This window comes from Pseudomonas sp. GW101-3H06, from assembly GCF_059424605.1.
Genome location: NZ_JBWKZO010000001.1, coordinates 1,145,483 through 1,201,539, shown reverse-complemented (window position 1 = coordinate 1,201,539; position 56,057 = coordinate 1,145,483). Strand labels below are relative to the sequence as shown.

General features: G+C 60.1%; 55 protein-coding genes (1 of these 55 cut by a window edge). 22 read left to right on the top strand and 33 right to left on the bottom strand.

Annotation, left to right across the window (positions count from 1 at the left end; translation table 11 throughout):
• Both fdhF and AC07ZE_RS05455 read left to right on the top strand, forming a co-directional pair.
• Positions 1 to 2,481, top strand: the 3' portion of a protein-coding gene (gene fdhF, locus AC07ZE_RS05460) for a formate dehydrogenase subunit alpha (RefSeq protein WP_207262127.1). 396 nt of this gene lie to the left of the window's left edge; only the last 2,481 of its 2,877 coding nucleotides appear in the window; its start codon lies beyond the left edge, outside the window; its stop codon occupies positions 2,479 to 2,481.
• The gene (locus tag AC07ZE_RS05455) at positions 2,478 to 2,699 is read left to right on the top strand and encodes a formate dehydrogenase subunit delta (RefSeq protein WP_207262125.1); all 222 of its coding nucleotides are present in this window, start codon (positions 2,478 to 2,480) and stop codon (positions 2,697 to 2,699) included. Before fdhF ends, AC07ZE_RS05455 begins: the two co-directional genes overlap by 4 nt.
• 77 nt (positions 2,700 to 2,776) lie before the next feature.
• On the opposite strand, the gene AC07ZE_RS05450 is transcribed toward AC07ZE_RS05455, so the two are convergent.
• From AC07ZE_RS05450 to AC07ZE_RS05440, 3 genes are all read right to left on the bottom strand, one after another.
• A complete protein-coding gene (locus AC07ZE_RS05450; protein WP_207262123.1) occupies positions 2,777 to 3,118 on the bottom strand; it encodes a potassium channel family protein in 342 nt (113 codons plus the stop codon).
• 95 nt (positions 3,119 to 3,213) lie between these two features.
• A complete protein-coding gene (locus tag AC07ZE_RS05445; RefSeq protein WP_207262121.1) occupies positions 3,214 to 4,575 on the bottom strand; it encodes an ATP-binding protein in 1,362 nt (453 codons plus the stop codon).
• A complete protein-coding gene (locus AC07ZE_RS05440) occupies positions 4,572 to 5,282 on the bottom strand; it encodes a response regulator (protein WP_207262119.1) in 711 nt (236 codons plus the stop codon). Before AC07ZE_RS05440 ends, AC07ZE_RS05445 begins: the two co-directional genes overlap by 4 nt.
• 166 nt (positions 5,283 to 5,448) lie before the next feature.
• Between AC07ZE_RS05440 and AC07ZE_RS05435 the strand changes: the two genes are divergently transcribed.
• The 4 genes from AC07ZE_RS05435 to AC07ZE_RS05420 all read left to right on the top strand — a co-directional run bounded on the left by AC07ZE_RS05435 (position 5,449) and on the right by AC07ZE_RS05420 (position 9,093).
• The gene (locus tag AC07ZE_RS05435; protein WP_207262117.1) at positions 5,449 to 6,240 is read left to right on the top strand and encodes an MlaA family lipoprotein; all 792 of its coding nucleotides are present in this window, start codon (positions 5,449 to 5,451) and stop codon (positions 6,238 to 6,240) included.
• Positions 6,230 to 6,487: a hypothetical protein gene (locus AC07ZE_RS05430; protein ID WP_207262114.1), complete on the top strand. Its 258-nt coding sequence runs from the start codon at positions 6,230 to 6,232 to the stop codon at positions 6,485 to 6,487. Before AC07ZE_RS05435 ends, AC07ZE_RS05430 begins: the two co-directional genes overlap by 11 nt.
• Positions 6,488 to 6,620: 133 nt before the next feature.
• Positions 6,621 to 8,540 (top strand): alkaline phosphatase D family protein, encoded by a 1,920-nt coding sequence (locus AC07ZE_RS05425; RefSeq protein WP_207262113.1) that lies wholly within the window; start codon positions 6,621 to 6,623, stop codon positions 8,538 to 8,540.
• Between the two features lie 61 nt (positions 8,541 to 8,601).
• The gene (locus AC07ZE_RS05420) at positions 8,602 to 9,093 is read left to right on the top strand and encodes a P-loop NTPase family protein (protein ID WP_207262111.1); all 492 of its coding nucleotides are present in this window, start codon (positions 8,602 to 8,604) and stop codon (positions 9,091 to 9,093) included.
• 107 nt (positions 9,094 to 9,200) lie between these two features.
• Here the strand turns inward: AC07ZE_RS05420 and AC07ZE_RS05415 are convergent, their stop codons facing one another.
• Positions 9,201 to 10,376: an aspartate aminotransferase family protein gene (locus AC07ZE_RS05415; RefSeq protein WP_207262109.1), complete on the bottom strand. Its 1,176-nt coding sequence runs from the start codon at positions 10,374 to 10,376 to the stop codon at positions 9,201 to 9,203.
• A 102-nt stretch (positions 10,377 to 10,478) separates the two neighbouring features.
• Between AC07ZE_RS05415 and AC07ZE_RS05410 the strand changes: the two genes are divergently transcribed.
• Entirely contained in the window at positions 10,479 to 11,384 is a 906-nt protein-coding gene (locus tag AC07ZE_RS05410) for a LysR family transcriptional regulator (protein WP_207262107.1), read from the top strand.
• A 74-nt stretch (positions 11,385 to 11,458) separates the two neighbouring features.
• Positions 11,459 to 12,472, top strand: a complete 1,014-nt coding sequence (locus AC07ZE_RS05405; RefSeq protein ID WP_207262104.1) for a sensor domain-containing diguanylate cyclase — start codon at positions 11,459 to 11,461, stop codon at positions 12,470 to 12,472.
• An 8-nt stretch (positions 12,473 to 12,480) separates the two neighbouring features.
• Here the strand turns inward: AC07ZE_RS05405 and msrA are convergent, their stop codons facing one another.
• Positions 12,481 to 13,194, bottom strand: a complete 714-nt coding sequence (gene msrA, locus AC07ZE_RS05400; protein WP_207262096.1) for a peptide-methionine (S)-S-oxide reductase MsrA — start codon at positions 13,192 to 13,194, stop codon at positions 12,481 to 12,483.
• A gap of 46 nt (positions 13,195 to 13,240) precedes the next feature.
• Entirely contained in the window at positions 13,241 to 13,771 is a 531-nt protein-coding gene (gene msrB / locus AC07ZE_RS05395; protein ID WP_207262084.1) for a peptide-methionine (R)-S-oxide reductase MsrB, read from the bottom strand.
• Positions 13,772 to 13,945: 174 nt separating this feature from the next.
• Between msrB and AC07ZE_RS05390 the strand changes: the two genes are divergently transcribed.
• The 4 genes from AC07ZE_RS05390 (at position 13,946) to AC07ZE_RS05375 (ending at position 18,712) form a co-directional block, all read left to right on the top strand.
• A complete protein-coding gene (locus AC07ZE_RS05390) occupies positions 13,946 to 14,665 on the top strand; it encodes a response regulator transcription factor (protein ID WP_095193811.1) in 720 nt (239 codons plus the stop codon).
• Positions 14,662 to 16,182 carry a sensor histidine kinase gene (locus AC07ZE_RS05385; protein ID WP_207262081.1) on the top strand — a complete coding sequence of 507 codons (1,521 nt, stop codon included), beginning with the start codon at positions 14,662 to 14,664 and terminating at the stop codon, positions 16,180 to 16,182. Before AC07ZE_RS05390 ends, AC07ZE_RS05385 begins: the two co-directional genes overlap by 4 nt.
• A gap of 168 nt (positions 16,183 to 16,350) precedes the next feature.
• On the top strand, positions 16,351 to 17,055 hold the full coding sequence (locus tag AC07ZE_RS05380; protein WP_207262079.1) for a hypothetical protein: 705 nt from the start codon (positions 16,351 to 16,353) through the stop codon (positions 17,053 to 17,055).
• A gap of 226 nt (positions 17,056 to 17,281) precedes the next feature.
• A complete protein-coding gene (locus tag AC07ZE_RS05375) occupies positions 17,282 to 18,712 on the top strand; it encodes an aminotransferase-like domain-containing protein (protein WP_207262077.1) in 1,431 nt (476 codons plus the stop codon).
• A gap of 110 nt (positions 18,713 to 18,822) precedes the next feature.
• Here the strand turns inward: AC07ZE_RS05375 and AC07ZE_RS05370 are convergent, their stop codons facing one another.
• From AC07ZE_RS05370 to AC07ZE_RS05325, 10 genes are all read right to left on the bottom strand, one after another.
• Complete coding sequence (locus tag AC07ZE_RS05370) at positions 18,823 to 19,623, bottom strand: N-acyl homoserine lactonase family protein (RefSeq protein WP_207262075.1); 801 nt, start codon at positions 19,621 to 19,623, stop codon at positions 18,823 to 18,825.
• 13 nt (positions 19,624 to 19,636) lie between these two features.
• Positions 19,637 to 20,596: a diiron oxygenase gene (locus AC07ZE_RS05365; protein ID WP_207262073.1), complete on the bottom strand. Its 960-nt coding sequence runs from the start codon at positions 20,594 to 20,596 to the stop codon at positions 19,637 to 19,639.
• A 63-nt stretch (positions 20,597 to 20,659) separates the two neighbouring features.
• Entirely contained in the window at positions 20,660 to 21,418 is a 759-nt protein-coding gene (locus AC07ZE_RS05360) for a TauD/TfdA family dioxygenase (protein ID WP_207262071.1), read from the bottom strand.
• A gap of 21 nt (positions 21,419 to 21,439) precedes the next feature.
• Entirely contained in the window at positions 21,440 to 22,312 is an 873-nt protein-coding gene (locus AC07ZE_RS05355) for a branched-chain amino acid aminotransferase (protein ID WP_207262062.1), read from the bottom strand.
• Positions 22,313 to 22,342: 30 nt separating this feature from the next.
• The gene (locus AC07ZE_RS05350; protein ID WP_207262060.1) at positions 22,343 to 23,695 is read right to left on the bottom strand and encodes a KamA family radical SAM protein; all 1,353 of its coding nucleotides are present in this window, start codon (positions 23,693 to 23,695) and stop codon (positions 22,343 to 22,345) included.
• A gap of 30 nt (positions 23,696 to 23,725) precedes the next feature.
• Positions 23,726 to 24,370 carry a glutathione transferase gene (gene yfcF, locus AC07ZE_RS05345; protein ID WP_207262058.1) on the bottom strand — a complete coding sequence of 215 codons (645 nt, stop codon included), beginning with the start codon at positions 24,368 to 24,370 and terminating at the stop codon, positions 23,726 to 23,728.
• 206 nt (positions 24,371 to 24,576) lie between these two features.
• Positions 24,577 to 25,041 (bottom strand): cupin domain-containing protein, encoded by a 465-nt coding sequence (locus tag AC07ZE_RS05340; RefSeq protein WP_207262056.1) that lies wholly within the window; start codon positions 25,039 to 25,041, stop codon positions 24,577 to 24,579.
• Between the two features lie 82 nt (positions 25,042 to 25,123).
• Complete coding sequence (locus AC07ZE_RS05335) at positions 25,124 to 25,618, bottom strand: RidA family protein (RefSeq protein WP_137804856.1); 495 nt, start codon at positions 25,616 to 25,618, stop codon at positions 25,124 to 25,126.
• A 46-nt stretch (positions 25,619 to 25,664) separates the two neighbouring features.
• Positions 25,665 to 26,945: an ATP-grasp domain-containing protein gene (locus tag AC07ZE_RS05330; protein ID WP_207262054.1), complete on the bottom strand. Its 1,281-nt coding sequence runs from the start codon at positions 26,943 to 26,945 to the stop codon at positions 25,665 to 25,667.
• 40 nt (positions 26,946 to 26,985) lie between these two features.
• Positions 26,986 to 28,086 carry an MFS transporter gene (locus tag AC07ZE_RS05325; protein WP_207262045.1) on the bottom strand — a complete coding sequence of 367 codons (1,101 nt, stop codon included), beginning with the start codon at positions 28,084 to 28,086 and terminating at the stop codon, positions 26,986 to 26,988.
• A 148-nt stretch (positions 28,087 to 28,234) separates the two neighbouring features.
• On the opposite strand from AC07ZE_RS05325, the gene AC07ZE_RS05320 reads away from it, so the two are divergent.
• Complete coding sequence (locus AC07ZE_RS05320) at positions 28,235 to 29,647, top strand: aminotransferase-like domain-containing protein (protein ID WP_207262043.1); 1,413 nt, start codon at positions 28,235 to 28,237, stop codon at positions 29,645 to 29,647.
• Between the two features lie 135 nt (positions 29,648 to 29,782).
• Here the strand turns inward: AC07ZE_RS05320 and cyoE are convergent, their stop codons facing one another.
• From cyoE to hmpA, 7 genes are all read right to left on the bottom strand, one after another.
• Positions 29,783 to 30,670 (bottom strand): heme o synthase, encoded by an 888-nt coding sequence (gene cyoE / locus AC07ZE_RS05315; RefSeq protein ID WP_207262041.1) that lies wholly within the window; start codon positions 30,668 to 30,670, stop codon positions 29,783 to 29,785.
• An 11-nt stretch (positions 30,671 to 30,681) separates the two neighbouring features.
• Positions 30,682 to 31,017: a cytochrome o ubiquinol oxidase subunit IV gene (cyoD, locus tag AC07ZE_RS05310; RefSeq protein WP_207262031.1), complete on the bottom strand. Its 336-nt coding sequence runs from the start codon at positions 31,015 to 31,017 to the stop codon at positions 30,682 to 30,684.
• On the bottom strand, positions 31,017 to 31,643 hold the full coding sequence (locus AC07ZE_RS05305; protein ID WP_207262030.1) for a cytochrome o ubiquinol oxidase subunit III: 627 nt from the start codon (positions 31,641 to 31,643) through the stop codon (positions 31,017 to 31,019). The genes cyoD and AC07ZE_RS05305 overlap by 1 nt, the downstream gene beginning before the upstream one ends.
• A 3-nt stretch (positions 31,644 to 31,646) precedes the next feature.
• Positions 31,647 to 33,677, bottom strand: a complete 2,031-nt coding sequence (cyoB, locus tag AC07ZE_RS05300; RefSeq protein WP_207262022.1) for a cytochrome o ubiquinol oxidase subunit I — start codon at positions 33,675 to 33,677, stop codon at positions 31,647 to 31,649.
• A gap of 3 nt (positions 33,678 to 33,680) precedes the next feature.
• Positions 33,681 to 34,616: a ubiquinol oxidase subunit II gene (gene cyoA / locus AC07ZE_RS05295; RefSeq protein WP_095193830.1), complete on the bottom strand. Its 936-nt coding sequence runs from the start codon at positions 34,614 to 34,616 to the stop codon at positions 33,681 to 33,683.
• An 826-nt stretch (positions 34,617 to 35,442) separates the two neighbouring features.
• On the bottom strand, positions 35,443 to 35,952 hold the full coding sequence (locus AC07ZE_RS05290; protein ID WP_095193831.1) for a disulfide bond formation protein B: 510 nt from the start codon (positions 35,950 to 35,952) through the stop codon (positions 35,443 to 35,445).
• Between the two features lie 287 nt (positions 35,953 to 36,239).
• Positions 36,240 to 37,421 (bottom strand): NO-inducible flavohemoprotein, encoded by a 1,182-nt coding sequence (hmpA, locus tag AC07ZE_RS05285; protein ID WP_207262020.1) that lies wholly within the window; start codon positions 37,419 to 37,421, stop codon positions 36,240 to 36,242.
• A 156-nt stretch (positions 37,422 to 37,577) separates the two neighbouring features.
• Between hmpA and norR the strand changes: the two genes are divergently transcribed.
• The 5 genes from norR to AC07ZE_RS05260 all read left to right on the top strand — a co-directional run bounded on the left by norR (position 37,578) and on the right by AC07ZE_RS05260 (position 41,959).
• Positions 37,578 to 39,128 carry a nitric oxide reductase transcriptional regulator NorR gene (norR, locus tag AC07ZE_RS05280; protein ID WP_207262018.1) on the top strand — a complete coding sequence of 517 codons (1,551 nt, stop codon included), beginning with the start codon at positions 37,578 to 37,580 and terminating at the stop codon, positions 39,126 to 39,128.
• 133 nt (positions 39,129 to 39,261) lie between these two features.
• Positions 39,262 to 40,164 carry a chemotaxis protein CheV gene (locus AC07ZE_RS05275; protein WP_207262016.1) on the top strand — a complete coding sequence of 301 codons (903 nt, stop codon included), beginning with the start codon at positions 39,262 to 39,264 and terminating at the stop codon, positions 40,162 to 40,164.
• 39 nt (positions 40,165 to 40,203) lie between these two features.
• On the top strand, positions 40,204 to 40,662 hold the full coding sequence (locus AC07ZE_RS05270) for a GNAT family N-acetyltransferase (protein ID WP_207262014.1): 459 nt from the start codon (positions 40,204 to 40,206) through the stop codon (positions 40,660 to 40,662).
• Positions 40,663 to 40,799: 137 nt separating this feature from the next.
• On the top strand, positions 40,800 to 41,126 hold the full coding sequence (locus tag AC07ZE_RS05265) for a hypothetical protein (protein ID WP_207262006.1): 327 nt from the start codon (positions 40,800 to 40,802) through the stop codon (positions 41,124 to 41,126).
• Between the two features lie 83 nt (positions 41,127 to 41,209).
• Positions 41,210 to 41,959 (top strand): YkgJ family cysteine cluster protein, encoded by a 750-nt coding sequence (locus AC07ZE_RS05260; protein WP_207262004.1) that lies wholly within the window; start codon positions 41,210 to 41,212, stop codon positions 41,957 to 41,959.
• A 156-nt stretch (positions 41,960 to 42,115) separates the two neighbouring features.
• Here AC07ZE_RS05260 and AC07ZE_RS05255 read toward each other — a convergent pair whose 3' ends face one another.
• The gene (locus AC07ZE_RS05255) at positions 42,116 to 42,373 is read right to left on the bottom strand and encodes a hypothetical protein (RefSeq protein ID WP_207261981.1); all 258 of its coding nucleotides are present in this window, start codon (positions 42,371 to 42,373) and stop codon (positions 42,116 to 42,118) included.
• A 165-nt stretch (positions 42,374 to 42,538) separates the two neighbouring features.
• On the opposite strand from AC07ZE_RS05255, the gene AC07ZE_RS05250 reads away from it, so the two are divergent.
• Positions 42,539 to 43,513, top strand: a complete 975-nt coding sequence (locus AC07ZE_RS05250; RefSeq protein ID WP_095193839.1) for a 2-hydroxyacid dehydrogenase — start codon at positions 42,539 to 42,541, stop codon at positions 43,511 to 43,513.
• A gap of 204 nt (positions 43,514 to 43,717) precedes the next feature.
• Positions 43,718 to 44,227: a DUF2165 family protein gene (locus AC07ZE_RS05245; RefSeq protein ID WP_207261979.1), complete on the top strand. Its 510-nt coding sequence runs from the start codon at positions 43,718 to 43,720 to the stop codon at positions 44,225 to 44,227.
• Positions 44,228 to 44,239: 12 nt separating this feature from the next.
• Here AC07ZE_RS05245 and AC07ZE_RS05240 read toward each other — a convergent pair whose 3' ends face one another.
• Positions 44,240 to 45,142: a DMT family transporter gene (locus AC07ZE_RS05240; RefSeq protein WP_207261977.1), complete on the bottom strand. Its 903-nt coding sequence runs from the start codon at positions 45,140 to 45,142 to the stop codon at positions 44,240 to 44,242.
• A gap of 138 nt (positions 45,143 to 45,280) precedes the next feature.
• Between AC07ZE_RS05240 and AC07ZE_RS05235 the strand changes: the two genes are divergently transcribed.
• Complete coding sequence (locus tag AC07ZE_RS05235) at positions 45,281 to 46,156, top strand: AraC family transcriptional regulator (RefSeq protein ID WP_207261975.1); 876 nt, start codon at positions 45,281 to 45,283, stop codon at positions 46,154 to 46,156.
• A 118-nt stretch (positions 46,157 to 46,274) separates the two neighbouring features.
• Here the strand turns inward: AC07ZE_RS05235 and AC07ZE_RS05230 are convergent, their stop codons facing one another.
• The 8 genes from AC07ZE_RS05230 to AC07ZE_RS05195 form a co-directional block, all read right to left on the bottom strand.
• Positions 46,275 to 48,716 (bottom strand): TonB-dependent siderophore receptor, encoded by a 2,442-nt coding sequence (locus tag AC07ZE_RS05230; RefSeq protein ID WP_207261973.1) that lies wholly within the window; start codon positions 48,714 to 48,716, stop codon positions 46,275 to 46,277.
• 216 nt (positions 48,717 to 48,932) lie between these two features.
• The gene (locus AC07ZE_RS05225; RefSeq protein WP_207261971.1) at positions 48,933 to 49,922 is read right to left on the bottom strand and encodes a FecR family protein; all 990 of its coding nucleotides are present in this window, start codon (positions 49,920 to 49,922) and stop codon (positions 48,933 to 48,935) included.
• Complete coding sequence (locus AC07ZE_RS05220) at positions 49,919 to 50,506, bottom strand: RNA polymerase sigma factor (protein ID WP_207261969.1); 588 nt, start codon at positions 50,504 to 50,506, stop codon at positions 49,919 to 49,921. The genes AC07ZE_RS05225 and AC07ZE_RS05220 overlap by 4 nt, the downstream gene beginning before the upstream one ends.
• Positions 50,507 to 50,510: 4 nt before the next feature.
• Positions 50,511 to 50,837, bottom strand: a complete 327-nt coding sequence (locus AC07ZE_RS05215; RefSeq protein WP_207261967.1) for a DUF3325 domain-containing protein — start codon at positions 50,835 to 50,837, stop codon at positions 50,511 to 50,513.
• Positions 50,838 to 52,418 (bottom strand): PepSY-associated TM helix domain-containing protein, encoded by a 1,581-nt coding sequence (locus AC07ZE_RS05210; RefSeq protein WP_207261965.1) that lies wholly within the window; start codon positions 52,416 to 52,418, stop codon positions 50,838 to 50,840.
• Positions 52,415 to 52,717 (bottom strand): DUF3649 domain-containing protein, encoded by a 303-nt coding sequence (locus AC07ZE_RS05205; RefSeq protein ID WP_207261963.1) that lies wholly within the window; start codon positions 52,715 to 52,717, stop codon positions 52,415 to 52,417. The genes AC07ZE_RS05210 and AC07ZE_RS05205 overlap by 4 nt, the downstream gene beginning before the upstream one ends.
• 170 nt (positions 52,718 to 52,887) lie before the next feature.
• Positions 52,888 to 53,298 (bottom strand): HPF/RaiA family ribosome-associated protein, encoded by a 411-nt coding sequence (locus tag AC07ZE_RS05200; protein WP_137806263.1) that lies wholly within the window; start codon positions 53,296 to 53,298, stop codon positions 52,888 to 52,890.
• A 214-nt stretch (positions 53,299 to 53,512) separates the two neighbouring features.
• Positions 53,513 to 54,460 carry a LysR substrate-binding domain-containing protein gene (locus AC07ZE_RS05195; protein WP_207261955.1) on the bottom strand — a complete coding sequence of 316 codons (948 nt, stop codon included), beginning with the start codon at positions 54,458 to 54,460 and terminating at the stop codon, positions 53,513 to 53,515.
• 135 nt (positions 54,461 to 54,595) lie between these two features.
• Between AC07ZE_RS05195 and AC07ZE_RS05190 the strand changes: the two genes are divergently transcribed.
• Positions 54,596 to 55,972, top strand: coding sequence for an L-serine ammonia-lyase (locus AC07ZE_RS05190; RefSeq protein ID WP_207261953.1), 1,377 nt, complete (start codon positions 54,596 to 54,598; stop codon positions 55,970 to 55,972).
• Positions 55,973 to 56,057: the final 85 nt, after the last annotated feature.

The window sequence follows — 56,057 nt, the reverse complement described above, 5'->3', positions numbered from 1 at the left end:
ACCGTGGCCGGCCAGGTTGGCCTGCGCGAGGTGCGTTACGGCTATGAAGGCGAGAATCATCTGGAGGACGTGAAAGACACCTCCAACCCTTATTTCGACTACGACCCGAGCAAGTGCATCGTCTGCAACCGCTGCGTGCGTGCCTGTGAAGAAACCCAGGGTACTTTCGCCCTGACCATCACCGGGCGCGGTTTTGAATCCCGCGTGGCCGCAGCCGGCGGCGATAACTTCCTCGACTCGGAATGCGTGTCCTGCGGCGCCTGTGTGCAGGCCTGCCCTACCGCGACGCTGATGGAAAAAAGCGTGGTCGAACTGGGCCAGCCGGAACGCAGCGTAATCACCACTTGCGCCTATTGCGGCGTGGGCTGCTCGTTCCGCGCCGAGATGAAGGGCGACCAACTGGTGCGCATGGTGCCGGACAAGAACGGCCAGGCCAACCACGGCCACTCCTGCGTCAAAGGGCGTTTTGCCTGGGGCTACGCCACCCACCCGGATCGCATCACCAAGCCGATGATCCGCAAGCACATCAGCGACCCGTGGCAGGAAGTCAGCTGGGACGAAGCGGTGACCTACGCCGCCAGCGAATTCCGTCGCCTGCAGCAGAAATATGGCCGCGATTCCATTGGCGGCATCACCTCCAGCCGCTGCACCAACGAAGAAACCTACCTGGTGCAGAAACTGGTGCGCGCCGCCTTCGGCAATAACAACGTCGACACCTGTGCGCGGGTCTGCCATTCGCCAACCGGTTATGGCCTGAAACAAACCCTGGGCGAGTCCGCCGGCACCCAGAGTTTCGACTCGGTGATGCAGGCCGACGTGATCCTGGTGATGGGCGCCAACCCCAGCGATGCGCACCCGGTGTTCGCCTCGCAACTCAAGCGCCGCCTGCGTGAAGGTGCACGGCTGATCGTCATCGATCCACGCCGTATCGATCTGGTGGACTCGGTGCATGCCCGCGCCGAGTATCACCTGGCGCTGCGCCCCGGCACCAACGTCGCCATGCTCAACGCCTTGGCCCACACGATCATCACCGAAGGCCTGCAAGACCAAGCCTTCATCGACGCGCGTTGCGAGGGCAGCGATTTTGCGCGCTGGAGCGAATTTGTCAGCCGCGCGGAGAACTCGCCGGAAGCCCTTGGCCCTGTCTGCGGCGTCGAACCTGCCGATATCCGTGCCGCCGCTCGTTTGTATGCGACCGGCGGCAACGCCGCGATCTACTACGGCCTGGGCGTCACCGAACACAGCCAGGGCAGTACCGCCGTCATGGGCATCGCCAACCTCGCCATGGCCACCGGCAACATCGGTCGCGAAGGCGTGGGCGTGAACCCGTTGCGCGGGCAGAACAACGTTCAGGGCTCCTGCGACATGGGCTCCTTCCCCCACGAGTTGCCCGGCTACCGGCACATCTCCAACGAAACGGTACGCACGCAGTTCGAACAGGCGTGGAACGTCACCCTGCAACCCGATCCGGGCCTGCGTATTCCCAACATGTTCGAGTCGGCGCTGGCGGGCAGCTTCAAGGGTCTGTATTGCCAAGGCGAAGACATCGCCCAGAGCGACCCGAATACCCAGCACGTCACCGCGGCGCTGTCGGCCATGGAATGCGTGGTGGTGCAGGACATTTTCCTCAACGAAACCGCCAAGTTCGCCCACGTGTTCCTGCCGGGCAGTTCGTTCCTGGAAAAAGACGGCACCTTCACCAACGCCGAGCGCCGCATCTCGCGGGTACGCAAGGTCATGGAGCCGTTGGGCGGCAAGGCCGACTGGGAAGGCACCGTGGCCCTGGCCAATGCCTTGGGCTATCCGATGAACTACAAGCATCCATCGGAGATCATGGATGAAATCGCCCGCCTGACGCCGACCTTCACCAACGTCAGCTACGCGGAACTGGAACGCCACGGCAGCCTGCAATGGCCGTGCAACGCTGCGGCACCGGACGGCACGCCGACCATGCACATCGATCAGTTCGTGCGCGGCAAAGGGCGCTTCATGCTCACCGGCTACGTGCCCACCGAGGAGAAGGTCAACAGTCGCTATCCGCTGCTGCTGACCACCGGGCGCATCCTCAGCCAGTACAACGTCGGCGCCCAGACCCGGCGCACTGACAACGTCGCCTGGCACGACGAAGACCGCCTGGAAATCCACCCGACCGATGCCGAAAGCCGTGGCATCAATGAAGGTGACTGGGTCGGCATCGGCAGCCGTGCCGGGCAGACCGTACTGCGTGCGAAGGTCACCGAACGGGTCGCCCCGGGCGTGGTGTACACCACCTTCCACTTTCCGGAATCGGGGGCCAACGTGATCACCACGGACAACTCCGACTGGGCCACCAACTGTCCGGAATACAAGGTCACCGCCGTGGAAGTCAGCCGCGTCTACCACCCTTCCGAGTGGCAAAAACGCTTCCAGGAATTCACCGACGAACAGCACCGCTTGCTCAAGGAACGCCGTCAAGGTGCCAAAGCGGAGGTGCGCCGATGAGTACTGAGAACCTGATCAAGATGGCCAACCAGATCGCCCAGTACTTCGCCAGCGAGCCGGACCCGCAACAGGCCGTGCTCGGTGTGCGCAACCATTTGCAAATGTACTGGACGCCGGGCATGCGCAAGGAATTGTTGGCCTGGCAGAAGGCGCACCACGGGGCGGATTTGCATCCCCTGGCGCAAGAGGCGGTCAGTGGGGCGGGGTGGGAGGCTTAGATAAGGAGAACAGTGCGAAAACCTGTGGGAGCGAGCCTGCTCGCTCCCACAGGGGTGTTGTGTAATGTTTGCCCGCCTTACTGATTTCCCCCCGTCACCCGCACCGCCGTCTCGATCGCCCGCACGCTGATAGCCGCAAAGATCGCCGTCAGCAGCACGCCATTGAACCCAAGCAATATCGCCAATACCCGCGACAGCGGCAGTTTCGGTACCAGTTCGCCATAACCGATGGTCAAACCGGTCACGAAGCCAAAATAGATGCCGTCAAACGCATCCCAGCCCTCCAGATAACTGATGATCAAGCCAACCGTAACGATGATGATCAGCATCGCGGAAAAGATCGGCCAGGCCAGTCGAAGGTAGAAGCCGACTGATTTGTAGAACTCTCGACGGATGTGCGACGTGGGGGCGTGCTTCATGTCATGGCTTCCTGTACGACCGGCGAATGGGCGCTCCATCAGCTTGGCACAAGTTCTGGAATATGAAGGCGGACTACCGCTTGCCGTTGACTCACTCACTGTAGTCCGAATCCCGTACCCGGATGCACCGGCAATACCACCAGCGCTTCCAACCCGCCCTTCGACCGGTTGCGCAGCGTCAACTCCCCGCCATGCTCCAGCACAATCGCCCGTGCCGCCGACAACCCCAGGCCAACGCCCCCCGTGCTTTTGTTGCGCGAGCCTTCCAGGCGGAAGAACGGTGTGAACACTTGCTCAAGGCTGGACTCAGCAATCCCTGGCCCACGGTCCAGTATCTTGATCCGCACCTGCTCGGCATCGGCACTCAGTTCAACCGCCGGCTCAGTACCATACTTGATCGCGTTCTCCAGCAAGTTGGTCATCACCCGCTTGAGCCCCAGCGGCCGGCCGAAATACACCAGCCGCTGCGGCCCGCTGAAGGCCATCTCGACACCCTGATCCCGAAAGTCATCCAGCAAGGTTTGCAGCAGTTCCGCCAGGTCGAACTGGGTCGCCGGTTCCAGCCGGGCGTCGTCGCGGAAGAACTCCAACGCGGCATTGATCATCGCCTGCATTTCATCCACGTCACGAAACAGCCGCTGCTGTTGCTCGCTGTCTTCGATGAATTCACCGCGCAAGCGCATCCTGGTCAGGGGCGCGCGCAGGTCGTGGGAGATGGCGGCGAGCATTTGCGTGCGGTCGCGGATGAAGTGTTGCAGTTGAGCCTGCATGGCGTTGAAGGCAAGGATCGCCTGGCGGATTTCCTGGGGGCCGAGCGGTTCGATAGGCGGCGCTCGGAAGTCCATACCGAAGCGGCGAGCGCCTTCGGCGAAGCGCTGCAAGGGCGTGGCGAGGCGGCGGGTGGCGATCAGGGCGACCAGGCCGGTGGAGATCAGCACCAGCAGGATGACGATCAGGTAGCGCGGCGTCTCGTCGAGCCCCCAACTGCGCGAGGGCGCGGAGAACATCACCCATGAGCCGTCGGCCAGCTCGATCAAGAGCGCGTAATGAGCGTCGGACTGGTGCTCGGTCCAGTCCGCCGGTTCATAGGCTTCGATGCGCCGGTTCGGGGTTTTGAGCATGGGTTGCAGGATGGTCGAGCCGATGTCCGATTTCGCATCGTCCACCGTTGGCAGGTTGAGATCGTGCCGGTCAGGGTGCCAGGTGACGATGAAGCCGTTTTCGCCGGCGGCTTGCGCCAGTGAGTTGCGCAAAGTCGTCGGGGCGGCCTCAATGACGCGGGTGATGGCGGCGGCTTTTTCCAACAGGCCGATTTCAGTCAGTGGCGGGCGTGCCCAGACGCCGGCCAGCTGGATAAACAGGCCGTTGAGCGCCAGTGAAATGAGCATGGCCAGGATGATCGTCAGCGCGATCCAGCGCCCCACCGTGTCGCGGCGAACCCGCGCCAGCCAATTCATCGCCGGGTCACGCTGGGAGTGAACAGGTAGCCGCCATTGCGCACGGTACGGATCATCGCTGGGCGCTTGGTGTCGGATTCGAGTTTGCGTCGCAGGCGGCTGACCTGCACGTCAATGCTGCGATCGAAGGCGTCATGGCAATGCCCGCGCGCCAGGTCCAGCAACTGTTCGCGGGTGAGGATGCGTTGCGGGTGTTCGACGAAGACCAGCAGCAGGTCGAATTCTCCGGCCGACAGTGGAATCATCACGTTGTCCGGCGAACGCAACTCACGACGGGTGACGTCCAGGTGCCAGTCGGCGAAGTCGATCAGCGGCCTTGGCCGTTCCTGCGCCAGCGGCCGGCGTTCGTCCACCCGGCGCAGCACGGCGCGCACCCTGGCCAGCAGTTCGCGGGCGTCGAAGGGTTTGGTCAGGTAATCGTCGGCACCCAGTTCGAGACCGACCACCCGGTCACTGAGTTCGCCCATGGCCGTGAGCATGATCACCGGGATGGCATGGCGTATCCGCAGTTGCTGACAGAGGATCAGGCCGCTGTCGCCGGGCAGCATGACGTCGAGAATGATCAGGTCCGGCGCCTGGCGCTCGATGGCCGCCCACAGCGACGCGCCGTCGGTGGCGACCTCGACGCTGTAGCCGTGCTGCACGAAGAATTTTTTCAGGAGATCGAGGACTTCGAGGTCGTCATCGACGATTAAAAGGCTGTTCACCGAAGGTCACTTACGGGGCGAATGGAACCGTTATCTAAAACCATTCGTGACGGTCCGTCATATATTTCAATCCTGCAATAAAACGACAACGCTGCAATAAACCAGACATCTTTGCGCAAGGCTCGGGCCTCAGCATCACGGCGAATTCCTCCCGAGACTTGCGTCCATGTTGCCTTTGAAGTGTGCTCCCTGGCTGACCCGTCGTACCTCGATCGCCTTGCTGACCGTCGGGCTGGCAGGTTGCAGCACCCAGCCGCCGCCTGCCACCACCGTGACCTGCGCCGAAATCAGCTATTCGGTGAACGACCCGGCGGAACCGTTCAATCGCGGCGTCTTCGCGTTTAACCGGGTGGTCGATGACTATGCCCTGGCACCGGTTGCTCGTGGTTATCGCTATACGCCGGACGTCTTCCAAACGGGTGTGCATAACTTTGTGGCGAACTTCGGCGAGCCCAAGGTGTTTATCAATGACCTGTTACAGGGCAATCCGGGGCGTTCGGCCAACACCTTGGGGCGTTTCTTGTTCAACACCACCCTTGGTGTGGCGGGTTTGATCGACGTTTCCGGCATGGCGGGCATTCCACGACACAACGCCGACTTCGGTCAGACCTTCGGCGTGTGGGGCATCGGCAACGGCCCGATCGTCGAACTGCCGTTGCTCGGCACCTCCAACAGCCGCGACGCCGCCGGACGTGTGTTGAGTTTCATGGTCGATCCGTTCGGCGACAACAGCGACACCGTGGACACGCTGTCCACAATCGACACGGTCGGCGACGTTGTCGATGGCCGCGCGCAAGCCTTGCCGCTGACCGACAGCCTGCAAAAACTGCCGGACTATTACAGCGCGTTGCGCAACGTGGTCGCCGAACGCCGCGCGGCTTTCGTGGCCGATGGCAAACAAGGCTCGGCGCAGATTTCCAATCCTCAATGCAAAGGAGCACCCGCCGATGGTTTCTGATGGCTTGATTTTGCAACAACGGGTCAGTCGGGACGACGCGGCCAACCTGCATTGCCGGGAAATCACCCTGCGCCTGTCAGCAGACTGTCGCCATCTGGTGCTCACCCGCTACACCGAGCACTACGGCCCCGCGGTGGTGAGGTGGATCGAGCGCACTCATACGGTGTCAGTGAGTGAGCTGTTTCGCTGGTTGGTGGCCAACGGAGACACCGTCACGGAAAGCGGGGACCGTCACACACCGGGTTGATCTCGAAAAAGTGGAAACACAGTGCATCAGTAACGGCAACCAACTGCACAATTCCAAGTCATATCGGCAACGATTTACTTAAGCTAGCTGCGTTATCATCCCGCGCCTCTGCACTTTGAATCCTGAAACCCTGATGTCCAGTTCCTCGCCCTTGCCCGACACATATCAATCCCTGCCCCCGGTCCTGGCCGGCCCCCTGCTGCGGCGTCTGGAACCCACGCGCCTGGTAATGTGGCTGGTGGGCTCCCGGGCGCTGGAGTTGACGCTGCGTTTGCAGGGTGTGGGCGACATTCGCCTCGATGCCGGGCAAAGCACGGTCATTGCGGTGGGCACTCATGCATTTGTGCACCTGATCGATGTGGTGCTGGACACCGCCCTGCCCTGCGATGAGTTGATCGAGTACGACCTGCTGATCGACGGCGGAACCGGCATCGCCGACTGGGCGCCGCATCTGGTGTACGGCGATGCCCGTTCACCAAACTTCGTCCTGCGCTCACGCATTGATCAATTGCTGCATGGCTCCTGCCGCAAGCCTCATTACCCGGCGACCGATGGTTTGCTGTGCGTCGATGGGCTGTTGGCGCAAGAACATGAGGCTTGTGATCGCCCCGCACTGCTGATGATGAGCGGCGATCAGGTGTATGCCGATGATGTTGCCGGGCCAACCTTGCGGGCGATTCATGCCCTGATCGAGCGGCTGGGCTTATACGGCGAGCATCTGGAAGGCGCCGTGGTCAGCGACAGCGCCAAACTCTACGAGCACCCTGCCAGTTACTACCATCGCGCCGATTTGTTACCGGCGCTGGAGAGCAACGAGACCCTGCGCGAACGATTTTTCGGTGGCGCGCGCAAGCCGATTTTCACCAGCAGCAGCGCCGATAATCATCTGGTGACCTTCGCCGAAGTCATGGCCATGTATCTGCTGGTCTGGTCGCCGACACCCTGGACCTTGATCGCCCCACAACCGCCAACGCTGACACCGCAAAGGCGCGAGCGTTATGCGTTGGAACAGACGCGCATCGACGGCTTCAAGGCCGGGCTGGGCAACGTCGCCCGGGCGCTGGCGCACTTGTCGACCCTGATGATTTTCGACGATCACGATATTACCGATGACTGGAATCTTTCCGCGCAATGGGAGGAAACGGCCTACGGTCATCCGTTCTCCAAACGCATCATCGGTAACGCGCTGTTGGCTTACATGTTGTGCCAGGGGTGGGGCAACAACCCGGACGCCTTCAAGGGTGTGCTGGACAAGGCCCGCTCGTTGACCGCCACCGGGCACGACCAATACTTCGACAGTGAGGTCCAGGATGCGTTGATCGATGAGCTGCTGAGGTTTCAGCGCTGGCATTACGTGCTGCCGACCACCCCGGCCATGGTCGTACTCGATACCCGCACCCGGCGCTGGCGCAGCGAGATGAACCTCAAGCAACCGTCGGGCTTGCTGGACTGGGAAGCCCTGAGCGAATTGCAGCAGGAGTTGCTGGATCACCCGTCGGCGATCATCGTGTCACCGGCGCCGGTCTTTGGCGTGAAACTGATCGAAACCGTGCAACGGGTGTTCAGTTGGTGCGGGTATCCGCTGCTGGTGGATGCGGAAAACTGGATGGCCCATCGCGGCGCGGCGCAGGTGATCCTGAACATTTTCCGACACTCGCGCACACCGGGTAACTACGTGGTGCTGTCCGGCGATGTGCATTATTCCTTCGTCTACGAAGTGCTGATCCGACACCGCAAGGCCGGCCCGCGCATCTGGCAAATCACCAGCAGCGGCATCAAGAACGAATTCCCGCCGACGCTGCTGGAGTGGTTCGACCGCCTCAACCGCTGGCTCTATTCGCCGCGCTCGCCGCTCAACTGGCTGACCAAACGCCGACGCATGCGCATCGTGCCGCATGTGCCCGAACATGCCGAAGCCGGTGAACGACTGTGGAACTCGGCGGGCATCGGGCAGGTGTTCTTTAATGAACAAGGGCAACCGCGGGATATCTTTCAGCTCAACGCCAATGGTGCGCCGAAGACACGGATGGTGGCGCCGGAGCATGAGGATTGAAGGCCTGACCGATATTCATGGTCATACCTAACCCGCTCCCACATTTTGATCGGTGTCGCGCATGAACCTCACCCGAACCCTGATCATCGGCAATTCCGGTTCCGGCAAGAGTTGGCTGGCCCAACGGCTGTCCGAGCAACTGCAACTGCCCTGGACCGATCTCGATCACATCCACTGGCTCTGCGACGAACACAGCATCGCCCGCTCCCGCGCCGAAGCGTTAGGCATGGCACGGATAGCGGCCAGTGAAGAGCGCTGGGTGATCGAAGGCGTTTACGACTGGATCGTCAGCGAGCTCCTGCCCCGGGCGACGGCGTTGATCTGGTTAAGTGTTGAAGATGAGGAGTGCGTCGCCAACATTCGCCAGCGCGAGGCAAACCGGGACGAGAACGACGAGTTGTTGATCGCCTTGCTGGATTGGGCCGGCAGCTATCGAGCGCGTGACGGGTCCAGTGGGTTCGCTGCGCATCAGCGCTTGTTCGACGCGTTTGGCGGTTTCAAACTTCAACTGATGTGCCGCACTGACACCACAGCATTCATCACGCACCTGTAGGAACGAGCTTGCTCGCGATGGACGCACGGGCGACACGGGCAGTCTGATGCCCCGCGTAATCGTTAACGACCATCGCTGGCAAGCCAGCTCCCACAAAGGGTGCATTTTCAAGCTGCTGAAATCGCCCGACTCACCCCTCTGACAATCATCTCCACCTCCCGCTCATCAATCGTCAGCGGCGGCAGCAGGCGAATGGTCTGCCCCCGGGTCACGTTGATCAGCAAGCCGTGATCCCGGGCGGCGATCAGGGTCAGGTCGCGGATCGGTTGTTTGAGTTCGATGCCGATCATCAGGCCCTGGCCGCGGATCGCCAGCACGTTCGGGTCGTCGGCCAGTTCCATGCGCAATCTGCCGAGCAGCCGTTCGCCTTGTAGCCGGGCGTTCTCCCGCAATCCCTGTTCTTCGATGATCTCCAGCACGGTGCAGGCCACGCGACACGCCAGCGGATTGCCGCCGAACGTGCTGCCATGGCTGCCGGGGGTGAAGAGTTCGGCGGCTTTGCCCCGGGCCAGACAGGCGCCGATCGGGATGCCGTTGCCCAGGCCTTTGGCCAGGGTCATGACATCGGGAACGATGCCTTCGTGCTGGCAGGCGAACCACTGGCCGGTGCGGCCGATGCCAGTCTGGATTTCGTCGAGCATCAGCAGCCATCCGCGCCGCGTGCACAACTCGCGCACCGCTTTGAGATAGCCGGGTGGCGCCAGTTGCACGCCGCTTTCGCCCTGGATCGGCTCCATCAGAATCGCCACGATGCGCGGACCGTGGGCTTGCTGGACTTTGTCCAGTGCCTTGAGGTCGCCGAACGGCACCTTGATGAAATCCCCCGGCAATGGGTTGAAACCCAGGCGCACGGCCGGGCCATCGCTGGCGGACAAAGTGCCCAAGGTCCGCCCGTGAAAGGCATTCTCCATGACCACCACCAGCGGTTGTTCGATGCCTTTGTGCCAGCCGTGCAGCCGCGCGATTTTCAGCGCCGTTTCGTTGGCTTCTGCACCGGAGTTGTTGAAAAACGCCCGGTCCATGCCGGCAAGTTTAGTGAGCCTGTGCGCCAGCCGCTGCTGCCAGTCGATGCTGTAGAGATTCGAGGTGTGCAGCAGCAACCCGGCCTGCTCACTGATGGCCGCGACGATTTTCGGATGAGAGTGGCCAACGTTGGTCACCGCCACCCCGGCCACCGCATCCAGGTATTCACGACCCGCCCGATCCCACAGGCGCGTGCCCAGGCCTTTATCGAAACTCAAGGCCAGGGGTTGGTAAGTGCTCATCAGGCAGGCGGCGGTCATGACATCAGGCTCCATCAATTGTCGGTGTTTTTGCAGTATGGTTAGCCACCTGAACTGGATAAACTGCGTAAAACTTCGATCATTTAAAAGCTGAGCTTGATAATGGATTTGTTCCAGGCAATGACCGTTTACGTGAGGGTGGTGGAAGCCGGCAGCATGACCGCCGCCGCACAGCAGTGCGAAATGTCCACGACCATGGTCGGCAATCACCTCAAGGCGCTGGAGCAGCGTCTGGGTGTGCGCCTGCTCAACCGCACGACGCGGCGCCAGCGCCTGACGGAATTCGGCAGTGCGTATTACCAGCGTTGCCTTGAAGTGCTCGGGTTGGTGGCGGACTCCGAACGCCTGGCGGAGCAAACCCTGGACGAACCGAGCGGCACTTTGCGCATCACCGCGCCGCTGACCTTCGGCACCGAGCGCCTGGCGCCGGCCTTAAGTGAGTTCAGCCTGCACAATCCACGGGTAAAACTGGACGTGGTACTGACCAATCGTCGCCCGGATCTGCTGGATCATGGCTTCGATGTGGCCTTCCGCCTGGGTGCACTCGAACCTTCAAACCTGATCGCCCGTCCGCTGATCGACTACACCCTGACCATGTGCGCTTCGAAGGACTATCTGGCGCGTCGCGGCACCCCGGAAAAACCTGAAGACCTGCAACACCACGATTGCCTGGCCTTCGCCTATCCGGCCGGCGATGACTGGCAATCGGTGGCACGACAATGGCGCCTCAATGGTCCGGATAGCGAAATCGTGGTGGCGGTCAGCGGTCCGATGGTGATCAACAGCTCCGCAGGCCTGCATCAGGCGGCGCGAACCGGGATGGGTATTGTGATGGTGCCCGATGCGCTGGTGGAGCGGGATCTCGCGGACGGCACACTGGTGCCACTGCTGCAGCGCTTTCAACTGCCGAGCCGACCGATGCACCTGGTCTACGCTCAGGATCGCTACCGTCTGCCGAAACTGCGTCGTTTCGTCGACTTCGCCATGGGGATGTGGGGCAAGCACTAGCCGGGCGAATGCGCCATGATCTAATCTCCGCGACAGGCAGGTCATTTTGATATCAGGCAGCAAGGAGAGCAGCGATGGGCGAGGCATCGAACATCGAACCAGTGAAGTTCAATGTGTCAGACATGAACGACGGCATGCTGCACGCCATCATCGAATTGGTCAGCGACGGCATCTGGGACTGGGACGCCAACACTGGCTTCGTTTACCGCAACGCCCGCTGGTACGAAATGCTCGGCTATTCGCCTCATTCCCTGGACAACACGGTGTTGACCTGGGAGAACGTCATCCACCCCGAAGATTATCCCCGGGTCATGGCGCAGTTCGATGACCACCTGAGCGAACGCAGCCCGGTTTATCAAGCCGAGTATCGCTGCCGGACACAGGATGGCGGCTACATCTGGATCGAAGACCGCGGCCACGTGCTGGCCCGTAACGCCGACGGTTCGGTGGCGCGCATGGTCGGCGCCCATCGAAGCATTGAAGACAAGCGGCGCCTGGTCGAAGAACTCCAGCGGCGCAATCACTCCCTGGAAGCGATAATCGAAGAGCGCACCCGGGAACTGTCGCGGGTCAATCAGCAGCTGCAACTACAGCTCGAAGAAAACCGCAAACTGGCGCAAACCGACACACTGACGGCTATCGCCAATCGCTATCGCCTGGAACAGTTGCTGCCCCAGGCCTGTGAGCGCGCCCAGCGCTTTCGCGAACCCCTGTCGCTGATCGCCATGGACATCGACGACTTCAAGAACATCAACGATCACTACGGCCACGCGCTGGGCGATGCGGCATTGGTGCAGGTGGTCGAAAACGTCAAACGCTTCGTGCGCGAAGGTGATCTGCTGGCCCGTTGGGGCGGCGACGAATTCATCATGGTCCTGGCCAATACCCCACTGGCCGACGCCAGGACCTTGGCCGAGACCATCCGTCATGGCTTGTCGGACATGATGCCCGTGGGGGACTTCCAGGTGACCATGAGCTTCGGCGTGGTCCAGCGCTTCGATGAAGAGCAGCAGACCGGCCTGATGGCCCGCGCCGATCAGGCCCTGTATCGGTCGAAGATCGCCGGCAAGAATGTGATCTCCGGATAACCCCTCACTTACTCCTGCCTCCCCGCCTTCACCAGCACTGGTTGGTCCTGATAGCGATCGGGGTACAGCTGCTTGAGCTGTGCCACCTTCGGCAGATCGTTGATCACGATGTAGGGATAGGTCGGGTGCTCGGTCAGAAAGTCCTGATGCTCTTCCTCTGCCGGGTAGAAACCGTTGTAGGTTTCCAGTTTGGTCACAATGGGCTTGTTGAACGAACGGGCAGCGTCTAACTGGGCAATGTAGGCCTGTGCGACCCGTTGCTGCTCACTGCTTTTGGGAAAAATGGCCGAGCGATACTGGGTACCGGTGTCCGGTCCCTGACGGTTGAGCTCGGTCGGGTTATGCGCCACCGAAAAGTAGATTTGCAGCAAAGTGCCGTAGCTGACCTGACTGGGGTCGAATGTGACTTCCACGGACTCCGCATGACCGGTATCACCATTGCTGACACGCTCGTATCGAGCGGTGCCGGCTGCACCGCCGGCGTAACCGGATACGGCATTCTTGACGCCTCTGACATGTTGGAACACGCCTTGAACACCCCAGAAGCAACCGCCGGCAAAGACGGCGGTTTCGCTATGGGCCTGAGTGACTTCATCGAGGGTCGGCGGCGGGATAATGACCGCTTCCTCAGCACCGCCGAGAGAGAACGCCGAGCATTGGCCGATGGCGCCGGCGGCAAGCAATCCCAACAGCGTACGACGCCAGGTGAACAGGGTTTTCATGGGGCGGACTCCGGAATAATTGAAGGGGGTATCAGCCGGGTGGCAATCAGGCCGCCCGGGGCTCGAATTTCATCGCCAGGCCGTTCATGCAGTAACGCAGCCCGGTCGGTTTCGGTCCGTCGTCGAAGACATGCCCCAGATGACCGCCACAGCGCCGGCAGTGCACTTCTTCGCGCACCATGCCGAAGGATCGGTCCTGACGGGTGGCCACGGCGTTGTCCAGCGGCGCCCAGAAACTGGGCCAGCCGGTATGGCTGTCGAATTTGGTCGCCGATGAAAACAACGGCAAGCCACAGCCGGCACAGACGAATGTGCCATCACGGTGCTCGTTGTTCAGCGGGCTGCTGTAGGCCCGCTCGGTGCCCTCTTCACGGAGGATTTCGTACTGCTCGTCGCTCAGGATGGCACGCCATTCACTGTCGCTGTGAGTCACTTCGAACACGTCGGCCGCGTCGGCCTCGCTGATCAGCGCAGGGTTCGCGGCAAATTTTGGCAATACACCGATCGCCAGGGCCGCAACCCCCAGCCCGCCGCTCGCTAACAGAAATTGCCGTCGTGAAAACCGTCTTGAAAACATAGCCGTCTCCAAAAAATCCAGGGGCCTACATGGAACACAGCCTAGGCTTGGGTGGATCGCCAAATCCTCACGGGAAGTTAAACAATTCGTGATAACTCGGCGCCCGAAAAAAACGCACAATGGCCCTGTGGGAGCGAGCCGGCTCCCACAAGGTATCAATCGAAGGATGAGTGGATGGAACAGAACAAACGCGTCCTCGTGGTCGAGGACGACCTGCATATTGCCGACCTTATCTGCCTGCATCTGCGTGATGAGCAGTTCGAGGTGGTGCACTGCGCCGATGGCAATGAAGGCATGCGTCTGCTGCAGCAAGGAAGCTGGGATGCACTGATTCTCGATCTGATGCTGCCGGGTGTCGACGGCCTGGAAATCTGCCGGCGGGCCCGCGCCATGGCCCGCTACACCCCGATCATCATCACCAGCGCCCGCTCCAGCGAAGTGCACCGGATCCTCGGCCTCGAACTCGGTGCCGACGACTACCTGGCCAAGCCGTTTTCGATGCTCGAACTGGTGGCCCGGGTCAAAGCGTTGTTGCGCCGGGTCGATGCCATGGCGCGCAACCTGAAGATGGACGCCGGCAGCCTGAACATCGATGGCCTGGCCATCGACCCGATCACCCGCGAAGTGTCACTCGACGGTCGGCGCCTGGACCTGACGCCACGGGAATTCGACCTGCTGTACTTCTTCGCGCGCCAGCCCGGCAAAGTGTTTTCGCGCATGGACCTGCTCAATGCCGTCTGGGGTTACAGCCACGAAGGCTATGAACACACCGTCAATACGCACATCAATCGCCTGCGCGCGAAAATCGAGGCCGATCCGGCACAACCGGTGCGCATCCTTACGGTCTGGGGCCGCGGCTACAAATTCGCCTCAAGCCAGGAGCCGCAACCATGAGGTTGACCCTCACACAACGCCTGTCGCTGGTGTTCGCCGTGCTGCTGCTGGTGTGCTGCGGCACTTCGGCATGGATGCAAGTGCGCTCCAACCAGATGCATGAACAGGAAGTGGTGCAAGGGTTGTCGCGGGATCTGGCGCAACACATCGCCCGCGATACGGTGCTGATGGACACCCGGGGCCTGATGCCCGATGCCGTGCGTGATCTGTTCAGCAAGCTGATGTTGGTCAACCCCAGTGTCGAGGTCTATCTGCTGGACACCGAGGGCAAGATCGTCAGCAGCGCCGCGCCCGAGGGTCGGATACGTCGGCAACAGATCGACCTGGCGCCGATCCAGCGCCTGCTCAGGGGCGACGCCCTGCCGATTCTCGGCGACGACCCGCGCAGCGTCGATACACGCAAAGTGTTCAGCGCCGCGCCACTGAAGGTCGATGGCAAGCCGGCCGGTTATCTTTATGTGGTCCTGCTGGGTGAAGACCATGACCGCATCGCCGAACGCGGTGCCACCAGTGCCGCACTCAACACCGCCCTGCTGTCCATCGGCCTGGTGGCGCTGTTGTGCCTGATTGCCGGTCTCACGGCGTTTGCCCTGATCACCCGGCCGTTGCGCCGCCTGACCGACACCGTCAGCCAGTTCGACATCGACGGCGTGCCAGTCGTGCCGCCGACAACCGCCCCAGTGGAAAACGCCACCAGCCACGATGAAATCGCCATCCTCGATGCCACCTTCCGCCAGATGCAGGCACGCCTCGGTGAACAGTGGCGCTCGCTGACCCGCCAGGATCAGGAACGCCGCGAGCTGGTGGCGAACATTTCCCATGACCTGCGCACGCCGCTGGCCTCGCTGCATGGCTATCTGGAAACCCTGTCGCTCAAGGACGCCACGCTGTCCCCCGCCGACCGTCGCCGCTACCTGGGCATCGCACTGGATCAGAGCCGCAAGGTCGGCGGGCTGGCGCAGTCGTTGCTGGAACTGGTGCGCCTGGAGCACGGTTTCGTGCAACCGGTGCTGGAACGCTTTTCCCTGACCGATCTGGCCCAGGACATCTTCCAGAAGTTCGAACTCACCGCCGAGGCGCGACAGGTTGAACTCAAGGCCACGTTCGCTCCCAATGTGTCGGCGGCCTGTGCCGACCTGGGGCTGATCGAGCGGGTGCTGACCAACCTGTTCGACAACGCCCTGCGTCATACCCCGCCAGGTGGAGAAGTCGAACTCAGCCTGCGGCCCCAAGGATCATTCATTGAAGTCACCGTCAGCGACACCGGCCCGGGCATTGCCCCCGAACTGCGCGACGGGCTGTTCCTGCGTCCGTTCAACCTGGGTGGCGCGCGGCGTGATGGCGGGTTGGGGCTGAGGATCGTGCATCGCATTCTGCAACTGCATGGTCGTGAGATTCAGTTGATCGATGTGCCTGGTCGAGGGGCGACTTTTCGTTTTTCGCTGGCCGTGGACGAAGCGACAGCGTCGGCATTGGTCGTGCGTTCGATGAACCTCAACACTCCCGGGCAAGCCTGACAGACCGCCTTCGTCGGATCGCCGCCCGGAGCCGGCACGTCAACATCCATTTGCCCGCTTGCCTGTTCCTTCGTGACAACGCCGCGCAGGTCCAATAGATTAGTCGGCCTGAAAAAGCCCTTGTGCTTTCTCGCCTCTATTCAAGCTTAAAAAAGTAGTGAAATTTCAATGTCCGATTCCAACACCGCTGAATCCGTAGTCACCTTGTCGTCCAAAGCGGAATACGAAAACTCCATCAATCTTTCACAACACGTGCCCCAGGCAAAAACCATCAGCGAGATGGTCCTGGATGCTTTCCAGTCCAGCCGCGAAAGCGACCAGATCCGCGAGCTGCGCGCCGCAATCCGCCAGGCTCACGACAGCTTCGACGACGACAAAGCCTATGAATTGATGGGCCAGCTCAAGCAACTCAAGGATGCCGAGGCCGCTGACATTGCCGCCCTGGAAGACTTGAGCAGCAAGTTCCCGATCAGCCGCATTCTCTCCAGTTTCAAGGACGACCCGGCGTTTCAGGAAATCGTCTACGGTCTGGCGTTGAAGGTGCTGAACCAGACGCACCAGGCGATCAGCAATCCGAGCGGTGGCAAGAGCAAGGCTGCGCGGGCCAAGAAAGAAGCCGAAGTGTTCACCATCAGCAAGGACGGCATCAGCGTCACCCTGCCGCTGCGCACGCCGCGTTCGCGTTTGAACGTTGACCGCGAAGCCCTGGAGTTCCTCGGTTTCACTTTTGTCGGTGAAGGCGAAGAAGCCGAGCTGGAAAGCGAGACCTTCCTGGACAACACCGGTGCCGAACAAGCCGCCAACCGCAAGAACATCATCACCGCCCTACAACAGCAGACTGCGTTCGAAGGCTACAGCATCGCTGCGCAGTAAGCCTCACCTACTCATTCAAACGCGTAACACCAAGCCCCGCACCAAAGCGGGGCTTTTTATTGCCCGTGATTCGGGCAAATCCGCGATTACTCTTCCAGTATCGACGCCAGAAACACCCTTCCCTTAACCCTTCAGCACCACGGGTCCGCCTGCTCTGATGAAGGTCGTGGAGCGTCAACCTCACTTTCCAGCCAGAGACCTCAGTGGTGCGACTGCTGAGGTCATCATGAACACGACGCCTTTATACCGTCAGCTGGCCAACCATTACCTGGACGCCATCCGCAGCGGTACCCTGAAAACCGGCGAGCGCTTTCCTTCGATTCGGTTAATGATGGAGAAACACGCCGTCAGCCTGTCGACTGCCGTGCAAGTTTGTAGAGAACTGGAAGACTACGGTGTGCTGGAAGCGCGGCCTCGCTCGGGCAACTACATTCGCCAGCCCGACACGCCGAGCAAACCCATACCCATCGCCCTGCCCCCGCCGCTGGATACCGAGGTTTATGCGGGCATTCACGAACAAGTGTCATCGGTGCTCAAGGCCAGTCAGCGGGCGACGATCAAAGTCAACCTGGCCAGCGCCTACTGCGCACCACAGCTTTATCCGCTCAAGACGCTGCAGGACAACATGCTCAAAACGTTGCGTCAGAACCCCCATCTGCTCGACACCACGGGTTCGACTTGTGGCCATATCGCGTTGCGCAACATCCTGGCCCGCCGGGCACTGACCAGCAAAACCCACCTCCCCGCCGAGCGCATCGTGATCACCAACGGCGCGACCGAAGCGATCAATCTGGCGTTGCGCGCGGTGACCTGTCCGGGCGATACCGTGGCCGTGGAGTCGCCGACCTTCTACGGTTTGCTGCAAATTCTCGAAAGCCTCAACCTGCAGGTGCGGGAAGTCCCGGCCACGACCCACAGCGGGATCAACTTGCTGGCGCTCGAACAATTGCTGCAAGGCCCCGAACGGATCAAGGCGTTGATCGTTATTCCCAACCTGCACAACCCGTTGGGCAGCATCATGCCTGACGCCAACAAGGCGCGGCTGGTGCAACTTTGTGCCGAGTACCACACCGCGCTGATCGAAGACGACACCTACGGCGACCTGGTGGATACCGAGCAACCGTTGTCCACCCTCAAGCACTGGGACCGCAGCGACAACCTGATCTATTGCGCTTCGCTGAACAAAACCCTGGCACCCGGCGTGCGCCTGGGCTGGATCAGTGCCGGAAAATGGCACGACCGCGTGGAAATGCTCAAGCACACCCAGTCCCGTGGTTGCGAAGCCTTGTCGCAACTGGCGGTCAGTGCGTTCATGGGGACACCGTCCTACGAACGTTACCTGCGTCGCTTGAGAAAAACCCTGGCGCAACAGCGCCAGCACATGAGCGCGGCGATCATGCGCTACTTTCCCCAGGGCACGAGCGTGAACACCCCCCAGGGCGGGACGTTGCTATGGGTGGAGTTGCCTCGGGAGTATTCGTCCATGGCGTTGTTTCACGAGGCCCTGAACGTCGGCATCCTGATTTCCCCTGGGGATATCTTTTCCAATACCGGGCGCTTTGGTCACTTTGTGCGGATCGGGTGTGGGGCGCCGTATTCGCCGCGGGTTGATGAGGCGCTCGCAACGCTCGGCCAACTACTCAAAACCCAAGGCTGACACCGAACTATGTGGGAGCGAGCCTGCTCGCGAAGGCGGTGTATCAGACACATGAAAGTTGAATGTGCTGTCGTCTTCGCGAGCAGGCTCGCTCCCACAGGGGGAAGTGGTCAGGTTGGGGATTGGTGAAGGCAGATGATATGCGGATCATCATTCCAGTGCGGGAAGCGCTCGGCGATCAGGGGGTCATGACCGGGGATGACGTGGTCTTCGCTGTCGGCCAGGCGGTCGATCTCGCTGAAGGCCTCCAGGGTTTGCGCCAGGTCATCAAGAATCGGAAAAGGACTGCGCTCACGGATGTTGACCCACAGGTGCGCGGCATCCGACGCCAGCACGATCCAGCCGCGTGCGGTATTGACTCGCACCACCTGGCTTCCGGGTGTATGACCGCCCACCGCATGCACAGTGATGCCGGGCAGCACTTCAGCCATGCCATTGTGCAAACGCATGCGCCCTTCGAACAACGGTGGCAGCGCCGACATGACGTCCTCGACTTCGTAGGTTTTGTTCACCGTGCGATGGGCCATTTTCGGCCCGGTGCAAAAGCGCAGCTCCGCTTCTTGCAGGTGCACCGTGGCTTTCGGAAACAGTCCCAGGTTGCCGGCATGATCCCAATGCAAATGGGTGAGGATCAGTTGCTCGACCTGCGCCGGATCGATGTCCAGTTGCCGTAGGGATTCTTCCGGCAGGCGATGCATCTGACGGTTGCGACGATCCGCCGTGGCCGGCTGAAAACAGGTGTCGACCACAATCACCTGCTGCTCGTGACGGATCACCCAGAAGTAATAGTCCAGCGGCATCGATGCGTTCGGATCACCGCAGCAGGCATCGTAGAGAAAATTCTCCCGGGCAGTGCGCTGGGCGTTGGCGCCGACACGGATGGCGAATACTTCATACACAGGCATGGACATGGAACCTCCTGGTTCAGGCCGCCGCGGTGGCTTTCAAGGTCGGACGAAAATCGAAGTCGATCTGATCGCTGATACCCAGCTCCTGCGCCAATTTGTGCAAGCCGCTGTAGTCGCGCATGATCGTCGCGTTCTTGTTGCTCTCGCGGGTGTCGGCAATGATCAGTGCGGCGTCCGCCACCCCGAGCTGCGTCAGGATGGCTTCCCACATCGAGTAGTCCTGAGCAACAAAGGCACTCAGCGCCACCGACAAGGTGCGTGCGAAAAATTCCCGCTGCGCCGGCTGCATGTTGGCGAACATCACCTTGGCCACTTCAGCCAACACTTTGCTGTGGGCATATTCGTCACGGTTATGCAGCTCGGCGACGCGACGATTTTGCGGCTGGATACTCTGGTCGTCCGCCAGCAGATCCAGATAAGCATTGACGCTGATCTCGGCCACCACCGCGAAGGTGATTGCCGCCAGGTCTTTCTGCCATTGCTCGGCCAGCGTTTCTCGCAAGGCCAGCAGTCGCAGATAAGTCACTGACGGCGGCAAATCCAGGTCCTGATCGAGCGCACGCTCCAGTTTGGTCCGTTCGATGGCCCGCAGGTGCATGAGCGTATGGTAATGCTCGTCGATCAAGGTTTGCTGCATGGCCTCGCGGAAATGCCAGTCATCCTTGCCCAGGTATTGATTGGCGATGACGCTGAGCGCCGGATTGACCACGTGCTCTTCGGCGGTCACGGTGCGCAGGTTATAGCCGATCCAGCCCCAGGTCACCACGCTGCTCTTGAGTTCATCGCTCAAGGCCTGGAATTTGGGGTGGTGAAAGAACGGCACCATGCGCTCCGGGTAGTCCGGACGCGCCGGGTCGAACACTTCGTCGGCCGACATCTTGTCCGGCGAGCAGACCGTCGCACGCCGGGTCCAGGCCTGATTGAGCCGCACGACCAGTTGATGATCGACCTTGGCGATCTCGATTGCTGTTTGCATGACGCGATACCTGTAGGACGCGTACCCGCTGAGGGGTACGCCGAAGGAATGGAAACGTAAGAATCAGGCCAGCCAGTAGCGGGTCAGGTGGCGCGCCGGGTCAGTGTATCGACTCCGGGCGTGGATCATCCGCCAGTTGTCCCAGATCAGCATGCAGTCGTCGGGAATCAGCACCGGGGTGTTGTGCTCGACGAAGTACGCTTCGCCGAGCACGGCAAACCTGGCCAGCGGCGAGTCGTTGTTGTTGACCTGGGATTGCTGCAAGGCTTGCTTCGACGGGTTCACATCGCCGTAGTGAAACTGGTTGTAGCTGAAGCGGAAAATGTCACCTTCCTCAGTGGGCGTCAGGATGTACTCCTTGACCCGGGTTTGCGCGGGCTCGCCAGGCTTGGCGGTGGCGACGAATTCCACGGGGGTGTCATCCAGCCATTCGCGCAGTTGCGGGTCGCTGCGTTCCAGTGACTGCAAAAACGCGTAACCGTCCACCAGCCCCGTGTGGCCGCCACCGCACGTCGCCTGATGATGGCAATGCAGCGCCAGGTAACGCGGCGGCGGGCCATACACCGGCGCTTCGGTGTGCGGGCCGATGCCGTTCATGCTCTGGGAGTACGGCAGGTCTTCGTAGCCCGGCTTGCGGGTGATGGCGAAGGCGGTCTGCCCGTTGAATTGCGGAATGACCTGACCGAACTCGTGCAGGGTGCCTAGAACGTCGTGGGAAAACTCCCCCGGCGTCAGCACCGTCCAGCCACGGCTCGACAATTCCTCATGGCGATGGCCCAGGGAAACATAAGGTTTGGACGCAACAATCCCTTGATCTGACATGGTGAGGTTCCTGGCGGTTTATCAGGCGTTGACGGTTGAGGTGTAGGCGGCGATCAATTCGCGGCACGCGGTGCCCGGTCGGTACGGCTGTTCATCGATGCTTTGCACAGGGGTGATTTCGGCGGCGGTACCCGTCAGAAAACACTCGTCGAACTCGCCCAGCTGCGTAGGCAAAATCGTGGTTTCGATCACCTGGTAATCCAGGGCCCTGGCCAGCTCGATGACGGTCTGCCGGGTAATCCCGTTGAGGAAACAATCCGGCGTCGGCGTGTACAAAGTCCGACCTTTAACGAAGAACACGTTGGCGCTGGTGGCCTCGGCGACGTGACCGCGCCAGTCGAGCATCAAGGCATCGTGGTAGCCGGTGTTTTCCGCATCGTGCTTGCTCAGTGTGGCGATCTGATAATGCCCCGACGCCTTGGCTTCGAAGGGGCTGCTACTCGGTGGCGGGCGCCGCCACGTAGCGGTTTTCAAGCGAATGCCAGCCATGCGCGCCGCCGGGTCGAAATAGCTCGGCCATTGCCAGCAGGCGATTGCCACATGCACGCGGTTGAAACGCGCCGAGGTGGAAATCATCTCGCTGCCGCGCCACGCCACCGGCCGCAGATAGCCCTCGACCACCTGGTTGCGCTGCAACACTTCATGGCTCGCTGCTTCCAGTTCGAGGGGTTCGAACGGGATGGCAAAATCCATCAGCTGCGCCGAGCGATACAACCGCTCGGTGTGCTCGCGCAGCTTGAAGACCTTGCCGTTGTACACGCGCTCCCCTTCATACACCGTGCTCGCGTAATGCAAGCCATGGGTCAGCACATGCAGGCGCGCCTGGGACCACTCGACAAACTCGCCGTCGAGCCAGATCCATCCTTCGCGTTGATCAAACGGGATACCGCTCATGTCCTTGTCTCCCCAATTCCAAGAATCGTCCTACGCCGTTTGCAGCAACACCGGTATCAATTCCGGCGCCGGTGCCAGCAACAGCTCAGGCTCGGTCTGAAAGAAAAACCCTCGCTCGCCAAAGGCCGGGCGCAACTGGTCGAACCAGGTTGCCTGTGGGTCGAAGCGCGCATAAAAGGTGCGCAATACCCACTGCGGGTCCCGGGCCTGGAGGAACTGCAACACGAAGACTTTTTCCCCGGCGACGGTCTCGATGCCATTGATCAACACCTTGCCGTAGAAGGTGCTCATGGATGGCCCCCGCACCGTGCGCGCCAGCCCGGACACCGTGCGGTACGCCGCCTGGAAAATCTCGAACGCCCGCGCCAGCGGCATCGCGAAGTAATGACTCGGGCCGGTGTCCCGCTCGACGAACATGTAGTACGGCACCGCCCCCAGCCGCACACCTTCGGTCCACAGCTCGGCCCAATCGGCGGGGTTTTCGTTGATGTAGCGGATCACCGGTGCCTGCATGCGCAGGGTGGCACCGGTGGAGCGAATGCGTTCGACGGCTTGCCGGGCGATGGCCTGGCGGATCTCCACCGGGTGGTTGTAGTGCCCCATGATCGACAGGTTTTTCCCCGCCGCGACGATCCGCCGAAACAGTTCGAGCAGCTCGGGCGCGTCCTTGTCACTGACAAATCGCTGTGGCCAATACGCCACGGACTTGGTGCCGATGCGGATATTTTTCAGGTGCGCCAGTTCCAGCAGCGGCTCGATGTATCCGGCCAGCGAACGGCTGTTCATGATCAGCGGATCGCCCCCGGTGATCAGCACATCGGTGACTTCCGTGTGCACCCGCAGGTAACTCACCAACGCCTGGGATTCCCGTGCGTTGAACTTGAGTTCTTCCTCACCGATGAACTGCGCCCAGCGGAAACAGAAGGTGCAATACGCATGACAGGTCTGACCGGCACCGGGGAAAAACAGCACGGTCTCGCGGTATTTGTGCTGAATGCCCGGCAGGATTTTTCCGTCGAGAATGGCGTTGTTATGGGTCAACTGCCCGGCCGGGTGAGGGTTCATGCGCAGCCAGATCGCTTCGATCCGGCGCTTGATGGCCGCCGCATCGTCCTGTTCGATCAGTTGCTTGAGCGAAGCGTACTCGTCCGGCAGCAACATGTCCTTGTGGGGAAAGGTCATGCGGAAAACCGGATCGTCCGGAGTGTTGTTCCAGTCGATCAACGTACCGAGTACGTATTCGTTGGTGCGAAACGGCATGACCCGAGCGACAACCGTCATGGCTTCCTGCAAGGCCGGCGTCAGCTTTTGCCAGTATGGCGTGTCGCGGATGGTGCGTGAGTTATAGGGTTTGTATCTTTCCTGTTCCGACATTCCCTGCATGGCAGCGCTCCTGGTGTTGGCTGGCGACGGTTACTGAACGGCTGGCGCTACGCGCTCTATGTCCATCCAGGCCCGAACACTGTCGCGGTCCCATTGACGGCGCACATAAGTCGCGAGCCGCGCAGGCACCGGATCACCATTGGCGACCAATCGGTTGAGCATGATTGCCAGGTCGGTGTCGGCAATGCTCCAGTCACCGAACAGGTGCTCGGCGCCCTCTTGCAGCAAGCGATCGGCCACAAAGAACAAGCGGTCGACCGCAGCACGGGCTTCGTCGGATAGCGGGTTGTGTTTCTTGCCGAAGTACACCAGGTCAAACGGGCGCTCTTTGCGCACCACCAGCAGGTCGCTGCGCAACCAGGCTTGAAGTTGACGGGCACGGGCGCGTTGCCTGATATCTTGAGGGAACAGCTTTTTATGCCCTGGCGAGAGTTCATCCAGGTATTCGGCGATAGCGGAAGATTCCGACAGCGCAAAACCCTCATGAACTAATGTTGGAACTTTGTTGGTCAGAGAAAGATCTCGATAAGGGGCTTGATAGTTTTCCTTTTCCTTCAAATCCACCGCATGCACACTGAATGAAAGTTGTTTTTCTTTCAACGCCACAAACGCAGACATTGCAAACGCACTGACAAAATCCACACCCACATACAATTGCAGTTTCGTACTTTCCATAGAACGCTCCCTTGCACTAATCACATTAATCCGTTGCATTGGAAGCGATCGTAGTTAGGTGTTTAAACGCTGAACAGATACAGAAATTATCTGTTTCTACGGATACAGAGGATCTAAACGCCAGCGACTGGAAAAGAAAAAAGGGAGCCTGCGAACGCGGGCTCCCTGGAACGGGGTGACGGGAAAAGTTTTGCCTCGCGGGGCGATCAGGCGATGGCGTCCGCAGCACTGAGCTGCGCCATTTGCGGCATGTTGCTCAGGTTAAGCATGGCCAGTGGTTCAGTGGCGCTGGTGTTGACGAAGCCGTGCTCGGTCCAGGCTGGCACCAGCAGCACGTCACCGGGGCCGACGCTCACTGCGTCGGCATCGCCCAGGGTCAACGTGCCACTGCCAGACTGAATGATGAACAGGTGCCACCAGCAATGGGCATGGCCCGTGAGCGTCGAGCCGGGTATCAACCATTGCATGGACACCGCCATGCCTGGCATCAACCTGCAACCTTCGAGGCTGTTGTCGTGGGCCAGCGCAACAATATCGACCTCGCTGGCTGCAAGACTCTGGCGCATGTCCACAAGTTCGTCTTGCTTCCACACCCGCGCACTGCCAGGCGAGCGCTTTAAACTCTGGCGAAAATCTTTATAGGAAAAAAAACCACCCCGAACATTATTCATTCGTGAATTCCAAATGGCTGGCCAATTAAGTCACCAGACACTAGGCGAACAATTGACTACTGTAAAGCCAGGCCACTCATACTTATATAGTCGAAGGCCGCAACGCCGCGATCATATCAACTTCAACAGCGGCATTTTTCGGTAACTGATAAACACCAATGGTGGTTCGTGTATGTTTCCCGGCGTCGCCCAACACATGACTGAAGACATCCGAGGCACCGTTGGCCACTTCACTGAGGTCAACAAAGTCCGCCGTGGATTTCACATACACCGTGACCCGAATCAACGATTTGATCTTATCCAGCGAACCGATGGCATCGACCATCAGCGCCAGACCGCGCATCGCACTGATGCTGGCCGCCGCTTGCGCATCCGCCATGTTGAGGTCCAGCCCGACCCGGCCGGGATAGTGGATTTTGCCGTTCATGCGCGGCACCAGACCGCTGACATACAGTTCATCGTGATGGCGAATCAGCGGCGCGTAATGGCCGCCGGCGGTATTCTCGCCGTAGATGTCATAACCGAATTCCTTGGCCAGGGCGATGAAGCGTTCATCACAGGTCATGTGTTCAATCATTGTCCGAATCCTCTAGATCAATACTGCAAAAAACATCGACCGCTACTTAACCCACGGCCCTGGCGGGCGGTGCCAGGCTCGTGATCCCGACCCTTGATTCAATGGCTTCGGCAAGGCGCAACAGGTCGTTGCTGAGCTGGCCGTAGTGCTCGTTGAACAACACGATGTGGCCGATGAACGAGAAGTTGTCTTTCACCAGTGCACTGACCGAATCACCGACACGCTTGGCGAAAGTGGCTTCCACCAGGTCGATGTGCAGTGCACTGGCCACGGCTTCGATGTCAGGCGTCGAGCGCAATATTCCGCCTGCCGGCGCCCTGAGCAGGCGAATGCCGCAATAGCCACGCGGCACCGGTTCGTGGTGCTCGATCTGGCCTTCCACGGCCCAGCGCACCCAGCGCTCCCACGGGTTGAAATCGACAAAGGCACGTTTGGCCAGGTCCCAGATGTGCATGCCGCCGGGACGCATATTGGTTTCCACGGCCGACGTCAGTTGGTCGGCCCTGTGGAACACTTCGTTGTGCCACGCGCCATTGTTCTCGGACACCAGACCGGCCATGTGCCGGCCGGCAGCCATCAGGCGGGTATGCACGTCTGCCGGTAGCGGTGCAGGCACCACTTGCTGGATCTCGGCGCGATAGGCGCCTTCGGTGGTGGTCTTTTCGGTGACCCAGGTACTCCCGGCCACGCAGTCCCAGCTGTACTCCCGGGCTTCCTGAATCAGTTCTTCGAGGACGATGCCGCCCTCGCGATAAGGTTTGAGCGCCTGCCAGGCTTCATCGCATTCCGACGGGTGCTGGATCACGCGACAGCCGCGGCTCGCGCCTTCGCAGGCTGGCTTGATGAAAGCCTTGCCGCCCAGTTCCACCACACGCTGGCGCAGTTGTGGCAGGCTATCGATCCGCTCGGAAAACACCGGGCGATAGTCTTCTGGCGACGTTGTAGCCGTTGCTTCGAGGTGGCGGAAAATCTGTTTGTCCAGCCCTGCCCGCGCCTCGGCCCGGGTGATGCCAGGCAAGCCGAAATGACTGGCCAGGGCCGCACCGAGCAATACGCCGCGATCAGAAAACGGCAGCACGCCGATCAGTTTCCAGCTGTCGGCGTTCAGGCAACCGACCACCAGCTCAAGTGAGGCTGCCACGTCCTTCTCGGCCAGCGATGTGCTGCAGACGTGATCGGCCACTTGTTCGTCCTGGGGCTGAATCTGCTCGACCAGCAGAATCAGTCGGGCGTTGTAGAGCGACTTGCACAGGTCGCGCAATTTCTGGATGTCGTGCACCCGATTGCCGTTGTATCCGACCACTACTACGCATGATGTCGTATTCATAAAAACCCCGACCTGCAAAGAAAACCGACGCTGCGCTGACTCAGTCCTGCAACGACGCATTGGATTTACGGTTGAGCCAGTACCAGGCCAGGATCCCGCCGGCACCGATGGCGGCCAGCACCAGGGCGTTGTACGGCGCCGGCACGACCCGCATGATCAGGACCGTCAGGCCGGCACCGACGCCCAGGGCCACTTCCTTGACGAACATGTTGTTCTGCTTGACCGAGAAGTAATCGAGGTAGCTGAACGCGCATTCGGCGATGGACAGCAACGCCACCCAGATCAACGCACCGACCAGGGTGTCGACACGGAACGCCGCCGGTGACGACAACACCGCGAAGCCGCCGACGATAATCCCGATCACCGCGACCACCTTGAAGCGCCCGGTGCGCTCGATCAGCTTCATCACCGGCACCTGGGCAAACACCACCACGGCGCTGTTGAGGATCAGCATCAGGCCGTACCACGCCGGCAGTTCGCCGGTCTTGAGCAGGATCGCTTGCGGCAGGATCGAGAACACCCCGAACAACTTGATGCCCATGATGATCCCGGCGATCACCCACGGCAGTTTGTTACGCCAGCCGCTGCCGTCGTGGGTGACCGGGCTCGCCACCACCGGCTGGGTGGTGAAGGTCGCGCCTGCGGCGATCGGCAGGCACAGCAAGACGAATGCCGCCGCACCGAGGAAAAACATCGTCGGGGTCAGCAGTGGCGAGAGCAGAATCAGGCCGGCCAACAGGCTACCCATGTTCATGGCGACACGGTTATACGCCGCACCTTCCTTGGTCTGCGCCGCTTCGCTCTTGATCAGGTAACCGGCAATCGCAATGCCATAGGCAAACAACGCCGCGGCGAACATCACCACGCCCTGGTTGCTGGTGACCGCCAGCAGCACCAGGCCGGCGGCCGCGCACGTCAAGGTGACGCTCAAGGACCGACGACCCAGTACCAACAACGTCAGCGGCAGCAACAACAGCAAGGCTCGATAACCGAGGGCCAGGATGCTGTTGGTCGCGGTGTCGAGCCAGACGTTGGCCTTGCCCAGTACCGCGAACAGCGACACCGCGGTGATGATCCGGATCATGAACAGGCGAATGTTGATCACCGGTTTGGCCACGGCGGCCGATGTTTGAACACTCATGCAACACCTCTGGAACCAGCGATTGTTCAGGCGCCCGGCGCGAACAATCAGGAAAGTCTGTAAGGTGATGGTAGAGAGGGACGCTTGTTTTCATCAGAGCAAGTTCGTATAGAATCAAACGAACTTTACTGCCGGAGAGACCAGTAAAATGCAGGTTCAGCGCGCAGTGATCGCCGCCATCGAGTTCCAGCCGGGAGTGCCGCTGGTTCAGCAGATTGTCGATCAGTTGTCGGTGGCGATCAGCCAGGGCGGCCTCCCGCACGGTTCGCGGTTGCCTCCGATTCGCGAACTCTCCGAGTTGATGAACGTGGGCAAGTCCACGGTGGTGGATGCACTGGACCGCTTGCGGGCCAAGGGTCTGGTGGTTTCACGCCAGGGTTCGGGGCACTACGTGCACCGTTCCAGCACCACGCTCAAGACCGATGCCGGTCCGGACCTGCAACCGCAAGACACCCTCAGCGTGGTCCGCCGTGCGGTGCTGCAGGACACTGGCGCACTGCGCCCTGGCGCCGGTTTCCTGCCCTCCTCGTGGCTGCCGGCCGAAGAACTGCTCAAAGCCGTGCGTGGCACTCTGCGCGCCACCTCCTTGCAAATGGGCGAATACGGCGTCGCCGCCGGTTACCTGCCGTTACGCGAGGCCTTGCAGGTCAAGCTGTCGGCCCTGGGCATCGAAGTGCCCGTGGAGCAGATTGTCACCACCGCCAACACCGTACAGGCCATCGACCTGTTGATGCGCCTGCTGGTCAAACCCGGCGACACGGTGCTGCTCGACGATCCATGCTACTTCACCATGCACACCAATCTGGCGCTGCACGGTGCCAAGGTCATTACCATTGCCCGGGGTGCCGACGGCATGGACATGGAGGCTTTCGAGCAATTGGTGAGTGCCCGTCGTCCCGTGCTCTACATGACCAACAACACCCTGCACAACCCGACCGGCCATTCCTTCTCGCAGGCACAGGTTTATCGTTTGCTGGAAATGAGCCACCGCTATGGTTTCCACATCGTCGAAGACGATTTGTATGGCGACTTGCAGCAACGGCAGACGCCGCGTCTGGCAGCGGGCGGGCTGGACAATGTCAGCTACATTTCAGGTTTCTCCAAGACCCTGACAGCTAACAGTCGCGTCAGCTTTGCAGTGCTTTCGCCACCACTGGCGGCACGGATGATCACCCTGAAAATGGCCTGCGGCGGCATGACGTCGGAGCTGGCGGAACAGATCATCTGCGCGATGCTCAGCGACGGCAGCTACGCCAAACACACACGGCGCACGGTGGACAGGCTCTATGAGTCGAGCAGCCGGGTGAGCCGTTGGTTGATGGAAGCCGGTTGCTCGGTGTCATCGCTGCCCCACGAAGGGCTGTTTATCTGGGCGCAATTGCCCGAAGGCTTTCATGCCGAAACACTGGCCAGGAAAGGCCTGGACATCGACCTGGTACTGGCCCCCGGCACCCTGCTCAGCAAAGCGTCGGACGCCAGCCGATTCCTGCGTTTCAACGTCGCCCACAGCGACAACACCCAGGTGCGCGACCGGTTCTTGCGACTGCTTGAATCCAAGTAAGTAACTGACCACCCCATAACCCTGGGGGAGCGAGCCTGCTCGCGAAGACGGCAACTCGATTCACCAGAAATCCCCCAACAAAAAACCCCGCTCCTTCTCTCAAAGGGCGGGGTTTTTCTTTTCGGCATCCGACGTTTAAGGCGCGTACGTCACCAGCAACTCGGTCGGCACTTTGAAGTCCAGGGACATCGCCACGCTCAACGCGGTAATGGTGAAGATCGAGAACACGAACAGCTTGCGTGCCCAGACCGTGTCATCCACAGCCTTGTAGCCGGTCCAGGCCATGTACAGCCAGTACATGCCCATGGCCGCGGCGACGGCGAGGTAGCTCATGCCGGCGTAGCCGCTGAAGGTCAGCATCAAGGTCGCCACGAGGAAGGCCAGGATGTAGATCAGGATGTGCTTCTTGGCCACTTGAATCCCGCGCTTCACAGGCAGCACCGGAATCGATGCGGCCAGGTAATCGTTGAAGCGGAAGATCGCGATGGCGTAGGAATGCGGCATCTGCCACAGGCTGAACATCACCAGCAGGGTCAGCGCGGCCATGTCGAAGCTGTTGCTGACCGCGACGTAGCCGATCACCGGCGGCATGGCGCCCGACAGGCTGCCCACGAGCGTGCCGTGAACCGACTTGCGCTTGAGGTACAGGCTGTAGAAGCCGACGTAGATGACAAAACCGATCACCGCGAACAGCGCGGCCAACGGGTTGGCCACCGTGTACAGCAACGCCACGCCGGCGACACCCAGGACGGTCGCATAGGCCAGGGCCAGTTTCAGGGAGATAAGGCCCTGGACCAGCACCCGGTTCTTGGTGCGTTCCATCTTCAGGTCGATGTCGCGGTCGATGCAGTTGTTGAACACGCAACCGGAGGCGACCACCAGGGACGTGCCGATCATGGCGGCCAGGAAGATGGCCAGATCGACATGCCCTTTGGAGGCCAGGAAGAATCCGCCTGCCACAGAAAGCACGTTACCGAAAATGATCCCCGGTTTGGTGATTTGGATAAAGTGCTTAAAGGACATCCGGACTTACCTCACTTCGCCATCATGAACGTGTGGATGCTGAACATGATCCAGATCGACAGGCCAACCAGCAGCAGGATCACGATGGCCGTAAAGACAAACGCAATCACGTTGTTACGCTGAGCCACGGAGCGATCCAGGTGCAGGAAGTAATACAGGTGAACAATCACCTGGATCACTGCGAACAGCAGGACAATTGCCAGTGTCGTGGCCTTCGGCAGGCTCGGGTACATCACCAGGCCGAACGGGATGATGGTCAGGATCACCGACAGGATGAAGCCGATGGCGTACGACTTTACGCTGCCGTGGCCAGCATCATGGCTGTCATGGGAGTGTGCATTAGCCATTACAGAGTCCCCATCAGGTAGACGACGGTGAAGACGCAGATCCAGACCACGTCCAGGAAGTGCCAGAACAGGCTCAGGCAGCTCAGGCGGGTCTTGTTGGTCGACGTCAGGCCATGTTTGTTGACCTGGTACATCATGATGCCCATCCAGATCAGACCTGCGGATACGTGCAGACCGTGGGTACCGACCAGGGTGAAGAACGCCGACAGGAAGCCGGAACGGCTAGGACCGAAGCCCTCGGAGATCAGCAAGTGGAACTCGTTGATCTCCATGGCGATGAAGCCGGCGCCGAGCAGGAAGGTCATGAACAGCCAAGCCAGAACCTGCTGCTTCTTGCCTTTGTACAACGCCAGCATGGCGAAGCCGTAGGTGATCGAACTGAACAGCAGCAGAGCGGTTTCGCCCAGCACGTATGGCAGTTCGAAGATGTCGTGGCCCGACGGGCCACCCGCTACGTTGTTAACCAGTACCGCGTACACCGCGAAGATCGACGCAAACAGAATGCAGTCGGTCATCAGGTAGAGCCAGAAACCGTATACGGTCATCTCGCCCGAGTCGTGGTGGTGGTCATCGTGCCCGTGGTCATGACCATGGGCGTGTCCAGCATTGGTCACTAAGTTCGACATGGTTTAAGCCTGTTCCAACGAGGTTTCAACACGGGTGGCGGTGGCTGGGACTTTCCCGGCCGCTACCAGACGCTTGTGCTGCTCGGCTTCGATGCGCTCGATCACGTCGACCGGCACCATATAGCCTTGATCATCACGGGCCGCGTGGATCACGAAATAGATCACGGTGCCGGCCAGGCTAGCGATTGCCAGCCACCAGATGTGCCAGATCATCGCGAAACCGAACACGGTCAACAGAGCACCCATGACCAGGCCGGTCGCGGTGTTGTTCGGCATGTGGATCGGTTGGTACTTGGCCGGAGCCTTGTACGCGGTACCGTTTTCCTTGGCTTCGGTGAACGGGTCGATCACGTCGGCTTTGGGCAGCACGGCGAAGTTGTAGAACGGAGGTGGCGACGAGGTCGACCATTCCAGGGTATGGGCATTCCACGGGTCGCCGTGTTCGCACATGTTTTCTGGCTTCTTGCGGTCACGCACACTCACGTAGAGCTGGATCAGCTGGCAAGCGATACCCACGGCGATCATCACCGCACCGAACATGGCAACGTACAGGTACGGTACCCACTCAGGGTTGGTGGTGGCGTTCAGACGACGGGTCATGCCCATGAAGCCCAGTGCATAGAGCGGCATGAAGGCGACGAAGAAGCCCGAGATCCAGAACCAGAACGCTGCTTTACCCCAGCCTTCGTGCAGCTTGAAGCCGAACGCTTTCGGGAAGTAGAAGCCGAAGCCTGCGATGTAACCGAATACCGCGCCGCCGATGATCACGTTGTGGAAGTGCGCGATCACGAACAGGCTGTTGTGCAAAACGAAGTCCGCACCCGGAATGGCCAGCAGTACGCCGGTCATGCCGCCGATGGCGAAGGTCACCATGAAGCCCAGGGTCCAGAGAACCTGGCTGGTGAAGCGCAGACGGCCCTGGTAGATGGTGAACAGCCAGTTGAACAGTTTCACACCCGTCGGGATGGAAATCAGCATCGTCGCCAGACCGAAGAAGGCGTTGACACTGGCACCCGAACCCATGGTGAAGAAGTGGTGCAGCCACACCATGAAGCCCAGGACCGAGATCGCGCCCGATGCGTAGATCATCGAGTGGTGGCCGAACAGTTTCTTGCCCGAGAAAGTCGAGATGACTTCGGAGAAGATACCGAACGCCGGCAGGATCAGGATGTAAACCTCGGGGTGACCCCAAGCCCAGAACAGGTTGACGTACATCATCGGATTGCCACCAAGTTCATTGGTGAAAATGTGGAAATCCATGTAACGGTCAAGCGTCAGCAATGCCAGGGTAGCGGTCAGGATCGGGAACGAAGCCACGATCAGGACGTTGGCCCAGGTGCAGGTCCAGGTGAAGATCGGCATGTCCATCAGTTTCATGCCAGGGGTACGCATTTTCAGCACGGTGGCCAGGAAGTTGACCCCCGTCAGCGTTGTCCCCAGACCCGATAGCTGCAGCGCCCAGATGTAGTAGTCCATCCCCACGCCAGGACTGTATTGCAGGCCCGACAGCGGCGGATAGGCAACCCAACCGGTCTTGGCGAATTCGCCGACGCCCAGGGACAAGTTGATCAGCACCACGCCGGAAACCAGCAGCCAGAAGCTCAGGGAGTTCAGGAACGGGTAGGCAACGTCACGCGCGCCAATCTGCAGCGGCACTGCAAGGTTCATCAGGCCGGTGAAGAATGGCATCGCCATGAAGATGATCATGATCACACCGTGAGCGGTGAAGATCTGGTCATAGTGTTCAGGTGGCAGGTAGCCAGGCGAACCTTCGGTGGCCATGGCCAACTGGGTACGCATCATGATGGCGTCGGCGAAGCCGCGCAGCAGCATGACCATGGCGACGATGATGTACATCACGCCGATTTTCTTGTGGTCGACCGACGTCAGCCACTCGGTCCACAGGTAGGTCCACTTCTTGAAGTAGGTGATTGCAGCGAACAGTGCCACACCGCCGAGCGCGATCATGGCGATGGTCACCATTACGATCGGCTCGTGGAACGGGACCGCTTCCCAACTTAATTTACCAAACATCGTTTACTCCTCTGCCCCGGCAGCTGAATGCGAGTTCATGTCCGTAGCGGCCACTTCTTTCTCTTTCTTCTCGTGCTTGACCTTAGGACCCGGTTTCATGCCCTCGTACTTGTCGACGATGGTCTGGAACAGGTTCGGCGTAACCGAGGAGTAGAGCTCGACTGGGTTGTTCTGGCTCTGCTTGGCAAGAGCTGCGTATTCAGCCTGTTCAAGCTTTTTAGGTGCCTTTTTGACTTCACTGACCCAGGCGTCGAATTCTTCCTGGGTCGTTGCGGTCGCTTTGAATTTCATACCGGTGAAACCGGCGCCGCTGTAGTTGGCGGAGATACCGTCCATTTCAGCGTTCTCGTTGGCAATCAGGTGCAGCTTGGTCTGCATGCCCGCCATCGCGTAGATCTGGCCGCCCAGGGCCGGGATGAAGAACGAGTTCATCACCGCGTCCGAAGTGATCCGGAAATTGATTGGCGTGTGCGCCGGGAACACGATCTTGTTGACCGTGGCAATGCCTTGTTCCGGGTAGATGAACAGCCACTTCCAGTCCAGCGCGACCACTTCGATGGTCACAGGCTTGACGTCGGATTCCAGCGGCTTGTATGGGTCCAGGGCGTGGGTCGACTTGTAGGTGATGTAACCCAGGGCAATGATGATCAGCACCGGAACAGTCCACACCGCGATCTCGATCTTGGTGGAGTGGTTCCATTTCGGCGTGTAGGTCGCGCTGGTGTTGGAGGCGCGGTACTTCCAGGCGAACAGGAAGGTCATGATGATGACCGGAATCACGACCAACAGCATCAGCAGCGTTGCGGTGATGATCAGGTTTCGCTCATCCAGGCCAACCTGGCCCTTGGGATTGAGCAAGGTCATGTTGCAGCCTGACAGCAACAACGTGCCGATCAGCGGCAATAAGCCTAGTAGTCTGGGGTACCTGTTTTTACTCATCTCACGACCTCTAAAGCAGCTTGCGCAATGCAGTTGGGTTTTGATCGCCAACACTTCACCCTGCCAAGGGTTGGCATTTTTCTTGGATTGAATAAGGGCTGCCCGTCGAGCGTCAGACGCGGTTCGACAAATCCTGGGCCAGCGTTGAGTTCTTATTCGAATTCGTGGTCAAAGGCCTTGTTACAGACCAATTCCATTTGGTGCGGAAAGTTGGAGGCACCGACACCTGGGAGTCGCATGAAGCCGCCCGGCCTCTCGACGCCCTGTTCCTGCTCAAGCACCTGTGGGTGTGAGCAGCGCCGGGAATTCAGTGCGGGCGATTGTAGTTATGTAGCGTTTTTTAAACCATGTCTCATCCCGAAATAATTTATATCCCGAGCCGCAACAATCCTTCGCGGAACTCGTAAAAGTCGCGCATGTTATCGAAATTGATTCTCAACAAAAACACCAAAAATAGTAGGCCTTCCACCGGCAATTCAGACAGTATCGTGGGTGCGACAGCCTGTCAGGATCCTGCCCAAGCCCCCATATCGCGGGGGCTCTGGCAAATCGCCAGCTCCTGTTAAAACTGCCTGCTGCAGCCTGATGAGGGTAAAACAAACTGTTTGAAAAACAGGCCAATTTCGTTGCGTGGTCTAGCACCAATCCAGCGCCTTGAAAGCCGGTGCGACACTCAAGATGTGACAACATGTCGCACACTTGTCGCACCCTTCGTTGCCGCACATCACGGTCTTTTTACTTTCCCTCTGCAAATGCAAAAACGCCCCGTTCCTTTGTTCAAGGACCGGGGCGTTTTTCATTCACGCCGGCGTTGTCGCCGATGACCTCAGCGCAGCGCTTTGCGGTTACGCACGGTGAGCAGCGGTACCAGCACCACCACCAGTACGAAGGCGACCAACGCCCACTGCGCCAGCGACAAACCGAGGATCGGCGGGTATGGCGTAGAGCAGAAGCCGTCAACCTGGAAGCCCAGCGGGAAGATCTTCGCCAGCGGCAAGCCATCGACAATCGGCTGCAGCACATCGACACCGCAACTCACCGCCGGATAGAACTGCGTGTAGACGTGATGCCCTGCCACACCGACACCAGCCAGCGCGCAGATCACCACCAGGGTTTCAAACACCGTGATGCTGCGACGACTGTGCATGGCCGCACCGACAAAGGCGAAGATCGCGATCAACAGCAAGGCATAACGTTGCAGGATACACAGCGGGCAAGGCGCCTCGCCCAGCACGATTTGCATGTACAGCGCACCGCCGATCAGCGCCAGGCAGATGATGCCCAGCAATACCAGATAGCGCCGTTCACGCCCCAACCGCATTGTTTCCTCGCTCATCGCGTTTCCCTTAAAAATATCGATTGCCGCCAGTCTACACGCTGAGTTTGCTCTTGGAGAGCCTGGCGCGTAATGGAGGATGTCGGGGGGGAATAGACGATAGGCGGGTTAAGAAGGGATTAACTTTCGAGCGGTTTTCACCATATGAAACCGTGGTGCGGCATTCGCGAGCAGGCTCCCACAGTGGATCTACGCCTGGCACAAAGACTGTGTTCGCCGAAGATTCCTTGTGGGAGCGAGCCTGCTCGCGAAGCAGGCGACTCGGTCTCCCGAGTCGCCACCCGTGTTTACTCCAACGCCGAAGCCGGGCCGAAGAACTCGTAACGGCTCTGCTTTTCAGGCACACCCAGCGCCTTGAGGTGACGCTTGATCGCTGCCATGAAGCCCTTCGGCCCCAGGAAGTAAGCGTCCACATCGCGCTCTTCGGGCAACCACTCACCCAATTGCTCCTGGTTCAACAACCCGACCTTGTCGGCCGCCGGGCTGACACCATCGTCTTCGGCGTAGCAGTAGAAGCGCTTGAGTTGCGGATGACGCTCGGCCAGGCCGTCGATCCAGTCGCGGAAAGCGTGAACGCTGCCGTTGCGGGCGCAGTGGATGAAGTGCACCGGGCGCTCGGTTTCCAGCGCCGCTTCAAGCATCGCCAGGGTCGGGGTGATGCCGACGCCGCCGCTGATCAGTACCAGTGGCTTTTCGCTGGCGGTCAGGGTGAACTCGCCCGATGGCGGGAACAGCTCAATGCTCGAGCCCACGTGCAAGTGATCGTGCAGGTGGTTGGAGGCGCGACCGCCGGCTTCACGCTTGACGCTGATGCGGTACTGGCCTTTGTTCGCCAGGGCCGACAGGGAGTAGTTACGACGAATCTCCTCGCCATCAAGGATCAGTTTCATGCCGATGTACTGACCTGGCTCTGCCGCCAGAATCAAGCCTTTGTCCACCGGTTCGAAGTAGAACGAAGTGATTTCCGCGCTTTCCTCGACCTTGGCCGCCACGATGAATTCCCGCGCCCCGCGCCAGCCGCCCGGTGCCTGTTCCTTCTGGTCGTAGATGCTGGTTTCGGCACCGATCAGGATGTCCGCCAGTTGACCGTAAGCTGCACCCCACGCCGCGATCACTTCCGGTGTGGCGATTTCTTCACCCAAGACTTCAGCGATCGCGCGCAGCAGGCAGGTGCCGACAATCGGGTAATGCTCCGGCAGAATCTGCAGGGCCACGTGTTTGTTGATGATCTTGGCCACCAGGTCGCCCAACTGGTCGAGCTGGTCGATGTGGCGTGCATACATCAGTACGCCGTTGGCCAAGGCGCGCGGTTGGTCACCGGTGGCCTGGTGGGCCTGGTTGAACAGTGGGCGGACTTCCGGGTACTCGGACAACATCATCCGGTAGAAATGCGTGATCAGGGCTTCACCACCGCTTTCCAGCAGAGGCACAGTGGATTTGACGATGGCACGGTCTTGGACGCTAAGCATAAAGTGACTCCTGAGCAACGAGGGTTTCTTAACTGTTGCCCTATGCTTATCAGGTTCCGTGCCAACATTAATTCTTATATAAATCAATAGCTTAACAGCATGATAGTCATATCGACACATTTTGACTTATAGTCACACCGACTACATGGAGTCACTATGACTGCAAAATCTCTGCTTACCGCCCTGCTGCCACTGGTTTCGGACCTGTCCCGCGAACTCCCCGAAGGCGAGCGCTACAGGCGCCTGCTGGAAGCCATGCGCGCCCTGCTGCCCTGCGATGCCGCCGCCCTGCTGCGCCTCGATGGCGAATGGCTGGTGCCGCTGGCCGTTGACGGATTGAGCACCGACACCCTTGGCCGACGCTTCAAGGTCAGCGAACACCCGCGCTTCGAAGCATTGCTCAGCAGCCACGGCCCGACCCGCTTCGCCGCCGACAGTGACATGCCCGACCCATATGACGGCCTGGTCGATGGGCTCGATGACCATCTGGAAGTCCATGACTGCATGGGCTGTCCGCTATTTATCGACGAGCGGCCATGGGGCCTGTTGACCCTCGACGCCCTCAATCCGGAGCAGTTTGAACCGATCGAACTGGATGCCCTGGAAGCTTTCGCGAGCCTCGCCGCCGCCACGGTCAATGCCGCCGAGCGCATCGAACGCCTGAACAATCGCGTCGAAGATGAACACCAGCGCGCCGAGGTGTACCGCCAGGCCAGCGGTCAGCAGAACCGTGAAATGATCGGCCAGAGCAAGGCGCATAAACGCCTGGTGGAAGAAATCAATCTGGTGGGCGGCAGCGACCTGACCGTGCTGATCACCGGAGAAACCGGGGTCGGCAAGGAGCTTGTGGCCCAGGCCATCCACGCCGCCTCGCCCCGGGCTGACAAGCCGATCATCAGCCTCAACTGCGCCGCGTTGCCCGATACGCTGGTGGAAAGCGAGTTGTTCGGCCACGTTCGCGGCGCCTTCACCGGGGCGATGAATGATCGGCGCGGCAAGTTCGAACTGGCCAATGGCGGCACGCTGTTTCTTGATGAAGTCGGCGAGCTGTCGCTGACAGTTCAGGCCAAATTGCTGCGCGTACTGCAAAGCGGTCAGCTGCAGCGCCTGGGTTCGGACAAGGAACATCAGGTCGATGTGCGGCTGATCGCGGCGACCAACCGCGACTTGGCCGAAGAAGTGCGCAGCGGTCGCTATCGTGCCGACTTCTACCATCGCCTCAGCGTTTACCCATTGCTCGTACCGGCCCTGCGTGATCGTGGCCGCGATGTGCTGCTGCTCAGCGGTTACTTCCTGGAGCAAAACCGCTCGCGCATGGGCCTCAACAGCCTGCGCCTGAACAGCGACGCCCAAGTGGCGCTGCTCGCCTACGACTGGCCGGGCAACGTGCGTGAGCTGGAACACTTGATCGGTCGTAGCGCCTTGAAAGCCTTGGGCAACTGCAAGGAACGACCGAAAATTCTCAGTTTGAGTGCTGCCGATCTGGACCTGCCCAGCGGCAGTGTTGAAATCACCGCCGAGCAACCGGCCGCGGCCGCCGTGGCGTTGGTGACCGGAGATTTACGCGAAGCCACCGAAAATTATCAGCGCCAGTTGATCGGCGCGTGCCTGGAACGGCACAACAACAATTGGGCCAGTGCGGCGCGGGAGTTGGGGCTGGACCGGGCGAATCTTGGGCGGATGGCCAAAAGGTTAGGCATGAAGTGAGGGCCTGCTCGCGAAGGCGGTCTACCCTTCACCTGATTTTCTAAAGCCTGCCCCCAACAAGTCGATAACCCGGCATTGATAGCTGTTGGCGATCGTCGCGGTCGCCCGTCACCTTTTTCCTCAGAAGGTACTTATGTCCTCCACCAAAGGCCGTGCGGATTCACTTTCGCTTCTGCTGTTCACCTTGCGCAGTGGCAAGTTGATGGCGATCAACCTGCTCAAAGTCAGTGAAATCATCCCCTGCCCGCCGCTGACCAAGCTGCCGGAGTCGCACCCCCACGTAAAAGGCATCGCCACCTTGCGCGGCGCCTCGCTATCGGTGATCGACCTCAGCCGCGCCATCGGCGAACGCCCGCTGGAAGATCCGAACGGTGGCTGCCTGATCGTCACCGACGTCAGCCGCTCCAAGCAGGGCTTGCACGTTCAAGCCGTCAGCAAAATCGTCCATTGCCTGACCACCGACATCCGTCCACCGCCCTTTGGTTCGGGTGGCGTGCGCTCATACATTACCGGGGTGACCTCGGTGGATGGCACGCTGGTGCAGGTGCTGGACATCGAAAAAGTCATCCACGGTATTGCCCCGGTACAGATCGAAATGGCACCCACCGAACTCAGCATGGAAGACGCTGAAGTGCTGGGCAACGCACGGATCCTGGTGGTCGACGACAGCCAGGTGGCCTTGCAACAATCGGTGCATACCCTGCGCAATCTCGGCCTGCAATGCCACACGGCGCGCAGTGCCAAGGAAGCCATCGATTGCTTGCTGGACCTGCAAGGTACCGCCCAGCAGATCAACCTGATTGTCTCCGACATCGAAATGTCCGAGATGGATGGCTACGCCTTCACCCGTACCCTGCGCGAAACCCCGGACTTCGCGCATCTCTATGTGCTACTGCACACCTCGCTGGACAGCGCGATGAACAGCGAAAAGGCACGTCTGGCCGGCGCGAATGCGGTGCTGACCAAGTTCTCTTCACCGGAACTGACCAAATGCCTGATCGACGCGGCCAAGGCTGTGGCCGAACAAGGTCATTGAGTCTTGGCCGGCCCCCCGGACGAAACGTGGTGCTGGCTGATGCGGCGCGACCTCGCCGACGCTGTGCCGGACATGGCCTGGCCAACCGGCATTCAATTGACCCACTACCACGCCGAACTCGCTACAGCGGTGCACCACTTGATGGCGCTTGGGTATCGCGAAGGCGGTGGTCGTGTGCCCGCGTTAACGGCGTGGCGACGGCAGTTTGAGACTGATCCTGAGTACGATCCTTCCCTGTGTTTCATTGCGCTTGATGTCAACGGCATAGTCGCGGTGTGCCAGTGCTGGACCAGTGCCTATATCAAAAATCTGGTGGTACATCCGCGGGCTCGACGGCAAGGCCTGGGGCGCGCGTTGTTGCTGCATGCATTCAAAGTATTTCAGCAGCGGCGGGAAGGGTTTGTGGATTTGAAGGTGTTGGAGGACAACTGGCGGGCTCGGCGGCTGTATGAAGGTGCCGGGATGTATGCGGTCCGCCGGGAACCTGTGCCAGCCTGACCCACCGCTTTCGCGAGCAGGCTTGCCCCAAAAGGGATGTGGGACCGAGCCTGCTCGCGAAGAGCCCCGTACAATCGCCATCAAACCATCAGGCATACTCCAACCTTGGCCAATGCACATCCAAGGATTCCTGATCTATGAAAGCCGCCACCCTGCCCCTTCTCTGCCTCACCGCCCTGACCACCCAGGCCCACGCCTCCAGCCCCGATGCCTGGGCCGCCTACGACAAAACCGTACTCGCCAGTTGCACCAAGGCCAGTGGCCTGAAGAACGCCCAACCCGTCGGCAATGCCGCGCAGTTCGATGACCGTGTCGGTTACACCGCCCTTCTGCTGCAAGGTCAGTACCCGCAAAAACATATGAAAGGCGCGCAAGGCACCGAGTTGTGCCTCTACAACAAAAAAGGCAAAACCGCGTACGTCACCGAGTGGGACTCTATCCGCCCTGCCGCCAAGGCGCAGTGAGTGGCGCATAACTTGCTTCGACAGCGGCCTTCACGGCGGCATTCTGTCGCCGTTTCATGCCCTCGGATGCGACTGACCGCTCAATGAATACGACGTTTTCCTGCGTAGGCTGTGGTAAATGCTGCAATGACCATCATGTCTCCCTGACCCTGCCAGAAGCCCGGATGTGGGCAGCAGACGGTGGGCAAGTGATCGTGCTTGTAGAAGGATTCCTGAGCAACGGCCTGGGACTGCCACCACAGCAGCGTGAACACGCCGAACGCCGTTCTGCGCTCATACGCAGCGCCGACGCGGAGGCCTTCGTCGCCATCACGTTTGCTGCGTACAACGTGGGTCCCTGTCGGAATCTTGACGAAGACAATCTCTGCAGGATCTACGAACGCCGACCGCTGGTGTGCCGTATCTATCCGATGGAGATCAATCCGCACATTCCACTGAACATCGCCTTGAAGGAATGTCCGACTGAGTCGTGGGAAAAAGGACCGGACCTGATTGTTGGCGGTGAACTGGTCGACCGGGAGCTGTCGGATTTGATCCAGCGTTCACGTCAGGCCGATCGCGATGACATTCTGATGAAGGACGCGATTTGCGCGTTGCTGGGGATTCGGACCACGGCGTTGAAAGGTGATGGTTTTACCGCCTACCTGCCGGATATGAACGAGTTCGCCACGATCATCGATGAGCTGGACGGGCAGACATTGCCGCAGTGGGACAGCGAGTGGCAACTCCATGTATCGAGTGAGGATATTGCCGGGCAGGTAATGGCGGCGGGTGCGCAGATGGTGACGGATGAGCCGGGGAATTACGCGTTTATTTCGTTGCGGGCGGCTTGATCCCTGGATCGTTGCTGTTTGTGCCGGCCCCTTCGCGAGCAGGCTCGCTCCCACAACGGTTCTTCAGTGAACACAGATTTTGTGCGCAACTCAGATCCACTGTGGGAGCGAGCCTGCTCGCGAAGAGGGCAAATCAGGCACCGCAAAATCTAAAACTCAGCGCTTGCCCATCGACCGCCGAGTCCCCGGCGGGGCCATGCCCGGTGTCTTGGTGTGGCCGTTCTTGGCGCCGTTTTTGTACCAGGGCTGGCTGGAGCCTTTGGCGCCTGCCAGTTCACCCGGTTTGAACGGGAACTTGAACGCCGGGATCGCGGCTTTGGTTTCGCCATCGGTGCTGGACTCGACGCTGTCTGGCAGCTCTGCCTGCTCGTCGCTCAGGGCCTCGGCGACCGGCGGTTGTTTCGGGGAAGTCATGAAAGCTCCGGGTGATGCGTAAAGTGTCGGGCCCGGTCAGCGAGCCGCGAAAGGCGGCAGTATAACTGGATGAAGCGCCGCAAGCTGCTGTTAAGCGACTCGCATAAATCCCGGGAAGAATGTTAGCGTGCTCAGCAATCTCCTCCGCCCGACGAGCCTGCATCCATGAAAAAAACCGTCCTCGCCTTCAGTCGTGTCACGCCTGAAATGGTCGAACGCCTGCAACAAGACTTCGACGTCATCGTGCCGAATCCGAAAAACGGCGACATCAACGCCCAGTTCAACGAAGCCCTGCCCCATGCCCACGGCTTGATCGGCGTCGGCCGCAAACTCGGTCGTGCGCAGCTTGAGAACGCTGCCAAACTGGAAGTGGTGTCGAGCGTCTCGGTGGGCTACGACAACTATGACCTCGCGTACTTCAACGAACGCGGGATCATGCTGACCAACACGCCCGACGTACTCACCGAAAGCACCGCCGACCTGGCCTTCGCCCTGTTGATGAGCAGTGCCCGGCGCGTGGCCGAACTCGATGCCTGGACCAAGGCCGGGCAATGGCAAGCCACCGTCGGTGCGCCGCTGTTCGGTTGTGATGTGCACGGCAAGACCCTGGGCATCGTCGGCATGGGCAACATCGGTGCGGCCATCGCCCGTCGGGGTCGCCTGGGGTTCAACATGCCGATCATCTACAGCGGCAACAGCCGCAAGACCGAGCTGGAACAGGAACTTGGTGCACAGTTGCGTAGCCTGGACCAACTGCTGGCCGAAGCCGACTTCGTGTGCCTGGTAGTACCGCTCAGCGAGAAAACCAGACACCTGATCAGCCATCGCGAACTGGCGTTGATGAAGCCGAACGCCATCCTGGTAAACATCTCGCGTGGCCCCGTGGTGGATGAGCCGGCACTGATCGAAGCGCTGCAAAACAACCGGATTCGTGGGGCCGGGCTGGATGTTTACGAAAAAGAACCACTGGCCGAGTCGCCACTGTTCCAGCTGAAAAACGCCGTGACCTTGCCGCACATCGGCTCGGCCACCCATGAAACCCGCGAAGCGATGGCCAACCGTGCCCTGAGCAACTTGCGCAGCGCCTTGCTGGGCGAGCGCCCGCAGGACCTGGTCAATCCGCAGGTCTGGAAGGGTTGATTAAAGCGCGGCACGTCTTGTTCGACGTGCCGCTGCATCGCCCTTGGCAATATCCACCAGCCCCCCAAATATCAAGTCTCCCAACAACTTCTTTTAAACATCAACAATGACATAACTTGCAACTCAGTCTTCGGCTGACTTACAAAAAACGTCTATAAACTCCGACAAACAAAAGCACCGATCGTGCATTCGGAGAGTATCTGCATGAATAACTTCACCACCGCCGGCGTCATCAGGCGGAGCAAAGTATTGATTGTCATGATGGCGGCACTGTTCGGGCTCATGACACTCGCCAACAACTTCACCGATTACGCAGCGTACTCCGACTACATTGGGCGAATCCTGAGCATGAGCGAAACAGTTGGCAATGACTCCCGACGTTACCGAGCCGTCACTTCCACGATCTTCCATCACCGTTTTTACTGGGCGATCATTACGCTCGAGACCATATTTACTTTCAGCTTCCTGGTCGGAACTTATCAACTGTATAGAAAACTCTCTGCACCACGCCGTGAATTCCACGAAGCCAAAAAGTTCGCCATCATTGGTTTCAGCACCGCACTTTTCGTTTACCAGACGTTATACATAATCATACTTAACGAGTGGTTTGACATGGAGTACTCCGCTCAACGCAATGCCTTTGAGTGGGCAAGATCCAACATTGAATACATGTTCCTCGGCCTGATATATCTACTGGTGGCGAAGGATAATTGAATAATTTATTCCTCATGCCAACTTGCTCGCCACGGGATTCACATTTGGCCGGGGTTTGCGGAATACCAACACGTTACCCAACATAACCATCACCAACCCCACCAGCGCCGGTGCGGTCCACTGGTAACCTTCGGCAAACGCCGAGACATTCAGCGCCACCACCGGGAACAGCACGGTGCAATAGGCGGCACGTTCCGGCCCCATGCGGCCGACCAGCGTCAGGTAAGCGGTGAAGCCGATCACCGAGCCTGGAATCACCAGGTACAGCAGCGAACCGATGTAGCGGGTATTCCATTCCATGTCGAACGGTATGCCTTTGACCAGGCACCATACCGACAGCATTGCCGCACCGTAGGCCATCCCCCAGGCGTTGGTCGTCAACGGCTTGAGTCCGGCCTTCTGTTGCAGGCTCGAGAGCATGTTGCCCGCCGAGAAGCACAAGGTGCCGCACAGGGCCAGGCCCAGGCCGAGCAAGGTTTGCGGGCTGGTGGTGTGGCCGACCAGTTCCGGCCAGAACAAAAGGCCAAGACCGAGTAAGCCCAGCGCGCCACCCATCAACACATTGCGGGCGATTTTCTGACCGAAGAATACTCGCGCATTCAACGCATTCCACAGCGTGGCGGTGGAAAACACCACGGCGACCAGACCGCTGGGAATCCACTGGCTGGCGGTCAGGAAGCACATGAAGTTGACGCAAAACAGGCACAAGCCCTGCGCCAGGCAGATCAGATGCCCTCGTCGGTTCATCACTTGCAGCTTTCGGCTGAGCAGCAACATGGCGAACAGCACCAGCGCCGCAAGGCCGAAGCGATAGACGATCGACACGGGAATCGCCACCACACCCAGTTGCCATTTCAGGGCAATCCAGGTGGTGCCCCAGATCAGCACGGTCAACAGGTACAAAGACAGGTTCATGGCAAAGGCTCCTCGATAGGGGCCCAGTGTCCTGCGCCGCGCCTTGGCGCACTTGCATAAACTTGCGCTTTTGTCGTGTGGCGGGCTGGCAGGCGAATGTCTACGGAGTAGGATGCAAGGCGTTGGAGAGAACTGATCATGTCCGCACTGGAAACCCTGCAAGTCTTTCAAGCCCTCAACCGCTCGCCCAATGCTCGCCTCGAGCACAGCGCCGAGCTCGGTGACGGCCTGTCCGCAGCCTTGTGGAATAACCATCACGATGCCCAGGACTATGAAGCGCCGAGCCACCACACGCTGTCATGCTACATCGCCGGTGGCACCGGCACCTTCCGTCGCGACCAGCCCGGCACCAAGGGTGGCCCGGACAAGTTGTGCATCCTGCCGGCCGATCATCAGTCCGGCTGGGTGATCAACGGTGATATTCGCCTGGCACACCTGTATTTCAGCCCCGAACAATTTGCCCTGGGCTGCGTCACGCTGCTCGATCGCGAACCTCGCCAATTGCAGTTGCGCGAACAAACCTTTCTGGATGATCCGCAGCAGGCGCTGCGCTTTCGACAGTTGATCGCCCTCAACTGGGACGAACCGGGTGAACGCCTGCTCACCAGCAGCCTGGCCCACGAAATGCTCAGTCATGCCCTGCTCAACCAGGTCAGTGTGCGCCCGAACTTGCGTCTCAAGGGAGGTCTGGCGGCGCATCAACGACGGTTGTTGGTGGAGTACGTCGACGGCCACCTGGCCGAAGCCATCAGCCTGGGACAACTGGCGGCGTTGTGTGCGCTGTCGCAATATCACTTCGCGCGGATGTTCCGCGAGAGCTTCGGCGTGCCGCCGCATCAGTACGTACTGGCGCGTCGGTTGAATCGGGCGCGGGAGTTGCTGCGTTCGACATCGCAGCCATTGGGGGACATTGCGCTGGCTTGCGGGTTTGCCAGTGCCAGTCACTTTACCAATCGGTTTCGGCAAAGCGTGGGCGGGACGCCGGGGGAGTATCGGCAGGCTTTTTTGCGGTAGCCTGAAGGTTTTCGACGCCTTTAAGGCCGCTTTAATCGAGCAGGCTCGCTCCCACAGGTTTACGCGATCCAACTGTGGGAGCGAGCCTGCTCGCGAAGAACGATGACGCGGATTCCGATCAGAACTCCAACGTGCTCGACAAGATCACCTGCCGCGAATCCCCCATCGACACAAAGAACCGACTCGCCGCCGAGGTGTAGTAAGTGCGGTCGAACAGGTTTTTCACGTTGAGCTGAAACTTGACCTTCTGCCCGTCGAGTTGAGTGTCGTAGGTGGCGAACGCATCAGCGACGGTGTAACTGGGCAGCTCGAAATCGTTCACGGCATTACCCGCCCGCTCCCCGACGTAACGCGCTCCCGCGCCGACCCGCAGCTGATCACCGCCAAGGATCCTGCCGAAGTCATACACCGCCGACAGCGAGCCGCTGTTCTTCGCCACGTTTTGCAGTTTTTTGCCTTTGTAATCCGGGTCCTCGGTCACTTCGGCGTCGGTGTAGGCGTAGCTGCCGATCATGCTCCAGCGGTCGCTGAGTTGGCCGCTCAAATCCACTTCCAGACCGCGGGAGCGCACTTCACCGGCAGCGCTGTAAATCGTCACCGGGCCTTCGGAGTTGGCGATCAGCACATTGCGCTTCGTGATGTCGAACAATGCGATGTTGCCTGTCACGCGTCCCGGCAGATCAAGCTTGGCGCCGATCTCCCAGGACTTGGCTTCTTCCGGCGCGACACTGCCGTCGAGCACGACGGTGCTGCCACTCAAGGGCGCGATGGTCGAGTTGGGTTTGAACGATTCGGTGTAGCTGCCGTAGAACGACAATGCGTCGGTATAGCGATATACCAGACCGGCGCGCGGCACCCACTTCTGGCCGTTGCTGTCGGTGTTGGCATGGAACGGCACGCCTTTGCCGGCGTACTGGTCGTACTCCTGGAAACGACCACCGGCCACCAGAATCCATTGGTCTGTGAGGTGGATCGAGTCCTGCAAAAACGCTGAATTGCTGCGCAGCAAATCGGTCTGGGCACTGTCGGCCGGGCTGACGGTGGTGCCTTCGACTTCACGGCCATACACCGGATTGAGGTAGCTGAAAGTAGTCAGGCTCTTCTGGCGGATCAGGTCTTCGCGGTAGATCTTGCGGTACTCGTCATCGATGCCGAATACCAGGTCATGACGCATGCCCAGGACGTCGACGTTGCCCTCGACACTTGCCGTGGTAAACCGGTCGGTACTGATCGCATTTTGCGTGCCGTCCATGCTGCGGGTCAGCGTGCCCTTCTTGGTGTCGATGGCAGTCACGCGCACCTGGCTGGCGTCGTAGGTTTCGCGGTTCCAGCTGTAGCCGAAGTGGGCTTTCCAGTTGTCGTTGAGTTCGTGATCGGCTTCGAAGTGATAGAGGTCCGAACGCCCTTCCATGTTGTTGAAGGGTTCGTCGAGCCGCCGATCACGGGAGATGTCCAGCGGGTGATTGTCACGCGGATCGATCACCGTGCCACGGTCGAACGGGGTCAGGAACTCACGATGTTCGTAGGCGAATAACAGCTGGGTGCTCTCGCCGAACCAGGCCAGCGAAGGTGCAACCAACGTCTCGCGATGCACGCCGTAGTTGCGCCAGTAATCTTCGTCTTCGTGATCCAGCACCATGCGATAGGCCAGCCCTGATGTGCCCAACGCACCGGTGCTGTCGAAAGTGCCGCCGCTGCCGTTCTTGCCTTCGCCATAGGTCGAGCCGCGCAGGGTCAAGGCGTTGTACTGCTCAAGCTCGGGCTTTTTGCTGACCATGTTCACCACGCCGCCAGGGTCCTGAATCCCGTAGAGCAGCGAGGCCGGCCCCTTGAGCACTTCGACCCGATCCACCGTCGCGTTCATGCCACGGCCCTGCACGATCGGCATACCGTCGCGCATGATCGAACCGTTACGGTTGTCGCCAAAGCCGCGGGTCATCACCGAATCCTGGGTGCTGCCCAGCGTGTTGCCTTGGGTGATGCCGCTGACGTTGGCCAACGCGTCATCCAGATTGCGTGGCGCCTGGTCGCGAATGACCTGGGCCGCGACCACGTTGACGGTCTGCGGAATTTCCTGAAGCGGTGCCGAGGTGCGCATCACCGAACTGGTGGGCGGTGGCTGGTAACTCGTGGATTGATCCACCACCGAGGTAATGGTGGTCGCGCCGAGGTTCAAGGCACCTTCGGTGGGTAGCGGTTCCAGAGCCAGGGTGTGGCTATCGGTACGTCGGTAGGTGAAGCCCGAACCGCTGAGCAATCGCTGCAGCGCCTGTTCGGCGCTCATCTGTCCGTTTACGGCCGGCGCGTTGAGACCGTAAGGCGCCTCATCGGTGTAGACGACGCTGATGCCCGTCACCCGGCTGAAATCGCTCAACGCCTGGGGCAGCGGTTTGGCGGCCATCGAAAAGCTGAACTGCGCGTGTTGTTGGGCGCTGGTATCCGCGGCCATCGCCACGCTCAGCGGCAGCAACGCCAGAGCCGAAAAGCTCAACGCCGAAACATTCAAAGCAGAAACACTCAACCATCGTTTGACCGAACCCGATTTTGCCCTGGACTTCATGACTCATGACCTGTGTAGAACCGCAGCGGATGCGAATGACTCGCAGTTTCAGTCACTACACGGATGGCGTTCGGTTTTACCTCAGCAGACAGTTGAAAATATTTTTGCTCAAGCAGATGTGGTGCCTGATCCGGCCTCTTCGCGAGCACGCCCGCTCCCGCAGGGGAATGCATTCCAAAATGTGGGAGCGGGCTTGCTCGCGAAGGGCCAGTCGCTTCAACGCAAAATAATCAGATGCCCCAAAACCTGATGCTGCTCAAACCCCAACACCCCCTGCAGCGAACTCAACACCGCCTGCGGTTTTTTGCTCGGAAAGCTGCCACTGACCCGGCGCTTGGCCAGTTCATCGTTGAGCAACACAATCCGCCCCGGGTAATACCGCCCCAGGTCCTGCACCACCTCGGCCAACGGCGCCTTGTAGAAGTTGAGCCAACCCTGGCGCCACGCCAACTGCGCTTCACTGTTCACCGCGTGCAACGGTTGCGCGGCCCCTTCGCCATAAGCCACTTGCTGGCCGGCAGTGAGGATTTGTTGCGCGGCGTCTTTATCCGCCGTCACGGCGACGCGACCGGACAACACCGTGACCTGAGCACCCTGGGGTTGCAGGCGCACCTCGAACTGCGTGCCGAGTACCCGCGCCTGACCTTTCTCGGCGTCGACCACAAACGGCTCACCGGTGTGGGTCACGCTGAAGAAACCGGCACCGCGACGCACCTGCACATGCCGTTCGCCGCCACTGAAATCCACGGCGATGGCACTGTCTGCGTCAAGGGTGACTTGTGATTGATCGGCCAGGATGACGGTGCGGATTTCCCCCGGCGCCGAGACATAATCGGCGCCCAGGTCATCGAGCCAGCGCGTCGGTTGCCAACCGGTACCCAGGCTGACCATCAACAACAAACAAGCGGCCATCGCCAGGGCACCGGACCAGCGCCGAACGCTGTGGCGGCGCGAGTGATTCATGGCGTTGAGGTAACGCTGCAACGCCAATGCATCTTCATCGGCCAGGGTACGCGCCGGCACTTCGCTCAACTCCCACAGCACTTGCGCACGGGCGTAGGCCTCGGCATGAGCCGGGTCATCCTTCAACCACTGGCTGAAGGTGGCTTGATCACCACTGCTCGGCTGGTCATGCAACAGGCTCAGCCAGGTCAGTGCGGCCTGCTCCTGAGCGGGCGTCGGGGTGACGCTTTGAAAGTTGTTCACGGTGCTTTCCCTGGCGTAGGCGGTTCCGGCTCCCGCAGGCTGGCCTTGCAGGCCTCGAGCGCGCGCATCATATGTTTTTCCACGGCACTTTGGGACAGGCCCATGGCCTTGGCGATTTCGGCATACTTGCGGCCATGGATGCGGTTAAGCAAAAAAATCTGCCGTGTACGCTCAGGCAACGCGCGCAACGCTGCTTCGACATGCCGCAAATCGTTGCCCGCTTCCAGCGCCGCTTGCGGCTCGCTGCCCACACTGTCCGACGGTTCTGCCATCAAGCCTTCGCTGGCCCGGGCTCGCGTGCCTTCGCTGCGCAAATGGTCGATGGCAATGTTGCCGGCGCAGCGCAGCAGGTAGGTACTGAGTTCCTCGACCTGTACCAGCGGCCGGCGCCAGAAACGCAGGAACAAGTCCTGCACCAGGTCCGCGGCGGTCGCCCGGCAACCGACGCGGCGGCTCACCAGTGCTTCCATTTGCGAACGTTGCGAGAGAAACACCTGAAGAAAATGCGCACGATCACCGCGCGGCTCATCGCGACCTTTTTCAGAGGGCTCTCTTTTAAAGGGCTCGGGAGGACGACTGATCATGGATTCAATAAGGCGCAAAGGCAGCAATCGGGCTGGCCAGCAGACTCAACCCGGCCAGGGACAAGGCCAGGCGCGGGCGATACGGCATCAGCATCACCAACAGCAAGGCACTGAGCATCAGCACCGCGAACCACTCCACCAGACCCAGCGCCCAACCGGTCGTCGACACCGCTGCCCACAACGACACGGCCAGCAACAACCCTCCCGCCCACTTCATCCGTCGCCGCACGGGAAGCGACGATTTGCGCCCCAGCAACTCGGCATGGTGACGGTCCATGGCCAAACACAGCACGGTAAAACCGCTGTAACAGAGCAAGCAGGCCAGTAACATTCAGTTGGCCTCCTGCTCAAGGGCGATCGGTTGCGCCTGATTCTGATCCGTCGCTGACACCTGCCCGGTGCGCTGCATTTTCCACGCTGCCCACCCAAGGAACAGACCGCTGCCCAGGCACGCCAGATCGAAACCGGCCATGGCCCAATCGCCCTGCACCAGCGTGACGCCGAGGTGATACGGCGTGGTCATCAGGTTGAGCAACGGCACCGCACCGAGCAGCAACGCCCCCAGCGCCAATTGTTCCACCCACGCCGCGCGCCCTCGGCGGAGGATGGCGTGCAACAGGCTCATGGCCCAGACGATAAAGAAGGCGTTGACCTCCCAATCCGCCCGCCCGGCCATGTCGACCGGTATCAAGCGGTTGGCCCAGAAGAACGCCCCCACCGCGACAACGAGTCCCGACATGCTGGCGATGTTCAGCACTTCCACCAGCCGCAACTCGAAGGGCATCACACCACTTTTGGCATGCTTGAGTTGACGTTTGCCGAGCCAGATCACCAGCCCGGTGCCGATCATTGCCGTGCTCGCCAACCCGCAGATAAAGTACAACCAGCGCAATACCGGTCCGGCGAAATGTCCCATGTGCAAGCCATAGAAACTGCCGGCGATGGCCATCGGCAATGGTTGCGCCGGTGTCGCGGCGAGCAGTTGCCCGGTTACGCCATTGAAGGTCACGGCGCTGCCAACGTCGTGAACCACACGGTCGGCCCCATCGCGCGCCAGCACCACCGAAGCATTGGCATCGCCCGGATTGTTCACGGTCAGGCGCCCGACCCGCCCGCCCGACCACTGTTCGCGGGCCTTTTCCAGCATCGGCGCCAACGGCAGCAAGGGCGCGGGCTCACCGGCGGCGTTCGCGTTATTCGACGCGGGAAACACCTCACTGTAAAACGCCTGCACATCACCTTTGTACGAGGCCAGGATGCTCGCCGGCATCACCAGGGCCATGAAAATCACCAGACTGCTGTAAGTGATCATCAGGTGAAACGGCAACACCAGCACACCCACCGCGTTGTGCCCGTCGAGCCAGGAACGCTGGCCCTTGCGCGGGCGAAAGGTGAAGAAGTCCTTGAAGATTTTCTTGTGGGTAATGATTCCGCTGATCAGCGCGACGAACATCACCATGGCCGCGATGGTCGACAGCCAGCGGCCCCACGGATAAGGCATTTGCAACTGGAAGTGGAAGCGGTAAAAGAACTCGCCGCCCCGGGTGTCGCGGCCCTGCACTTCGTTGCCGGATTGCGGGTCTAGCAGCTTTTCCGTGAGCTGGCCGCGCTCACCGGCCTTGGCCGGCGTCTGCTGCCAGCGCACCGACAGGCCGGGTTCGCGAGCATCGGGCAAATCGATGATCCAGCGCGAGGCGTTCGGGGCGTGCTGTTCAAGATAGCGCTGGGCCAGGGTCAGACTGTCCTCGGAGGACACCGCGCGCGCTCGAATTTCCGGTTGCATCCAGTGACTGGTCTCGTCCTTGAAATAGGCAAGTGTTCCGGTCAGGAAAATCGCAAAAAGCAACCAGCCGAAGGTCAATCCGGCCCAGGTGTGCAACCAGGCCATGGCCTGGCGAAATCCTTCTTTCATGAGCGCCCCATCCAGTACGCCCAACCCGATACCGCCACCAGGAGCAGACAGGGCACGATCAATCCGAACCATGCTCGCCACGCCGTGCGACAGGCAAAGCACCAGATCACCGCCAACAGGTAGACCACGAAAGAGCTCATCATCCCGGTCACCACCGCTTCGGCGCGGGCCATGGGCACCCACAGTGTCAGACAGACGCTAGCCAGTGATGTGATGAGGTAGCCGCCAAGCACGGCCGCAAGCACCCGCGAAGTGACCGCCAGTCGATAGGAAACGGGGAGCGTGGGTTTGGCTTTCATGCGCGACCTTGAAACCGGGTGAGGCTACGTGAACATCACGGGCCAACAAGGCGCAATATTAATGATAAATATTCTCATACGCAAAGCCGACTTTTGCGATCAGCTCTGGTCCACAAAAACAAACGGGCCTGCATTGCAGGCCCGTTTTCATGGGGAGGGTCAATCAGGCTTCAAGCGTTTTGCGCAGCCTGTTCGTTTTCAAGAAACTCTTCTTCCAGCAGCTTGTCGGCGTGAGGCCTGCGCTCGAAGGGCACCACGGCAGCGCGTGGTTTGCCGCGCAGTTTGCCGAACAGGTGTTCAAGGGCGTGTTCGAGTTTCTCGGCGGCTCCGTCGATCGCCAGTTCCAGGTTGGCGGCTTTATGGGTGACAGAAATCGGTTGGTGGCCTTTTGGCCGCGCTTCCAGCTGACAGCGCAAATCGTGGGGACCGGGCTTGTCGCCGTTCTCGTCCCGCAGGTGAACCTCGACTCGGGTCAAGTCCTCCTCATAACGTTCGAGCGTGCTCTCAATGGTGGTTCGTACCCACTCCTCCAGTCGTTTACTGCTTTGAATATGGTTATCGCTATTGACTTGGATTTGCATAGTTCATCCCTTATTTCAGCTAGCTCGCGAGAGGCCGGTCAGCTAAGCCCTTGGGCGTCATCACCGTGACCTCTTGGTTACACAATCGGTCTGTACGCTGAACAATTCAACCCCTGAAAAAAGATAAATGTGTAATCGCAAAAAAAGCCGGACAACCGGTAAAAGCGCTGCTACTGTCGGGAGTTGGGTCGCCCCGCTTCCTTGTCACAAATTCTCACATCTGCTGCTCTCCCAGCGGGTGCAGACTGCGAAATACCCCCGCTTCCTCCACCAGCCAATCATGCACCGCACGCACGCCCGGATGGCTCAGCGCGCCTGGCGCATAGAGCACCATGTAGCGCTTGTGATTGGGCACCGCCAAGCCAAATGGCACGATCAACGCCCCGCGCTCCAGTTCGTCGTTCAACAAGGTTCGCCGGGCAATCGCCACGCCCATTCCGGCAATCGCCGCTTCGATGGTCAGGTGATTACGATTGAAGGTATGCCCGCGCCGCACATCCGCGCCTTCGAAGCCGATGGCGTTGAGGTAGAACTCCCATTCCGCGTATTCATAGCTGCCGCGCCAGGCGGTGATGTCGTGCAGCAACGGGAAATGCATCAGGTCTGCGGGACCGTGCAGCGGTGGACGACCGCGCAACAGGCTCGGTGCACAGACCGGAAAAATCTGTTCATCGAGCAACGCTGTGGATAACAGTCCGGGGTAGCTGCCGTCGTTGAGGTCGATGGCCAGATCGAAGTCGCCCTCATGCAACGGCACACTGCTGTCCTCGGCCACCAAACGCAGTTGAATATCCGGAAAACGCTGCTGCAGACGCGGTAGGCGCGGGGTCAGCCATTTGCTCAGGAACGACGGGATCGAGCGCACCCGCAGGGTGCCACTGATCATGCCCGCGTCCAGTCGTCGCAATTCCGCATCGATGCTGCCGTAGGCCTCGTTGACAGTGATGGCCAGCCGCTGGCCTTCGGCACTCAGCTCCACGCCCCGGGCACGCCGATGAAACAGGCGAAAGCCCAGGCGCTCCTCCAGTTGTCGGATCTGCTGGCTGACTGCCCCCGGCGTGATGTGCAGTTCTTCGGCACAACGGGTGAACGACAAGTGCCGTGCGGCGCAGGAAAACACCTGCAGCCACACATAAGTCTGGGCATGCAATTGACGGCTCATCGTTTAGTCCTGCTAAAGGCTGTCTTAGGAAGTTTCGTTGGTCACGTAGGACCGAGGTTGGCAGTATCGCTGAAAGTGCGCTTGTCCTACAAAAATGGCAGCGATTCATCTTCCATTGCAGGTATAGGCTTTAGCATGGCTATCAGTGTTTTTGATCTCTTTAAAGTCGGCATCGGTCCGTCCAGCTCCCATACCGTCGGTCCGATGCGCGCTGCGGCGACCTTCGCCCAGGCGCTGGTCGATCAGGGTTTGTTGCCTGACGTGCGGCGAGTGGAAATCCGACTTTACGGCTCCCTGTCGGCGACCGGTGTGGGTCACGCTACCGACCGCGCTTGCGTCATGGGTTTGATGGGGGAATGGCCGGACCGTATCGACCCCACCACCATCGACAGCCGAATCCACACCCTGCGAGAAACTGCCGAACTGTCCCTGGCTGGCCAGGTGACCATCGCCTTTGACTGGTCGCGCGATCTCCTGCTGCTCGACGACAGCCTGCCCTACCACCCCAACGCCATGTCCCTGACAGCCTTCGGCGAAACCGGTGAGTTGTTCGAGCAAACCTACTACTCGATCGGCGGCGGTTTTATCATTGAAGCGGCCGAAGCCGAATCAGGCCTAGCCCCCGCCAGCGATGTGGTGTTGCCGTACGACTTTTCCAGCGCCGTCGAATTGCTTCAGTTGTGCAACCAGCACGGCCTGCGGATTTCCGAGTTGATGATGGCCAACGAACGGGCCTGGCGCAGTGACGAGCAAATCCGTGCGGGTCTGCTGCACATCTGGTCGGTGATGCGCGAGTGCGTCGAGCAAGGATTGCAACACGAAGGCATCCTGCCCGGCGGCCTGAATGTTCCGCGTCGCGCCGCGAAATTGCACCGTAGCCTGCTGGAAATCGGCAAGCCGAACGTCATCACCTCAACCCTCTCGGCAATGGAATGGGTCAACCTGTTTGCCCTCGCGGTAAACGAAGAAAACGCCGCCGGCGGGCGCATGGTCACGGCCCCGACCAATGGCGCGGCGGGGATCATTCCTGCGGTGCTGCACTACTACATGAAATTCAATCCGGATGCGTCGGACGACGACGTGGTGGCGTTCTTTCTGGGCGCGGCGGCCGTCGGCATCCTTTGCAAGAAAAACGCCTCGATCTCCGGCGCCGAAGTCGGCTGCCAGGGCGAAGTCGGTTCGGCCTGCGCCATGGCTGCCGCCGGTCTGGCGGAAGTGCTGGGTGCCACCCCGGAGCAACTGGAAAACGCCGCCGAAATCGGCCTGGAACACAACCTCGGCCTGACCTGCGACCCGGTGGGCGGTCTGGTGCAAGTGCCCTGCATCGAGCGCAACGCAATTGCTGCGGTGAAGGCAATCAACGCCACGCAAATGGCCCTGCGCGGCGACGGCAAACACTTCATTTCCCTGGACCGGGTGATACGCACCATGCGTGATACCGGCGCTGATATGCACGACAAATACAAGGAAACGTCACGGGGTGGTCTGGCGGTGAACTGGGTGGAATGCTGATAACGCATGGCATTGAACACTTTTCTGCCCTGAAACGGACCATGTGGGAGCGGGCTTGCTCGCGAAAGGGCCGTGTCAGTCGACA

Coding starts and splice junctions, on each gene's coding strand:
- AC07ZE_RS05455 (WP_207262125.1), top strand. CDS start 2,478: ATGAGTACTGAGAACCTGATCAAGATGGCCAACCAGATCGCCCAGTAC.
- AC07ZE_RS05450 (WP_207262123.1), bottom strand. CDS start 3,118: ATGAAGCACGCCCCCACGTCGCACATCCGTCGAGAGTTCTACAAATCA.
- AC07ZE_RS05445 (WP_207262121.1), bottom strand. CDS start 4,575: ATGAATTGGCTGGCGCGGGTTCGCCGCGACACGGTGGGGCGCTGGATC.
- AC07ZE_RS05435 (WP_207262117.1), top strand. CDS start 5,449: ATGTTGCCTTTGAAGTGTGCTCCCTGGCTGACCCGTCGTACCTCGATC.
- AC07ZE_RS05430 (WP_207262114.1), top strand. CDS start 6,230: ATGGTTTCTGATGGCTTGATTTTGCAACAACGGGTCAGTCGGGACGAC.
- AC07ZE_RS05425 (WP_207262113.1), top strand. CDS start 6,621: ATGTCCAGTTCCTCGCCCTTGCCCGACACATATCAATCCCTGCCCCCG.
- AC07ZE_RS05420 (WP_207262111.1), top strand. CDS start 8,602: ATGAACCTCACCCGAACCCTGATCATCGGCAATTCCGGTTCCGGCAAG.
- AC07ZE_RS05415 (WP_207262109.1), bottom strand. CDS start 10,376: ATGACCGCCGCCTGCCTGATGAGCACTTACCAACCCCTGGCCTTGAGT.
- AC07ZE_RS05410 (WP_207262107.1), top strand. CDS start 10,479: ATGGATTTGTTCCAGGCAATGACCGTTTACGTGAGGGTGGTGGAAGCC.
- AC07ZE_RS05405 (WP_207262104.1), top strand. CDS start 11,459: ATGGGCGAGGCATCGAACATCGAACCAGTGAAGTTCAATGTGTCAGAC.
- msrA (WP_207262096.1), bottom strand. CDS start 13,194: ATGAAAACCCTGTTCACCTGGCGTCGTACGCTGTTGGGATTGCTTGCC.
- msrB (WP_207262084.1), bottom strand. CDS start 13,771: ATGTTTTCAAGACGGTTTTCACGACGGCAATTTCTGTTAGCGAGCGGC.
- AC07ZE_RS05390 (WP_095193811.1), top strand. CDS start 13,946: ATGGAACAGAACAAACGCGTCCTCGTGGTCGAGGACGACCTGCATATT.
- AC07ZE_RS05385 (WP_207262081.1), top strand. CDS start 14,662: ATGAGGTTGACCCTCACACAACGCCTGTCGCTGGTGTTCGCCGTGCTG.
- AC07ZE_RS05380 (WP_207262079.1), top strand. CDS start 16,351: ATGTCCGATTCCAACACCGCTGAATCCGTAGTCACCTTGTCGTCCAAA.
- AC07ZE_RS05375 (WP_207262077.1), top strand. CDS start 17,282: ATGAACACGACGCCTTTATACCGTCAGCTGGCCAACCATTACCTGGAC.
- AC07ZE_RS05370 (WP_207262075.1), bottom strand. CDS start 19,623: ATGTCCATGCCTGTGTATGAAGTATTCGCCATCCGTGTCGGCGCCAAC.
- AC07ZE_RS05365 (WP_207262073.1), bottom strand. CDS start 20,596: ATGCAAACAGCAATCGAGATCGCCAAGGTCGATCATCAACTGGTCGTG.
- AC07ZE_RS05360 (WP_207262071.1), bottom strand. CDS start 21,418: ATGTCAGATCAAGGGATTGTTGCGTCCAAACCTTATGTTTCCCTGGGC.
- AC07ZE_RS05355 (WP_207262062.1), bottom strand. CDS start 22,312: ATGAGCGGTATCCCGTTTGATCAACGCGAAGGATGGATCTGGCTCGAC.
- AC07ZE_RS05350 (WP_207262060.1), bottom strand. CDS start 23,695: ATGCAGGGAATGTCGGAACAGGAAAGATACAAACCCTATAACTCACGC.
- yfcF (WP_207262058.1), bottom strand. CDS start 24,370: ATGGAAAGTACGAAACTGCAATTGTATGTGGGTGTGGATTTTGTCAGT.
- AC07ZE_RS05340 (WP_207262056.1), bottom strand. CDS start 25,041: ATGAATAATGTTCGGGGTGGTTTTTTTTCCTATAAAGATTTTCGCCAG.
- AC07ZE_RS05335 (WP_137804856.1), bottom strand. CDS start 25,618: ATGATTGAACACATGACCTGTGATGAACGCTTCATCGCCCTGGCCAAG.
- AC07ZE_RS05330 (WP_207262054.1), bottom strand. CDS start 26,945: ATGAATACGACATCATGCGTAGTAGTGGTCGGATACAACGGCAATCGG.
- AC07ZE_RS05325 (WP_207262045.1), bottom strand. CDS start 28,086: ATGAGTGTTCAAACATCGGCCGCCGTGGCCAAACCGGTGATCAACATT.
- AC07ZE_RS05320 (WP_207262043.1), top strand. CDS start 28,235: ATGCAGGTTCAGCGCGCAGTGATCGCCGCCATCGAGTTCCAGCCGGGA.
- cyoE (WP_207262041.1), bottom strand. CDS start 30,670: ATGTCCTTTAAGCACTTTATCCAAATCACCAAACCGGGGATCATTTTC.
- cyoD (WP_207262031.1), bottom strand. CDS start 31,017: ATGGCTAATGCACACTCCCATGACAGCCATGATGCTGGCCACGGCAGC.
- AC07ZE_RS05305 (WP_207262030.1), bottom strand. CDS start 31,643: ATGTCGAACTTAGTGACCAATGCTGGACACGCCCATGGTCATGACCAC.
- cyoB (WP_207262022.1), bottom strand. CDS start 33,677: ATGTTTGGTAAATTAAGTTGGGAAGCGGTCCCGTTCCACGAGCCGATC.
- cyoA (WP_095193830.1), bottom strand. CDS start 34,616: ATGAGTAAAAACAGGTACCCCAGACTACTAGGCTTATTGCCGCTGATC.
- AC07ZE_RS05290 (WP_095193831.1), bottom strand. CDS start 35,952: ATGAGCGAGGAAACAATGCGGTTGGGGCGTGAACGGCGCTATCTGGTA.
- hmpA (WP_207262020.1), bottom strand. CDS start 37,421: ATGCTTAGCGTCCAAGACCGTGCCATCGTCAAATCCACTGTGCCTCTG.
- norR (WP_207262018.1), top strand. CDS start 37,578: ATGACTGCAAAATCTCTGCTTACCGCCCTGCTGCCACTGGTTTCGGAC.
- AC07ZE_RS05275 (WP_207262016.1), top strand. CDS start 39,262: ATGTCCTCCACCAAAGGCCGTGCGGATTCACTTTCGCTTCTGCTGTTC.
- AC07ZE_RS05270 (WP_207262014.1), top strand. CDS start 40,204: ATGCGGCGCGACCTCGCCGACGCTGTGCCGGACATGGCCTGGCCAACC.
- AC07ZE_RS05265 (WP_207262006.1), top strand. CDS start 40,800: ATGAAAGCCGCCACCCTGCCCCTTCTCTGCCTCACCGCCCTGACCACC.
- AC07ZE_RS05260 (WP_207262004.1), top strand. CDS start 41,210: ATGAATACGACGTTTTCCTGCGTAGGCTGTGGTAAATGCTGCAATGAC.
- AC07ZE_RS05255 (WP_207261981.1), bottom strand. CDS start 42,373: ATGACTTCCCCGAAACAACCGCCGGTCGCCGAGGCCCTGAGCGACGAG.
- AC07ZE_RS05250 (WP_095193839.1), top strand. CDS start 42,539: ATGAAAAAAACCGTCCTCGCCTTCAGTCGTGTCACGCCTGAAATGGTC.
- AC07ZE_RS05245 (WP_207261979.1), top strand. CDS start 43,718: ATGAATAACTTCACCACCGCCGGCGTCATCAGGCGGAGCAAAGTATTG.
- AC07ZE_RS05240 (WP_207261977.1), bottom strand. CDS start 45,142: ATGAACCTGTCTTTGTACCTGTTGACCGTGCTGATCTGGGGCACCACC.
- AC07ZE_RS05235 (WP_207261975.1), top strand. CDS start 45,281: ATGTCCGCACTGGAAACCCTGCAAGTCTTTCAAGCCCTCAACCGCTCG.
- AC07ZE_RS05230 (WP_207261973.1), bottom strand. CDS start 48,716: ATGAAGTCCAGGGCAAAATCGGGTTCGGTCAAACGATGGTTGAGTGTT.
- AC07ZE_RS05220 (WP_207261969.1), bottom strand. CDS start 50,506: ATGATCAGTCGTCCTCCCGAGCCCTTTAAAAGAGAGCCCTCTGAAAAA.
- AC07ZE_RS05215 (WP_207261967.1), bottom strand. CDS start 50,837: ATGTTACTGGCCTGCTTGCTCTGTTACAGCGGTTTTACCGTGCTGTGT.
- AC07ZE_RS05210 (WP_207261965.1), bottom strand. CDS start 52,418: ATGAAAGAAGGATTTCGCCAGGCCATGGCCTGGTTGCACACCTGGGCC.
- AC07ZE_RS05205 (WP_207261963.1), bottom strand. CDS start 52,717: ATGAAAGCCAAACCCACGCTCCCCGTTTCCTATCGACTGGCGGTCACT.
- AC07ZE_RS05200 (WP_137806263.1), bottom strand. CDS start 53,298: ATGCAAATCCAAGTCAATAGCGATAACCATATTCAAAGCAGTAAACGA.
- AC07ZE_RS05195 (WP_207261955.1), bottom strand. CDS start 54,460: ATGAGCCGTCAATTGCATGCCCAGACTTATGTGTGGCTGCAGGTGTTT.
- AC07ZE_RS05190 (WP_207261953.1), top strand. CDS start 54,596: ATGGCTATCAGTGTTTTTGATCTCTTTAAAGTCGGCATCGGTCCGTCC.